Here is a 55,622-nt window from a genome sequence, read left to right on the forward strand (position 1 = left end):
CTTCACGCCAGGCTTTATGCCAGAAACAGGAGCCGGGTTAACCCGGCTCTTTTTTTTACAGATAACGACACAGATAGGATGCAGGTTCAGCCACCTGCAGATGGAATTCGCTGTGGCCTGGTACGTTGAAAACGTCGCCCGGGTTATAGACCTTCCACTCCGTTTCCCCCGGCAATAACACTTTCAGTGAACCGCTGACGACGGTCATCTCTTCAGGCTGCGCGGTACCGAAGGCATACTCCCCTTCCGCCATCACGCCAACACTGGCACGGCCAGTAATGCTGCTGGTAAAACCAATGGACTTCACTTTACCGGAAAAGTATTCATTACTCTGAAGCATGGACTGGTCCTTATTGTCATTGGATGTGAATCCAATATAGGGGTGACACTCCATGGCTGTCACGCAAAATCATCAGACCAGCAATTCCGAGGCCAGCCGGGCGACCAGCACGTTTGACAGCAGCACCGGCACGTCCAGGGATTTTTGCAGCAGGTCGCGGTGGCGCTGATGGAAACCGAGGCAATCGAGCATCAGGACGTCCGCGCCGCGCTCCAGCAGATCGCGCCCGGCGTCAATGAGTTTCGCTTCGCTGTCCCAGAACGGGTTCGCTACGGAAAGGAGCGGCGTTTTCACCAGCCCGCGCCACTTGTGCGACTGGTTCGCCAGCAGTTCAGGCATCGGCACGATCACCCCTACCTGATGGCTGTCGACAATGGATCCCACCAGCGGCGGAATGATCCGCATCGGCTCCAGCAGGATCGCGTTACGGGCAACGAGGCCGGTGATGGGCGCGGTGCTCATCAACAGGATCACCTCATAGTCCCGGTTATCGAGGACTTCGATCACGCCCTGTAGCGCGCGCTCGATCTTTGGCAGCGAGACGTTGCCCAGCTTGCCGTCGCTGAGCAGGGTTGGCAGCAGTGCATCGCCCGGTTCAGGGGCGTAGTCTTCCATGACCTCTTCCCTGCTCAGCGTACCGAGCAGACTGTGATGCGTGATCTGTTGTTCAGAGATATGCTCCGTTAAGAGCGGGAGTACTTCGCTTACCGGGACTACCCCAATGGTGAGGATCGCCAACGTCGCTTTCATTATTGTCGCCTTTCTTTACTACCACTAACGTGACCGTGACACAGAGACAGGCTCGCTTCGCTGTACAGGGCGCCGATCAGGAAAAAGTGCTGAAAAGCGTAGCAGCAGATTGCTGTGCCGGAATGTAAAGATCCGCGAGCCTGACAGGATGTGTCTGTAAAACCTGTACATTACCCTCCGTTGAACGTTAGCGCTTTTTAAATAGTGTGATAAGCGTTCGGTTTTTCCCGGTTTCGGATTTTTATCAGGCCTTATCAGGGTCTTCGTAACGCACCTTGGCGTCCTGCGCTTCCAGCTCCGTTTCGTGCTCGCTAATCAGCGAATCGGGTTTCGGATGGTCGGCACGCAGTTGGTACCAGGTGACAGTCTTGCCCGTCGCACCTTTTTCAACGGCAACGATACGGGCTTCACGCGGATAGGGAGGTCTGGTTGGCATAGTTCATCCTTTTTTTAATGGCTGAACTATCAGTATAGACATCAGTTAGCTGGCGCATGCCAGATGCAGTGCGGTGACGATGTTTTGCACCACCTGGGCCGGCGGCAGCGAAGCATCCACCACGTGATGAGCAGCTTCGCGATAGAGGGCGTCGCGCTCTGCCAGCACTGCGCTCACCTCTTCGCTGATGGGCTTGCCGGTCAGGGTCGGACGTTGGCCCTCTTCCGGGAAGGCTTCTAGACGCTCGACCAGCACCGGCACCGGCGCGCAAAGGTAAATCACCGTGCCCTTTTCGCGCATAAACTGCCGGTTAAACGCCGACAGAATAATGCCGCCACCGGTGGCAATAATGCCGGAACCCGCCGTCACCGCCTCGAGGGTCGCCGTTTCGCGGGCGCGGAAACTCTCCCAGCCTTCCTGCTCAACGATCTCGGCAATGCTTTGACCGGCGTGGGTCTGCAACCAGTGATCGGTATCGACAAATTCGCTCTGGCACAGACGAGCCAGTTCCAGACCGACGGTTGTTTTTCCACAGCCGCGGGGGCCAATTAAAAAAATAGGCTGGGTCATAACCAGGAGTTCCCTTTGAGGCCGCGCACTTGCGGTAAGTAAAGTCGAAAAGCGTGCAATGATACCATTAAACTAGTACATAAGTTAATCGTAAAAATATTATTACACCAGATGTGGTATTAAAATGACATTCCAGTCAACCCCTGATATCTGAGCGGGGATTCTGTAAAGAAATAATGGCACTGAATGGTGCGCTCACCTTACCTGAACCCACCCGCCGTTGACAACCCCGGAACAGGGTAATAGTGGTCGAATCATATTTCACGGAGATGATTAACTCTGGCGACGCTTCACTTCCAGCAGCCATTTGTCGAGTTCGGCGGCAAACTGCTGCCTGTCGCGCTGGGATAAACTGTCCGGCCCGCCGGTCTGGACGCCGCTGGCGCGCAGGGTATCCATAAAATCGCGCATCGTCAGCTTTTCGCGGATGGTGGCCGGGGAGTAACGTTCCCCGCGCGGGTTCAGCGCCGCCGCCCCTTTCTCCAGCACCTCCGCCGCCAGCGGAATATCGGCGGTGATTACCAGGTCGTCGACGCTGCACTGGCGCACGATTTCGTTATCGGCCACGTCAAATCCGGCCGCTACGCGCAGGGTGCGAATAAAGCGCGACGGCGGCACGCGCAGGTTCTGATTCGCCACCAGCGTCATCGGCATTTGCACGCGCTCGGCGGCACGAAACAGGATCTCTTTAATGACATTCGGACACGCATCGGCATCCACCCAAATCGCCATCTTCTCTCTCCGGCTATAATGCTGCGTAATAAAACCTGATAGGGTAAAGTTCAACAATCATAACAAAGTTTAAGAGGGAGACGTGATGGACAAGAAAATCGGTTTTATCGGCTGCGGTAATATGGGCAAAGCCATTCTCGGTGGTCTGATTGCCAGCGGCCAGGTGCTGCCCGGCCAGATTTGGGTCTATACCCCGTCGCCGGACAAGGTTGCCGCCCTGCACGATCAGTACGGGATCAACGCTGCGCAAAGCGCCCAGGAAGTGGCGCAGGTGGCCGATATCGTCTTCGGCGCGGTGAAGCCGAACATGATGGTAAAAGTCCTGAGCGACATCACCTCCAGCCTGAATAAAGATACGCTGGTGGTCTCTATCGCCGCAGGCGTCACCCTCGATCAGCTGGCGCGCGCCCTGGGCCATGACCGTAAAATCGTCCGCGCCATGCCTAACACGCCGTCGCTGGTCAATGCGGGCATGACCTCCATCACCCCTAACGCGCTGGTGACCACGGAAGAGGTGGCCGATGTGGTCAATATTTTCCGCTGCTTCGGGGAAGCCGAAGTGATTGCCGAGGCGATGATCCACCCGGTGGTCGGGGTCAGCGGGTCGGCACCTGCCTACGTGTTTATGTTTATCGAAGCGATGGCCGATGCGGCCGTTCTCGGCGGGATGCCGCGCGCGCAGGCCTATAAATTTGCCGCACAGGCGGTGATGGGCTCAGCCAAAATGGTGCTCGAAACCGGCAAGCACCCGGGCGAGCTGAAAGATATGGTCTGTTCCCCGGGCGGCACCACCATCGAAGCGGTGCGGGTGCTGGAAGAGCGCGGCTTCCGTGCCGCCGTCATTGAAGCCATGAATAAGTGCATGGAAAAATCAGAGCTGCTGAGTAAGTCCTGATCGACTGCCGGACGTCAGGCCGCCACTTCGGTGCGGTTTCGTCCGGCATTTTTCGCTTTGTAGAGCGCGATATCCGCCACTTTAAGCCACTCCTGGTAATGCACCATCGACGTCGTGAGCGGCGCTACGCCGACGCTGATGGATATCTTTACCTGGGGCAATCCCGGCAGATGTAAATCTGCCAGCCGTTCGTGTACCCGCGACATCGCCGCAATGGCGCTTTCCGCCGGGGTACCGCTCATGATCACCGCGAACTCATCCCCGCCAAACCGGCCAACCATATCGCTGGCGCGTAGCGTGAGCTGCAGCTGCCGGGTGACGGCGACAATCGCCTGATCGCCCACGTCGTGGCCCCAGCTGTCGTTAATACTCTTGAAGTGATCGATATCGATCAGCAGAAGCGTGGCGCTGCGGTGGTAGCGGCGGCAGTTTTCATATTCCGTGCGCAGTAAAACTTCCCAGTGGCGACGATTAAATACGCCCGTCATACCGTCCAGGGTACTCATCAGCTCCAGCCGGCGCTTATGTTCCGCCAGACGACTGGTGGTATGGAAGCTCACCCAGGCAAACAGCATTGGGTAAAAAACGATTCCCGGCAGCGCGAGCCAGATCTCCAGCGGCGTGCTGACATAGTCCGGCGTCACGCGCGTGAGTTGCAGGGAGATCAGCGCCGCCAGCCCGGTCATTATCACCCCAGGGCCGTATAGCCTGATGCCGCCCACGCCGATCAGGTTCATGCTTATCACCATAAGCAGCGCCGCGCTGGGCATGGCGTTAAACCCGATCACCCCAATCCAGACCCCGGCCATGATGGCGTCGGCTTTGAGGTTAAACATCTCGCTGTTCCAGGGATTGGTCGAACGCGCGGCTAATTGCCAGGCCAGATGGGGCCAGACAAACGCCCAGCCAACCAGCAGTAACCACCAGACGCCGCTGACCGGTTGCGCCACCAGCACGCTGGCAATCGGGAAAAAGAGGATCGCCAGACCCGCCGCTCGCGGCAAGCGTAACCGACGCGCCAGGCGAATGCCCGAGCGATGAAATTCATCCGCTGAACGCGCCTGACTTATTCCTTCCCGGGCAAAGAGTTTGCTGTAAAAGTTTTCATCATTCATGGTTTTTGGGAACACTCAAAAGCATTTTCCCAAATTATAGAAAGGCTTAGTTTAGGCTAAGTATGATATTTCGGGTGAGCCGCCGCGCTCGCTCACCCGTTTGAACTAGCCGTTTTTCTTCAGACAGGCGCTCATAAACTTACTTCGGTCGTCGCCTTTGAGCGATTGTTGGGTCGCCTGACCGTTGCATTCACGCATCTTCTGTTGCTGCGGATTCAGGCTTTTTTCGGCGGGTTTAGAGGAGGCGTTTTTCAGGCAGTCACTCATATACGTCTTGCGGGAATCGCCCTTCAGCGCCTGGGCGGTCGCCTGTTGATTGCAGGTGGTCATACGTTGCTGCTGCGGGGTAGGCTGTTTATCCTGCGCCCCCGCCGGGGTGAGAGAAAACAGGCCGAGGAGTAACGTAACCAGCAGTGTGATTTTCATAGCACTTTCCTTCTGTGGATGATCACAGTAAGTCTGGTTCGTGCTGGTGAAAAAACCACCCGACAGGATATTTTTCCTGCCGGGCAGTGAGGTTATTGCAGACCTAACGCGGCTTTCATGGTGTAGAACAGATCGGTCTGATCCGTCAGACCCACCACGTTGGCGGCATGCGGACCGTAGGCGGCAATGCGCAGCTGGCTGCCGGTATGCTCCATTGAGTCCCCTTCCGCATTGCCATAGCTCATCGCCATCACGGCACCGTCTTTGGTGGTCAGCGCCTGCGTCAGACCCGGTGCTTTGGTATCCGGCGCGACGATCTGGCTGGAGTGGGCATGATCCGCGGTCACAATCACCAGCGTATTGCCGTCCTGCTTCGCAAACGCCAGCGCCTTCTGCACGGCCTCATCCAGATCGACGGTTTCGCCAATCTGCCCGCACGGGTTCGCGGCATGATCCTGTTTGTCGATCGAGGCGCCCTCTACCTGCAGGAAGAAGCCTTTTTCGTTTTTGCTCAGCAGGGAGATGGCTTTGTCGGTCATCGCCGCTAATGTCGGTACGCTGTCATTACGCTGCGGATTAGGCGTACAGGTGACGGGAGGTTTGTCGAGGTTGCCATGATAGCTGGCTTTCGGCCCTTCCCAGCGCACCGGCATATTGCCTTCGGCAAAGAGTCCCAGCAGGGGCTTATCCTGGCCCGCTTCGGTAATGGCGGCCAGGGATGAGGCATCGCTCACCAGCTGATAGCCCCGCGCCTGGGCCTGCTCGCGCAGGGTTTTGCCCTGCCATTCGCCGGTGGTGGCGGTTTCCGCGAAGGTTTTCGCGCCGCCGCCGAGGGTGACATCGGCGCGGGCGTTCAGCAGCTGTTCGGTAATGGAACCTTTGCCGCCTTTTTCCAGCGCATTGCTGGCGCATTTTTCGCTGGTGACGGTCGGGCCGTAGCATTTACGCGAGGTAACATGGGCGACCAGCGCCGCCGGAGTCGCATCCTGCAGTTCGGCGGTTGAGACGTTGCCGGTAGCCAGCCCCGCCGCTTTCGCCATCTCGAGAATGGTCTGATGATCTTTTTCGTGGATATCCACGCCCAGCGCGCCATTGTAGGTTTTCACGCCGGTGCTCCACGCCGTTGCAGAGGCGGCGGAGTCGGTTACGTAATCGGGCTTACCGGACTTTTTATCCAGCGCATAGTGGGTATATTGCCCGGTCAGCGGCAGGGCATCGATGCCTTTAAAAAAGCCGCCCGCGCCTTCGGCATAATTTCGTGCTGCGGTTATTTCGGAGTCGCCCATCCCGTCGCCAATCAGCAGAATAATATTTTTAGCTGGCTTGTCATTCAGCGATGCGCGTATTGCGGCAGTTTGATCCTCTGTCAGGCGGCGGGCCCCGCCAGGCTGGGTGATATCGCCCTGGGCGGCACGATTATCCACAACCGTGGTCGTCGCCACATTTTCAGCATAAATTGTGGGGGTAACTAACAGCGGAAGTAATGCTATATAAAGTGCGCTCTGTTTCACTTATTTTCTCCATGTAGAAATACATAAAAAAATAAAACAGAGCGACTATAGGCAACCGATGTGACGGTTCTATGACAGACGATTATGTCATATGAACGTTTAGCTGCGCGGGTGCCGTAACAGCTTTTTTACGTATTGTTGCAGCATTTCGCTATCCTCCTCAGACACCGGCGCGTCCGGGCGGGCCTCATCCAGCGCGCCTTCCACGCTATCAATCAGCGCCTGCTGGTCGCTTTGCGCCATTTGTCGTAACAGCGCAGTCACAACAATTTCTAACGCTTCAACCTGGGCCACCAGCTCTTTTGACTCTTCTTCCTTTTGTGCAAGCTTCAGCAACAACTCAGCAATGAGATTTTTCACAGCGCTATTTCCTTATGAGATTTTTTCCGACGTTATCATTATGTCTGAAACTTGCAAAGTAGTTAAAAGTACTATTTTTAGCCAAATAACGCACTTCAGATAAAATAATGTGACGGGCCTCAGGGGAAGATGCGCCTTAAATTAAATTTAAATTCTGTTAGAGCCTTCAAATAAAAGCAGGACTGCTATTTCAAATTAAAGATAAAGTCAGCCCGGCTTAAATATATTATACAGCAGCACTACAAACGCTTAATCGCCCGCGTCCGCGCCTCCTGCTGGCGTCGACGCCGCATGGCCCATGCCAACTGGATAATATTCAGCAAGACCACCACCGCGGTGGCGGCGAATACCCAGCGGAAGCCGGCCATCGCCGAGACCGCCGCCCCCATCAGCGGGCCAGCGACGTTCCCCAGATACATAAACGACTGGTTATATCCGAAGATCCGCCCGGTCACCCGATCGCTGGAGTATTTTATCAGCAGGGTTTGCACCGCGGGCAGCATCGCCCCATCGGCAAAGCCCAGCAGGAATCGCAGCACCCCGAGCTGGAAGGGGGTGGTGACAAAGGACATGGCGAAAAAGAGCACCACCGCCACGATAAGCGTCGCCATCAGAATACGACCGGTGCCGATACGATCCCCCAGCTTGCCCAGACGCGGAGCAGACATCAGCGCTGAGATCCCCGGCACGGCGGCAATCATCCCGCTGAGGAAGGCGATATTGGTGCTCTCTGGCGCCATCGACTGAATAAAGAGCGCGAGGATCGGCCCCACCGAACCGTTGCAGAGCTGGATCACCATGGTGGTGATAAACAGGCTGATCATCAGCCAGGGATAGGGTAGCGAGGCAAATACGGCCTTGCCGCTCAGCCGCTCCGCCTTGCTGGTCGTCGGCCGGGCTCCCTCTTTAATCAGAAACAGCGTCACCAGAAAGCTGATCACCAGCAGAACGGCGGTGATGAGGAATACCGCGCGCAGGCCCACGTGGTCTGCCAGAAAGCCCCCCATCAGCGGGCCGCCAATCACGCCGCTGATCTGCGCCGTCGACAGGGTACTGATGGCCCAGCCGCTGCGCTCCCGGGGCACCTGCGAGGCCACCAGCGCCATGGCGTTCGGAATATAGCCGGAGGTCAGCCCCATCAGCGCGCGCAGCAGAAACAGCTGCCAGACGTTGGTGGCAAAGGCCTGGAGCAGGATTGCAATCGCCATCCCCAGCGAGGCGCGCAGCAGCATCAGCTTGCGCCCTTTGCGGTCGGCAAGGCTGCCCCACATAGGTGAGACGATAGCCGAGACCAGAAAGGTGACGCTGAAGGTCAGGCCCGACCACATCGACAGCGCCTCGTGGGACGAGACGCTAAGCTGGGACACGTACAGCGGCAAAAAGGGTAAAATCTGGCTGATGGCAAGACCGGTGAAAAAACAACCGAACCAGACCGAAATGAGGTTAACTTTCCAGGATTCCATAGGCAGACAGGGTCTTCGTTTTGCGTGAATTCGCTATCAGATTAGCAAGTTAGGCTGCGCCGAAAGTTATCAGAGATGCGCCTGCCGCGACTTCGGTGTTTTATCTTCCCAGTCATCATATTTGTGAAACATGTCACATACTTTCGCCTTTTGTCTGGTGATTTATGCTTTGCGGGCAGTAACCAAAACCCCGCATTCCCAGATGAAAATGGTTGGCGTGGGCGGCGTTGTAATCCGGGCCGAGAGCATTACCGAAGTAGCCGCAGCTGGCCCCCAGCAGCGCACGCAGCCAGGGTCCGGTGGCCGCATTTTTCCAGCCGCGCAGAACCGAGATCCGCTGCCCGTTCTCCAGGGTAAAACCGCTGATATCCAGCGCCTCGGCGGTGGCATGTTCGCTGCGCCGGGCATTGGGGCGATGGTAGATATTCCGGCAGGCAAAGCTGCCGAGATGGTCAATGCCCGACAGGCTGCTGCCCATCATGGTTTGGGTCAGGGGCCGGGCCTGCTGGTTGACGAACAGCGCCGAGCTGAGCGCCAGCGGGCAGCTGGCGAGAAAGCTGCTGCTGAGGCTGACGCGGCCAAAACTCCGCACCCGCACCACATCACTCAGCGGACACTCTCCCGTGCTGTCGGCTACCGTCTGGGTGCGGATCAGCTGCCGTGCATTGGCCTGTGCCAGCAGGGTTTCACAATGCTCCGGGGTCAGGCGCCTGAGCTTAAACTGGGTCAGAGTGCCGGGAGGATCGTCGAGGGAGAGTGGCGCAAAGGGGTTATAATACGACGGCAGCCAGCGGTAGCCCGCGATGGCCGCAGCAACGATAGCAAGACAGATAATCAGGCTTTTCCCTTTCACTCACCCTCCTGAAACAATGTGCCAAAACATTATGGCAGAAGGCGGCGAATCCCGCCGGGCATCGTGATATGGTAAGCGTTTTGAGTCAGAGTGGATGAGCGAAGTGATGGCGAAGTTGCGGGTAGGTATTGTCTTTGGGGGAAAATCAGCCGAGCACGAAGTGTCGCTGCAATCGGCCAAAAATATCGTTAACGCGATTGATAAGAGCCGCTTTGAGGTGGTGCTGCTAGGGATTGATAAACAGGGGCAGTGGCACATTAACGACGAGCAGGGCTATCTGCTCAACGCTGACGATCCGGCGCACATTGCGCTGAATCCGTCCGAGATTAGCGTTGCCGCCGTGCCGGGCGTGATGCAGGGCCAGCTGATCAATGCCAGCACCGGGCAGACGCTTTCAAACCTCGACGTCATTTTCCCGATAGTCCACGGCACGCTGGGCGAAGACGGCTCCCTGCAGGGAATGCTGCGGATGGCCAACCTGCCGTTCGTCGGCTCCGACGTGCTCGGTTCCGCCGCCTGCATGGATAAAGACGTTACCAAGCGCCTGCTGCGCGATGCCGGACTGAACGTGGCGCCTTTTGTCACGCTGACCCGCGCCAACCGCGACCAGCACAGCTTTGCCGATCTCAGCGCCCGCTTTGGCCTGCCGCTGTTCGTCAAACCGGCGAACCAGGGCTCCTCCGTCGGCGTCAGCAAAGTAAACAGTGAAGCCCAGTTCAGCGACGCGGTGCGTCTGGCCTTTACCTTCGATCACAAAGTGGTGGTGGAACAGGGCATTAAAGGCCGTGAGATTGAGTGTGCGGTGCTGGGGAATGATTTCCCGCAGGCCAGCACCTGTGGCGAAGTGGTGCTGAACAGCGAATTCTACTCTTACGACACCAAATACATCGACGACCAGGGCGCGCAGGTGGTGGTACCCGCCGTGCTGGATGCTGAGGTTTACGACGCGATCCGCGCCATTGCCATCGAGGCGTATCAGGCGCTGGGCTGTCGCGGCATGGCGCGTGTCGATGTCTTCTTAACGGCGGATAACCGCGTCGTGATCAATGAAATCAACACCCTGCCCGGCTTCACCAACATCAGCATGTATCCGAAACTGTGGCAGGCCAGCGGCCTCAGCTACCCGGATCTGATTACCCGCCTGATTGAGCTGGCGCTGGAGCGACATGCCGCTGACAGCGCGCTGCAAATTTCCGTTAACGGTTAATCCGCGTTCTCTGCCGTCGTCTCTTCCGGGCGACGGCGAATGATAAATCCGGCCAGCCAGAAACTGATCGCCCAGGTCACCAGCCCTACCGCATAGGTTTGCCAGCCCTTCGCTTCGAACCCCAGCAGCCCCACTACCCCGTTCAGAATAAAGATCAGCCCAATAGCAAAGGCATAGAAATGCCAGTCACGGCGAATTTTGGCAGGCAGTTTCATGGTCGCTCCAGATGAAAAAATCTATCCTCGCACAGATTTGTCGCCAGGTCTGCGGCGCATGCGGAAAATCTGAAATGAGAGTAAATTTCACTTAAGTAAAAAATCTGTGATGTGCGGCAAAAATCGCACATCCAGGAGGATTCCCCAGGCCAAATTACCATCATTCCGATATTGACATCTGCCATGAACTGTCAAACTCAGCGTGTACAACAGGCATATAGCCAGACAGAACATTCCGGAGGTAGTTATGGCAGACTTTACTATGTCGAAGCCGATTTTTAGCACCAGACAACCTAAGACCTCCACGGCAGGAAATATCGCATACGCTCTGTTTGTGCTGTTCTGCTTCTGGGCAGGCTCACAGCTTCTGAACATCCTTGTGCATGCGCCTGGCGTGTATGAACACCTGATGCAGGTCGAAGACACTGGCCGTCCACGCGTGGAAATTGGGTTCGGCGTCGGCACCGTGTTCGGGCTGATCCCCTTCCTGGCCGGTCTGGTGGTCCTGGGCGCCGTTGCCCTGGTGGTGCGCTGGCGCCGTTATCGTTAATTCAGCGCCATACACTTCGCCCGGCGGTCATCGACGCGCTGGGCAAACCAGGCGGTCGTCAGATTACGGGTGATTTTCGGGCTCTCAAGCTGGATCCCCGGCAGCATCGCCTTCGGTAATGTCTTACCGCTCTTCTGCTCCGCCAGTTTATACACCTGCTGATAAAGCTCGGTTTTCTCAAACGCCAGGCTGTCGCCCTTCGCCAGCTGCTGATGAATCTCACTGTCGCTCAACCCCAGCTTGCCTTTCAGCTTACGCACCGCCAGCTCGGTCTTCCCTGCCTCGCTACTGCCGTAGGCAATCAGATCCCCGTCCAGAGCCAGCTTCACCCCGCTGGCGCGGCTGACGGCACTCTGGAATGCGGCATTGCGGCTGGCGTACCAGCCCGCGTTGAAGTCAGCAAAGCGGTAGAGCGGCACATCGTAGCTGGCGGGATAGTTCAGCAGATGGTAAGTGCCGAACCACAGGCCGCCGCGCAGGGAGAAGACCTCCTGGCGCACCGTATTCTCGATTTTCCATGGATAGCCGTCGGTATGCTTTTCCGCGAAGGCGATACTGACCTGCATCGGCCCGCCGGTATGCACCGGGTTCAGGGAGCCAAACAGGGTCTGCCCCATCGGCACCGTGCTGATCATATCGTCGAAGATGGCGCTCAGCTGCTTCTCGGTTTTCACCGTATCCAGCCGCTCGCTATAACTTTTCCCGTTCGGCGAGGTGATTTTCAGCGCGGTGTGAACCAGAAACGCCGGAACGTGCAGCTTTTCCGCCCGGCGGTCGATCTCTTTCCAGGCGATCTTGTTCAGCCCCGGCACCGCCGGATCGGACTGATACATCGACTCCTGCTGCGCCACCGCCAGCACCGAGCAGATATTCTCCTCGGTGGGGGCGATCTTCTGGCTCTCAAAGGTTTTTGCCAGCGCCGAGGCCCACTGGTCCCGGTCTTTCACCGTGGCGGGCATTTTTTGCCGCACGACACTGGCCACATCGACGGGTTTTTCACCCTTTTTCAGCGGTGCCGCCCCCTTCTCCGCACACCCGGCTAACACCAGGGCGGCAAGCAGCGAAAACGGTAACGCACGCGGTACGGTAAAAGACATCACGACTCCCTGTATTAGCTCAACGTATGGGTCACTTCCTGTAGCTCCTGGCCATCCAGCTCACGTTCGAAACTGCGTAAACGTTTATAGATGGACATCAGCTCCACCAGCGTGGTCCATGAACTGATCAGATACTGGAACGAACCCCGTACCTGACCAAACACGTTGGTGATTTGCGTCATCAGACCCAGGGTGATAGTACCGGCCACAATCGACGGGAACAGCAGGAACAAGCCGAAAACGTTATCCACCTGCAGATAAAGGATGCGGGCGATGTTGAAATACATGTAGTGGAAATAGAGGCGGAAATAGTTGCGACGCACCGCGCCGAACAGCTCGCGTACCGTCGGCGGCGAGGCGCGGCTGGCATCGTCTTCGCCGTACACCAGCTCTTTACGGTAGGCTGCCTCAACGCGCTGGTTTTTAAACTCCAGCCCCGGCAGTTTGATCCCCACCACCGCCAGCAGGCCGGTGCCTATCAGCGACCAGACAATCGCGGCGATCACCAGACCGTACGGCAGATGGCCGACGATTGGCAGATCCGGCACGTGGGCCGACAGCGTCACCAGTACCGGCAGGAAGGCGATCAGGGTCATTATCGCGTTGATAAAGCTGACCCCCATGTCCTCCAGGGTAGTGGCAAAACGCATGGTGTCTTCCTGCACACGCTGGGCGGCACCTTCGATATGACGCAGCTGCTGCCAGTGGGCCATATAGTATTCGTTCATCGCGGTACGCCAGCGGAACACGTAGTGGCTGACAAAGAAGTTATTCATCACGCCAATAATAACGGCGATCAGCGCGATGCCGAGGAACACGCCGACTTCGTGATAAAACTGATTAATGGTGACTTTATGCGGCGCGCTGAGGGCGGTCTGGATCAGGTCATAGAATGGGGCATACCAGGCGTTGACCGCCACACCGACCTCCACCAAAAACCAGGTGACGAATATAATCAGCGAGGTGCCGAGAATCGACCAGTACTGCCAGCGGTGCGGCGAGTAGATAAACCAGAACAGGGCAAATACCCCGACGCAGAACGCGTAATAAGCATAAAAGAGCAGATAGCCCCGCGACCAGAAACGCGCCGCGCTGATGGGCACATCGCCTGTGGCACCGATCAGGCGCGCAAACCCGTCTCCGCCCCCGGCCTGCCAGAAAATGACAGCGATCAGAGCCCAAATAAAGGCCGAAAGGAAAAAGGGTCCCGGTTTGGGGAAAAACGACTTAAACATAACGCTTCCTTCTTGTAGTTATCGCTACTGCTGTGGACGACGGATTATCAGACCTGTCGGCCTGGTTTTAGTTCGCCGTCAACCGCCACCTGCGCGGAAATGTGAATGAATCTGACGGGTATCATAAGCGCAATGTCACAAAACATGAGATCGGTAATAATGAAATTGTTTGTATTTACCCATGGTTACGTTTTTCACGCTATCGTTATGCTGTTCAACCCTTTGCAATACGCCGTTTAGTAGTATAAATACGCATACTTTTTTCATTCACTTCATGGATGCTTTCGTTGAAACGTAGTCTGTTACTCTCCGCCGCGCTGTATGCGGCCAGCCTCACCTGCGTGCAGGCTGCCCCTGCCCAGCCGATTGCCGATCCAGCCTTCGCTTCGGATGTGGTCGATCGCTATGCGAATCATATTTTTTACGGCAGCGGCGCAACGGGGATGGCCCTGGTGGCGATTGACGGCAACCAGCGCGTATTTCGTAGCTTTGGCGAAACACGTCCGGGTAACAATATCCACCCACAGCTGGATTCGGTGATTCGCATTGCCTCCCTGACCAAATTAATGACCAGTGAGATGCTGGTGAAGCTGCTCGACCAGGGCGTGGTGAAACTGAACGATCCGTTAAGCAAATACGCCCCACCGGGAGCCCGGGTGCCAACTTACCAGGGCGCGCCGATTACGCTTGTTAACCTTGCTACCCACACCAGCGCCCTGCCGCGCGAACAGCCGGGCGGCGCCGCGCATCGTCCGGTGTTTGTCTGGCCAACCCGGGATCAACGCTGGAGCTGGTTATCAACGGCGACCCTGAAAGCCGCTCCGGGTTCGCAGGCCGCCTACTCAAACCTGGCGTTTGACCTGCTGGCGGATGCGCTTGGCAACGCAGCGGGCAAACCCTATGCCCAGCTGTTCGACGAGCAAATCGCCCGTCCGCTGGGGATGAAAGACACCACCTTTACCCCCTCCCCCGATCAGTGCAAGCGTCTGATGGTGGCGGAGAAAGGGGCCAGCCCGTGTAACAACACGCTGGCGGCAGTGGGTAGCGGCGGGGTTTACTCCACCCCGGGCGACATGATGCGCTGGATGCAGCAGTTCCTTACTTCTGACTTCTATGCGCGCAGCAATCAGGCGGACAGAATGCAGACGCTGATTTATCAGCGCAGCCAGTTAACGCGGGTGATTGGCATGGATGTGCCGGGCCGCGCGGATGCGCTGGGCCTCGGCTGGGTTTATCTGGCCCCCAAAAACGGGCGTCCGGGCATTATTCAGAAAACCGGTGGCGGCGGCGGATTCATCACCTATATGGCGATGATCCCGCAGTCTAACGTGGGGGTATTCGTGGTGGTGACGCGCTCGCCGCTCACGCGTTTCGTCAATATGAGCGACGGCGTCAACCAGCTGGTGGTAGAACTGAGCGAGAATAAACCCCAGGCCATCCCCGCCTCCTTAGACTAATATTCAGCGGGCAAACGGTTGACGCTAACCAGTTTGCCCCTTTCCATCGTGATGTAGTTCCCCTGCCGTAACGCCGCCAGCACCTCTGCCACCACCGAACGCGAAATCCGCGTACGACGCTGAATATAGCTCATCACCCCCACCCGCGAGCGTAACGCCTCATCCCACTGGGCCATATCCAGCAGCGTGGCGCGGATCTGGCTGTAGGAGTTATTGCCCACCAGTTGCTTATCGCGGAGCTCCATCACCCGATGGTGCCAGGAGAGCCAGCAGAATGCATCAGACCATAAATCGGCCTGTTGGATCAGATGGCGGGCAGAGGCGGCGGGAAGATAGAACCCGATGCAGGAGGATTGTGTTACCAGCAGGTATTCAGTGCTGCAGCCCATCATGCCGGCGTTAATACCAAAGATGTAGGGTGCGGCGACAATCTCGACCAGCAAATCATCCTGCTGCCGGTGAATACTGAGCGATCCTGACTGCAGTACGACCGTGCAGTGATTTTCTTGTGTGTGCTCCCCGAACACCGGAAGCTGGGCAGGCAGTTTGAACGGCGTGCTGTGCGAAGAGAAGCACTTTTCGAGCCGGGAGAATTCAGAAATGGGTTTTGCATACCGGTTCATGCAGATCTCAAGTCATCTTTAACTGACGCTAAAAAGCGGGGAGGCATGCCCCCCCGCATCAGGCGTGTTACCAGGTGTATTTCACACCGAGGTTAGCACCCCAGTTTTGATCAACATCACCACCACCGAGGTAGGTAGCATCAGTGTAAGCACTGAAGTTTTTGGTGAAGCTGAACTGTGTACCCAGTCCCACGCGTACCGCGGAACCTTTCACACCGTTATCGATATTGTCGCCGTTGACGCTGGCATCTTCACTGGCATCGTCGTAGACGTAGGCCAGTTTGAAGAACGGCGTCAGCGCCTGATCGTCACCGTAACCGAAGGTGTATCCCGCGTCGAAACCGGCTTCATAACGCATGCTGTCGTAAGACTGGCTGCCTAAACGCAGATCGTTGCTCAGACGGTAATCGTCGCCAGACTGGAACAGGCCGGAGATCGCGGCATACGGCGTGAGATAACCGGCATCGTTCGGTTTCCAGTCGTAGCCCAGTTTCAGCCCAAAGCCCCAGGCGTCGGTCGTGGTGTTGCCATCGACGTACTTGCCATTGCTCATGTTGGCAGAGAGATCGTTATTGAAGCGTGAGTAACTCAGGGAGCTGTCGATAAAGATATCATTAGCAAAGCGCGCCGCGGTGTACACCATTGCGGTCTGGCTATCCTGATCCACTTGTCCGCTACGATCGCTCATATCACCTTTGGCAAAGCCCGCCGCCGCACCGACGATCCAGTCAGCGTTGTTGCCATCAACATAGGTATCGAGACCCACCATGATGCCGCTGACGTCCTGATCGTAATGGATGGTGCCGTTATCGCCGTCGAAGTTGCCGCCGAAGACGTTCACCCATGCGCCACCGTTGTCCTTCAGGCCGTGACGGCTGTTGGTCAGACGGTTAGCCAGTGCATCCTGCTGCAGATGCCAGATATTGGTGTTGGCAGACGGAATGCTCAGCGCCATGTTGGCGTAATCGGTCAGGCGCTTCTGATGCAGCACCACGGTGTCGCCCTGCTGCTTAGCCTGGTAAGTGTAAGCCCCGAGATCTGCTTTGTTGGCTGCGGTGAAGCTGGCCTGCGTATCCGCGTTGTTATCGTAAATGCGGATGATCTCTTTGTTTTTATAGTCGGCAACGGAACCGGCACCGGTCGCGTTATCCAGACGGACTTTATAGTTACCTGACACTTCACCGTTCACCGCCAGGTGACCATCCGAGTTCAGGGCAATCGTCCCGTAGTCGTACTCTGCCTGGTGGGTATCATTGGTGACGTAGCGGGCGTTGTTCAGGTCGGAATTGAACACGTAATCGCGGCTGGCCACGTTCAGTACACCGCCGTCGGTCAGCACCATTTTGTGGGTATCCACCTGGCCCAGACCCAGCGCCAGTTCTGCACGGTTATCCACGGTAATGGTATTGGCGTACAGCTCTGCGGTCTCCTGAGTCAGGGTTGCAAGGCTGGCGCTATCGAGGTACAGGCTGTCGGTCGCCACTTCACCGGAATCACCAATGTTCAGTGATGAGCTATTGCTCAGGGTGATGCTGTCAGCCAGCAGACCAGAGCTCTCCACGTTCACCTGCGAACGGTTGTTAACGGTCAGCGTATCGATATTGGATTGCTTGCGGGTATCCCACTCAGAACCGTTATCCAGCGTGACGTTGAACAGGCCGCTCTGATACACCTGGTTGCCGACCAGATGACCATTGCTGTTAAAGGTGGACTCTGGCCAGATGCTGTTTGGTGAAAGCGTACGCCAGTCGACGCTGCTGTAGCCGAGGCCATACATCTGCGACGGGGTGATCATCTCCACATTGGACACCGCCGCACCGACCCACTTGCTACCATTGGTCAGGGTCAGATCCAGTTTGTCAGTACCATCCCAGCCGTTAGTGGTCGGGTTATACACGCCATCGCTAGTGGTATCGGTAGCAGGATCGCCATTAGGATAGAAGTTGTTATCGAAGGTACTGGTGAACAGCACATCGCCGGTCAGCGTGGAGTGGTCGAAGCTGGCGGTGGTTTGCATGGCGTTATCTGCGCTGCTGGCGCTAACAATCAGCGCCGCATCGTCAGAAGCAGTGGCGGTATTCTCGCCGTAGTCGCTTGGTTTTGCCGACTGGCCATAGAAGCCGCTGGTGCCCAGATCGCTATAGGCGCCGGAGGTAACGACCGAGTCTTTCACCTGCAGGGTGTTGGTAAAGACGTGGCTGTTGTCTTCGATGCCGGTAACAGAATCATACGGTGTATTGTCCACCTGGTGATAACCCTGCGTCAGAGTAATGCCGGCGACACGGGAGTTGTTCTGAATAACGATGTCAGATTCCACGTCCAGGGTGATGGCATTGCCCAGCGCGTAGGTGTCCCAGTATTGGGTCGTGGTGGTGCTACCGTTAACCACGTCGTAAGCGTAGTGCTCGTAGGTATCGTTGATAGTGGAGTTGTCTACCGTCAGCGCAAAACGATCGTACTGCTGGTGCGTCGTGCCATCGGTATTCAGGCCGCCAGCACAATCACTGGTCATGCACTGAGAGGTGATCATGCCGTTGACGGTGCTGTTGGAGATAGACAGAGAATTGGCGTAACCCCCAGCGCCATCATCAAGGTGATAGGTTGAGATGACACCGTTCACCGTTGACTTGTTGATGACAGGATAGATATCGCCATCGTGCGTCGCACTGGAGTAATTCCAGTCGGTGTAGCCATTATACAAGGCCGAGGTAGCGGTATTATCGTAACCAAAGGTGTTATAAGTCGTGCCAGAAATATCTTTTGCATTGGCCTGAGAAGCGATAGCCAGCGTGCAGGCTAATGCAAGTTGAGATACAACAAATTTCTTTTTCCATGTTTGCATTGAGTCATCCCTCCTCAGGGACGTAAGCAAGTTTGTCCGTTTAATTCAGTGCAAATATATTGCGAGACGAATTATGCAGCCTCGAAAGAAAAAGGTTCAAACAATCTATCCGTTAAGTCCGAAAACAGACAAAATAACAAAATAAGTTTTTAACCGTCGCAAATTAATAATAAAAACCAGTAATTACATAACTTTAATCTTAATCGAAAGAAAAATAACAACAGACGAAGGATAACTTTAATATATCAATTAAAAGCCAATAAGAGATCGTGCAAATAACCAAAAGGGCGGGTCCCGATAGAATGATCTTTATAACCCGAAAATTACCGGAAACAGATTTACAGAAAATGGGAAATTAATTTATGACGACTGCGTGTAAAGTTATTTACAGGAAAAAATAAGCCGCATAATGAATAACAAGCGTAACGCAGCCCCGCATTCTGCCGCCTAAACGACAACTTTAGTAAAACAGGCGATGGGCATTTCGGGTACACTGGCCCTCTTTGATTCACATTCGTCAGGCATATCATGAACGATTTAATTGCTCGTCCCCGTCGTCTGCGCAAATCCCCTGCTCTGCGCGCGCTTTTTGAAGAGACAACACTGACCTTAAACGATCTGGTGTTGCCGATTTTTGTTGAAGAAGAGATCGATGACTACAAAGCCATCGACGCCATGCCGGGCGTGATGCGCATCCCTGAGAAACACCTGGCGCGCGAAATTGAGCGTATCGCCAACGCCGGCATCCGGTCGATCATGACCTTCGGTATCTCCCACCACACCGACGCCACCGGTAGCGATGCCTGGAAAGAGGACGGTCTGGTGGCGCGTATGTCGCGCATCGCTAAAGAGACCGTGCCAGAGATGATCGTCATGTCCGACACCTGCTTCTGCGAATACACCTCCCACGGCCACTGCGGCGTGCTGCGCGATCATGGCGTGGATAACGACGCCACCCTGCTTAACCTCGGCAAACAGGCCGTGGTGGCCGCCGCCGCAGGCGCTGACTTTATCGCCCCGTCTGCCGCAATGGACGGCCAGGTGCAGGCCATTCGCCAGGCGCTGGACGCCGCGGGCTTCACCGATACCGCGATCATGTCCTACTCCACCAAATTCGCCTCCTCCTTCTACGGTCCGTTCCGTGAAGCGGCGGGCACCGCACTGAAAGGCGATCGCAAAACCTACCAGATGAACCCGCTGAACCGCCGTGAAGCCATCCGTGAATCCCTGCTGGATGAAGCCCAGGGCGCAGACTGCCTGATGGTAAAACCGGCTGGCGCGTATCTTGATATCCTGCGCGATATCCGCGAGCGCACCGAACTCCCGCTGGGTGCCTATCAGGTGAGCGGTGAGTACGCGATGATCAAATTCGCCGCTCAGGCGGGGGCGATCGACGAAGAGAAAGTGATCCTCGAAAGCCTGGGCGCGATCAAACGCGCGGGCGCGGATCTGATCTTCAGCTACTTCGCGCTGGATCTGGCCGAGAAGAAAATTCTGCGTTAATCCCTAGTGCCGGGTGGCGGCTTCGCCTGACCCGGCCTACATACAAGCTTCACTCCGCTGCAATACAACCGACATCTGGCGCTTCTACTGTCTGACCAGGACAGCAGGAGGTGCCACCATGTTTAGTCTCGACAGCGTTCTCGATGACCTTTGGCCGCAGGCGAGGCCTGCCCCCTGGCAAAAAAGGCTGTTAAAGAAGTTATTTCACGAAGAGGAGTTCCGGCAGTTTGCCGCCGACCACCGCCACCTGAAAGGGCTGGATATGGTGGAACAAGTTCTGGAACATCTCGATATCCTCTGCACCATTCCGGCTCACGACCTCGAACAAATTCCCGCTCACGGCCCGCTGATTGTTATTGCTAACCACCCCACAGGTACGCTGGACGGACTGGCGCTGCTGTATGCCGTCTCCCGCGTGCGCCGGGATGTGAAGGTGGTGACCAACCGCATGCTGACGCATCTGGAACCGCTGAGTTCGCTGTTTATCCCCGTGGACAACATGGGCGGACGGACGGCGAAATCGTCACTCACCCTGATGGAGCAGCACCTGCAACATGCCGGGGTGCTGATTTTCTTCCCGGCGGGGGAAGTCTCCCGCCCGACGCGCACCGGGATCCGCGATAAAAAGTGGCAGCCTGGCTTTATCAAGCTGGCGGGCAAATTCCGCGCGCCGCTGCTGCCGGTGAATATCCACGCCCGTAACAGCCTGTTGTTCTATGCCAGTACCCTGCTCTCTCCGAACCTGGCGATGCTGCTGCTGATGCAGCAGATGTTTCGCCGCCGCCACAGCCGTCTGCCGGTGAAAATCGGTCAGCAGATCGGCTGGAACCACTGGTTCAACCCCACGCTCTCCGCCAGGGAGATAGCCGAACAGTGCCGCCAGCACGTGCTGCGACTCGGCAAGGGGCTGTCGGGGGTGTTCAAAACCGAATCCGCCATTGCCCGTGCGGAAGACCGGGCGACGCTGAAGCGCGAGCTGGCACAGGCCGAGTGTCTGGGCACCACCGCCGATGGCAAAACCATCTATCTGTGGCAGCGCAACGGCCAGGAAGAGGCACCGATCCTGCGCGAGCTGGGCCGCCTGCGGGAGTTCGCCTTTCGCGCGGTGGGCGAAGGCAGCGGCAAGCGCCGCGACACCGACAGCTTTGATGATGACTATCTGCACCTGATTTTATGGGATGAGGAAGATCTGGAGATCGTCGGTGCCTACCGCTTTATCCCGACGGCGATGCGGGAGCCGGAGGCGCTCTACAGCTACAGCCTGTTCCATTACGACGACAAAATGCAGGACATCCTAGAGCACGGCATTGAACTGGGGCGCAGCTTTATTCAGCCGCGCTACTGGGGACGACGCGGGCTGGACTATCTATGGTTGGGGATTGGTGCCTATCTGGCGCGCTATCCGCACTATCGCTATATGTTTGGGCCGGTCTCTATCTCCGGCGGATTACCGCCTGCGGCGCGGGATCTGCTGGTGGCCTTCTACCGGCTGTGGTTCCCGGCCACCCATCCGCTGGCCGCCTCGCGACGCCCTTATCCCGCCTCGTTACCCGAGGTGCTGGCGCAGTTTGGTGGAGAGGATTATGTGGAGGATTTGACCCGGCTGAAATCGCTGCTCGGCAATCTGGGATGCGGCATCCCGCCGCTGTACAAACAGTATTCCGAGCTGTGCGAGCCCGGCGGCGTACAGTTTATTGATTTTGGCAGCGACCCGGCGTTCAACAACTGCGTGGATGGGCTGGTGCTGGTGGATTTGTGTTATCTGAAGGCGAACCGCTATCAGCGGTATATCGAGGCGCATCTGTAACGCCCGGTGGCGCTACGCTTACCGGGCCTACGGGAGCAGGTGTTGTAGGCCGGGTAAGGCGTAGCCGCCACCCGGCAATCAGCCCGCACGAAAGAAAGGCTTATCCCCCAATACCGTCGCCCGCTGCATAATCCGCCGCTGCGGGAGGTAATCGGCATTGGCGTAATGCTGCGTCACCCGGTTATCCCAGATCGCCAGATCGTTCTCCTGCCAGCGCCAGCGCACCTGGAACTCCGGCTTAGTGATATGGGCAAACAGGAACCCCAGCAGCGCCTCGCTCTCTTTCTCGCTCAGATCCACAATCCGCGTGGTGAACCCTTCGTTGACGAACAGCGCCTGCTTGCCGCTAACCGGATGGGTACGCACCACCGGGTGCAGCAGCGGCGGGTTTTTCGCCACCGCCTCCAGCCAGCGCTGATGCTCCTCTTCCGTTTTACGGTACTTGTACTCCGGGAAGGATTTCTTGAAATCGTGCTCCGCCCGCAGGCCGCTCAGCAGCTGCTGGAACGGGGCGGATAACGCCTCAAACGCTGCAATTCCGCTGGCCCACAGGGTATCTCCCCCGCTCTCCGGCAGCTGTTTGGCCGCGAGGATCGCCCCGGCGGGCGGGGTTTCAATAAAGGTCACATCGGTGTGCCAGTTGTCGTTGTCCGGCGGATTATCGTTGTGGGTATCCAGAACGATGATCTCCTCCACCCCCTCAGCATGCGGGTAGACCGGATGGATATGTAGATCGCCAAAACGGAGCGCCAGGGCGCGCTGCTGCTGCGGGGTGATCGCCTGCTCGCGCAGGAACACCACCTGATGGCGCAGCACCGCATGATAGAGCTGCTCAAACTGGTTATCGCTTAACGGTCGGGTGACATCGAGCCCGGAAATTTGTGCGCCAATGTACGGCCCCAGCGGGGTAATGGTCAGACGTTCACTCATTGTATCTCTCCATGCCAGGGCGTCAGGCGGCGCTGAAGCGCGCGCAGCCCCAGTTCTAATCCGAAGGCGATCACGGCGATCACCGCGATCCCTGCCAGTACCACGTCCGTCGCCAGGAACTCCCCCGCCGACTGGACCATAAAACCTAACCCGCGCGTGGCGGCGATCAGTTCAGCTGCCACCAGCGTCGACCAGCCAACCCCGAGCCCGATACGCAGTCCGGTGAGGATCTCCGGCAAGGCGCCGGGTAAAATCACAAACCACAGCACCTGCGCCCGGCTGGCGCCCAGCGACTGCGCCGCCCGGATCCGCACCTGCTGGGCGCTTTTGACCCCCGCCACCGCCGACATCGCCACCGGGGCGAAAATCGCCAGGTAGATCAGCAGGATCTTTGAGGTCTCGCCGATGCCAAACCAGATCACCATCAGCGGTAAATACGCCAGCGGCGGCACCGGGCGATACAGCTCAATCAATGGATCGAGGATCCCGCGCACCGTCGGGCTTAAGCCCATCGCAATACCCACCGGGATACCGAGGATCACCGCCGCCAGCAGGGCCACCAGAATACGTCCCAGGCTGGCCGCCAGATGCTGCCACAGCGTGGCATCCATAAACCCCTGCGGACCGGCGATGGTGAACAGTTTCACCAGCACCTGGCCCGGCGGCGGCAGGAACAGCGGGCTAACCCACTGCGCCGCCGCTACCGCCCACCACACCGCCAGCAGCACCAGCAGGGTGCTGACGCTGAGCGTCAACTGGCGGGAGAAGGGCCAGCGCAGGGTCAGGCGTTTGCGCGCCGTTTTGTCATTCACCACAATGCTCATGAGAAGGCCTCCCGCTGTTCAAACACGCGGCTCAGCACGTATTCGCGCTGGGCGATAAATTCAGGGTCGGACTTGATGCTGCGCACCGGTTCTCCGGCCACAAAGCGGCGGGCAAAGTTGAGCGGCAGACGCTCCAGCACCCGGCCCGGCCCCGGCGAAAGCAGCACCAGCTCGGTGGCCATAAACACCGCTTCTTCGATGTCATGGGTGATGAGTAATACCTGCTTGCCGGTCTCATGCCACAGGCGCAGGAGCAGGGTTTGCATCTGCTCGCGGGTAAAGGCATCCAGCGCGCCGAAGGGTTCATCCAGCAGCAACAGCTGCGGATTCGCCGCCAGCGCCCGGGCAATGCCGACGCGCTGACGCTGGCCGCCGGAGAGCTGCCAGATAAAGCGTTTTTCCGCCCCTTCAAGGCCCACTTTTTTCAGCATCTCCCGGGCGATGGCCAGCCGTTCTTCCCGCGAGGTGCCCGCCAGCTGCAGGCCGAAGGCAACGTTCTCCTGCACGTTACGCCACGGCAGCAGCCCTTCGTTCTGGAAGACCACGCCGCGCTCGGCGCCGGGGCCCTCCACCTTTTTCCCTTCCAGTTGAATGGTGCCGTGCTGATAGGGTACAAACCCGGCGATCAGATTCAGCAGCGTGGTCTTCCCGCAGCCGGACGGACCGAGCACCACCAGCAGCTCGCCGCTATCCAGCGTCAGGTTGATATCCTCCAGCGCAGGCTTGCCAGCGTAATCGGCGTACAGATTTGTAATATTCAGCATACGGCCCCCTTACTTCACAAAGCGATCGGTCACGTACTGGCTGTAATCCGCCGCCACCGCGGGCACTTTGCCCTGCTCTTTCAGGAAGCCGGCAGTATCAATAATCGCTTTATTCACCGGGCCTGAGAGCTGCTGCTGTTGCTGGGCAGGCGTCAGGTAGGTATTGCCTTTCACCAGCCCCGGCACGTCGGCCTCCGGCACGCCGCTCAGGCGGGCGAGTTTCTCCAGGTTGGCAGGCTGTTTCAGCCACTCATCCGGGTTAGCAATGTACGGCTGCTGGGCGTCGATGGCGCTTTTGGCGAAGGCTTTCACCACCTCAGGATGCTTCTCGGCAAAGTCTTTCCGCACCACCCAGACGTCGAGGGTTGGTGCGCCCCACTGGCCCACCTGGGCGGAGTCGGTCAGCACGCTGCCGTCTTTCTCCAGTTCGTTTACCGCAGGCGACCAGACATAGGCCCCGTCAATATCGCCACGCTGCCAGGCGGCGATAATGGCCGGTGGCTGCAGGTTGATGATTTCCACCTGACCGGGCTTGATGTTCCAGTGTTTCAGGGCGGCGAGCAGGCTGTAGTGAGTGGTCGAAATAAACGGCACCGCGATGCGTTTGCCGATCAGATCTTCGGGCTTAGTGATGTTTTTCTTCACCACCAGCGCTTCGGAATTGCCGAGCTGCGAGGCCAGCAGGAAAACTTCGATAGGCACCTGCTGACTGGCAGCGACCGCCAGCGGGCTGGAGCCGAGGTTACCAATCTGCACGTCACCGGAGGCCAGCGCCCGCACGATGCTGGCGCCGCTGTCGAACTTACGCCAGTCAACTTTTGCGCCGCTCGCTTTCTCGAAAGTTTTATCCGCCTGCGCCACTTTTGCCGGCTCGGCGGAGGTTTGATACGCGACGGTGACGTCCACCGCCTGCGCCTGAAATGCCAATAGCGCCAATGCCAGTGCGCCAGGTAAGGTAAACCGCGATGAAATTGCCATAATGTCTGCTCCCCTCTGTTGTTATGAGGGCAGTATTTCCGGCAGCGGAATTTTGATAAAGGAATTAAAAAGCATCGTTAATGCCGAATCGTTTTTAGAAAAAAAGCGGCAATAGATAGTCAATTTTGTGCGGTCTGCTTTGCCCGGCGACGCTGCGCTTACCCGGCCTACAAAACCCGTAGGCCGGGTAAGGCGTAGCCGCCACCCGGCATTTATTGCAATTTTGTTACATTCATTACATAACCGCAGCCGCACAATTGCCAGACAACCATTGACAGGCATCATAGGCGGATAACTTCGCAAAGGGTTCTGAGATGATCAAAGTGGTGCTGGTGGACGATCACGTGGTGGTGCGCTCCGGGTTCGCCCAGCTGTTAAACCTGGAAGACGATCTGGTGGTGGAAGGCCAGTACAGCAGCGCCGCCGAGGCCTGGCCCGCCCTCACCCGCGATGCCATCGACGTGGCGGTGCTCGACGTCGCCATGCCTGATGAAAACGGCCTGAGCCTGCTCAAACGTCTGCGCCAGCAGCGCCCCGGGTTTCGCGCGATTATCCTCAGCATCTACGACACCCCCGCCTTTGTGCAGAGCGCACTGGACGCCGGGGCCAGCGGCTATCTCACCAAACGCTGCGGCCCGGAGGAGCTGGTGCAGGCCGTGCGCTCCGTCGGGATGGGTGGCCATTATCTCTGTGCCGATGCGGTCAAAGCCCTGCGCGGCGGCGAGCCAGTGTCCCAGGCGCTGGCGGTGCTGACCCCGCGCGAGAAAGAGGTCTTTGAGCTGCTGGTTCAGGGCGAAAGCGTGAAGGAGATTGCCTTTAAGCTCGAACTGAGCCACAAGACCGTCCACGTGCATCGCGCCAACGTGCTGGGCAAATTACAGTGCAACAGCACCATCGAGCTGGTGCATTTTGCCCTCGATCACCAGCTGCTGACCGGCCACTGATGCGGCGCTCCCTGCGGCACATCATCCTCTCGCTGTTTATTATGCTGGCCTGGGGCACCGGCTGGCTGATGCTGTGGACGCTGAGCTTTTACCTCACCCGCAACGGGCAGCAGGCGGCGCTGTTTTTGCCCCAGGGCGTGTATCTGGCACTGCTGATCGTGCTCGCGCGCCGCTTCTGGCCGGCGCTGATCCTTCCCCCGCTGGCGGCGATGCTCTGGCTGCACGGCGAACAGCTGCTGACCCATCACCTGATGCTGGTGGTTCCCCTGGTGGGCACCGTCTTCGCATGGCTGGCGCAGCGCTACTGGCACCGCTTTCCGCTCTACTGGCAGCGCCTGTCGCTGCTCATCGCCGCGGTGACCCTCAACGCCCTGCTCCAGACCCTGATCCTGGCGCCGTTTCTCGACAGCCCCGCCACGCTGCTGGCGCTGGCCTCCTTTACCGGCGGCGTGCTGCTGACCCCGTTCGTCTATCTGGTGTATGAGTTTTTACGCCAGCAGCACCGCTATCATCTGCTCGGGCTGGACACCAGCAACCCGCCTCTGCGCACCTCTCTGATCATCTGGTGCAGCCTGTTTTTTATTATTGGCATCGGCACCCAGATGGTGCTCTCTCCGGCCCTTGAGCGCCTGCTGCTGATCGTGGTGTTCCTGCCCAACGTGGTGATGGCGTGGAAGTTTGGCTGGCAGGGCGGCGTGCTCTCGGGGCTGCTGGGCAGCATGATGATCACCATCGCCCGTCAGGTCGGGGTGGGGTTCAGCGACTTGCTGGAGCTGGAGATTTTTCTCGCCACCCAGTCGCTGCTGGGGATTGGGCTGGGGATCGCCATCAGCCGCCAGCAGCATCTGGCGATGAACCTCGATCGCTACCGTCGTCGGCTGGAGGCGGAGCTGCAGGCCCGGCGCGCGCTGGCGGAAAAGCTGATCCACACCGAAGAGGACACCCGCAAGCACCTGGCCCGGGAGCTGCACGACGAGATTGGTCAGAACATTACCGCCATTCAGATCCAGTCCCAGCTGGTGAAACGGGCGGGCGATACGCCGCAGGCATTAGAGGCCGCCGGGCAGATTAACGAGCTGGCCCGGCGCATCCATCACTCCACCCGTCAGCTGCTGCGCCAGCTGCGTCCCCCGGTGCTGGACGAGCTCTCCTTAAACGAGGCCCTGCACCACCTGGTGAACGAGTTCGCCTTTGCCGAGCGCGGGATCCAGTGCCGGTTCGATTACCGGCTGGCCACCCCGCCGCAGAGCGAAACCCTGGTCTTCACCCTCTATCGCCTGCTGCAGGAGCTGCTGAACAACGTCAGTAAACACGCCGACGCCAGCGAGGTCAGCGTCCTGCTCTGCGAGCAGGATAACCAGCTGCGCCTGGAGGTGCGGGATAACGGCAGCGGCATCCGCCCGCAGCAGATCCCCGGCTTTGGCATTCAGGGGATGCGCGAGCGCGTGCATGCCCTCGGCGGGGAGTTGATCCTGGAGTCGCAGGCCGGGACGCGCGTAATTGTTAACCTGCCCACAGTTTTGCAACAAACACACCGCTAACCAGGAAAAAGTCTTAGCCACGCCAGACTTTCTCTCATCCCTTTTTCATCGCGCTTTCATACAGTCATTGCAAACGGAGAACGCCATGCCCGCACTGTCCGCTGACCAGGTTACTCAACGCTACCGCAGGCTGCGCCCGCGACTGCTGCTCTGCATGGTGACTGGCTACGCCGCGTTTTACCTGACGCGCAAAAGCCTCAACTACGTCCTGCCTGCCTTGCAGATGGACCTGGGGCTGAGCAAGAGCGATATCGGCCTGATCGGGTCGCTGTTTTACCTGAGCTACGGCCTGTCGAAATTTGCCGCCGGACTGTGGCATGACAGTAAAGGCCAGCGGGCGTTTATGGGCATCGGCCTGATGGCGACGGGCGTGCTGAACGTGCTGTTCGCCTTCGGCGACTCCCTGCCGCTGCTGCTGTTTATCTGGACGCTGAACGGCTTCTTTCAGGGATGGGGATGGCCGCCCTGCGCCAGACTGCTCACCCACTGGTATTCGCGCAACGAGCGCGGCTTCTGGTGGGGGTGCTGGAACACCTCTATCAACATCGGCGGGGCCATTATCCCGCTGATCTGTGCCTTCGCCGCCCACCGCTGGGGCTGGCAGGCAGCGATGCTGACACCGGGGATCATCAGTATCGTGCTCGGCCTGTGGCTGACCACACAACTGCGGGGCACACCGCAGGAAGAGGGTCTCCCGACGGTCGGGGAGTGGCGCAACGATCCGCTGGAGCTGCGCCAGCAACAACAGAGCCCGCCGATGGGGCTGTGGCAGATGTTACGCACCACCATGCTGCAAAACCCGATGATCTGGCTGCTCGGGGCGTCGTATGTGCTGGTCTATCTGATCCGCATCGCCCTTAACGACTGGGGCAACATCTGGCTGGCGGAGAGCCACGGGGTCAACCTGCTGAGCGCCAACGCCACGGTGATGCTGTTTGAGGTCGGCGGCCTGCTCGGGGCGCTGTTCGCCGGCTGGGGCTCGGATCTGCTGTTCAGCGGCCAGCGTGCACCGATGATTTTGCTGTTCACGCTGGGGCTGATGGTATCGGTCGCCGCCCTGTGGCTGGCCCCGGTTCACCACTACGCCCTGCTGGCGATGTGCTTTTTTACGGTGGGATTTTTTGTTTTTGGTCCGCAGATGCTGATCGGCCTTGCCGCCGTGGAGTGCGGACACAAGCAGGCAGCGGGCTCGATTACCGGTTTTCTCGGCGTGTTTGCCTATCTGGGGGCGGCGCTGGCCGGGTGGCCGCTGTCACAGGTTATTGAACGCTACGGCTGGTCGGGAATGTTCAGTTTGCTCTCGATTGCCGCGGTGCTGATGGGTTTACTCCTGATGCCCCTGCTGATGGCGGGCATCACCGCTTCTCGCAGTCACATAACGTCATAACAAGGGCTGAATAATGAAAACAACGCTTCTCTCTACCCTCATTGCTTCCGGGATCGCGCTGGCCACCTTAACCGGTGCCGCACAGGCCAAAGGCCGTCTGGTGGTCTACTGCAGCGCCACCAACGAAATGTGCGAAGCCGAAACCAAAGCGTTTGGCGATAAGTACGACGTCAAAACCTCGTTTATCCGCAACGGCTCCGGCAGCACCCTGGCGAAGGTGGATGCCGAGAAGAAAAACCCGCAGGCCGACGTCTGGTACGGCGGCACTCTGGATCCGCAGTCTCAGGCCGGTGAGATGGGGCTGCTGCAGCCGTACAAATCGGCCAACCTCGAGCAGATCATGGAGAAATTCCGCGATCCGGCGAAGGTGAAAGGCAACCTCTCCTCGGCGGTATACGTGGGTATTCTGGGCTTTGGCGTTAACACCCAGCGCCTGAAAGAGAAGAACCTGCCGGTGCCGCAGTGCTGGAAAGATCTGACCAAACCGGAATACAAAGGCGAGATCCAGATTGCCGATCCGCAAAGCTCCGGCACCGCCTACACCGCGCTGGCGACCTTCGTCCAGCTGTGGGGGGAAGATCAGGCCTTCGATTACCTCAAGCAGCTGAACGGCAACGTCTCCCAGTACACCAAATCGGGTATTGCCCCGGCGCGTAACGCCGCCCGTGGTGAAACGGCCATTGGCATCGGCTTCCTGCACGACTACTCGCTGGAGAAAGAGCAAGGGGCCCCGCTGGAGCTGATCTCCCCGTGCGAAGGCACCGGGTATGAAATCGGCGGCGTCAGCATCCTGAAGGGCGCGCGTAACGAAGAGAACGCGAAGCTGTTCGTGGACTGGGTGCTGTCGAAGGAGGCTCAGGAGCTGGCGTGGAAGCAGGGCAAGTCCTATCAGATCCTGACCAACACCACCGCCGAGACCTCGCCGAACTCGCTGAAGCTCGATGACCTCAAGCTGATCAGCTACGACATGGATAAGTACGGCTCAACGGACGTGCGCAAAGCGTTGATCAACAAGTGGGTCAGCGACGTGAAGATGGGTAAATAAGCCCGCTCCTGCGAACATTTGCCGGGTGGCGGCGTAAACGCCTTACCCGGCCTACAACACCGGAATACCTATGTCACAGACACTCGCTCTTCATCCCGTGAAAAAACGGGATGCGGTCTTCCTTTGGGTTTTCGTTGGCTGGCTGGCCTTTGCCCTGCTGCCGAGCTGGAGCCTGGATTATGGCCTGCTGGAATCCACCGGCGACGAGATCCTCGCGGCCTACAGCTGGTCGCATTTTAACATCAGCTGGCTGTGGTATCTGCTCCCCACCCTGCTGCTGGTGCGTCCGTTCAGCGAGGCGAAGCGCGAACAGCGCAGCCGCCACTACCTTGATGCCGGCTGGGCGCTGCTGTGCATGGCGTTTATCGTCATTAGCGCCACGATTGAAGGGCGCGGTTTAGGCTATGCCACTATCGTGCTGTTTGTGGCGCTGGGTGCGATCATGACCCTGGCCCTGACCCGCCTCGAGTGGCTGGGCGGCGACCGCTTTGTGATTGGCTCGCTGATCGCCATCGTCGCGCTGATCGGCATCTTTATCGTCTGGCCGAGCATCGCCATCTTTATTCCGATGTTCACCAACGACGCGGGCGAGTTCGCCCCGCTGGCGTTTATGAACGTGCTGTCGCAGTCGCACATCATTCAGGTGATCGTTAACTCGATCCTGCTCTCGATTGCGGTGGGGATCGGCTGCACCTTCTTTGGCCTGGTGCTGGCGATCTACACCACCCGCATCGCGAAACGCAGCGCCATCATTGGCCGCATCTTCTCGATCCTGCCGATCGTCACCCCGCCGTTCGTGGTGGGTCTGGGCGTAACGCTGATGATGGGCCGCTCCGGCTACGTCACCGAGCTGATGGTGGACTGGTTTGGGCTGACCAATACCAACTGGCTGTACGGCTTTACCGGCATCTGGCTGGCGCAGGTGCTGGCCTTCACCCCGATGGCCTTTATGATCCTCGATGGGGCGATCAAAACGATTCATCCGTCGCTGGAGGAGGCGTCGTACACCCTGCGCGCCAGCCGCTGGCAGACCTTTAACGGCGTCTTCGTCCCGCTGCTGAAACCGGCGCTGGCCAATGCCTTCTTGATTGTGATCGTGCAATCACTGGCCGACTTCAGCAACCCGCTGGTGCTGGGCGGTAACTTCGACGTGCTGGCGACGCAGATCTACTTCTATATCACCGGCTCCCAGCTCGATTACCAGGCGGCCAGCACCCTGGGCGCGTTCCTGCTGCTGTTCTCGCTGCTGGTGTTCTGCATCCAGTACATGTGGATCGGCAAGCGCTCCTACGTGACCGTCTCCGGCAAGTCCTATCGCGGTGACGTCCAGCCCCTGCCGGTGACCCTGGTGTGGAGCGTGATCGCGATTCTGGCGGTGTGGATCGCCTTTAACGCCCTGCTCTATGGCAGCATTTTCTACGGCAGCTTTACCGTCAACTGGGGGGTGGATTACACCCTGACGCTGGATAACTTTATCAAGCTGTTCGGCCAGGGGATGAGCGACGGCGCATGGCCTTCCCTGCTCGATACCCTGCTCTACGCCGGGATCGCCGCACCGATCACCGCCGCCTTCGGGTTGTTGATCGCCTGGATCGTGGTACGCCAGCAGTTCAAAGGCAAAAAGACCATCGAGTTCACCACCATGCTGTGCTTCGCGGTGCCGGGTACCGTGGCGGGCGTGTCTTACATCCTGGCCTTTAACAGCGCCCCGGTGTACCTGACCGGCACCGCCGCCATCGTCATTATCTCGATGGTGATGCGTAACGTGCCGGTGGGTATTCGCGCCGGGATCGCCGGTCTGGGCCAGATCGACAAGTCGCTGGATGAAGCCTCGCTGAGCCTGCGCGCCGGGTCGCTGCGGACCATTACCCATATCCTGCTGCCGCTGCTGCGCCCGGCCATTCTGTCGGCGCTGATCTACAGCTTCGTGCGGGCCATTACCACCGTCAGCGCCATTGTGTTCCTCGTCACGCCGGATACCCGGGTGGCCACGGCCTACATTCTGAACCGCGTGGAAGATGGCGAATACGGCGTGGCGATTGCCTACGGCTCGATCCTGATTGTGGTCATGCTGGCGATCATTTTCCTCTTTGACTGGCTGATCGGCGAGGCTCGTATCTCCCGCTCCAAAGCCAAAAACCAGGCGTAACACTATGACTCAGAAACATTTCGTTGAACTGCGTAACGTGACCAAGCGCTTCGGCGCGAACACGGTGATTGAAAACATCAACCTGGCAATCCCGCAGGGGCAGATGGTGACCCTGCTCGGCCCGTCGGGCTGCGGGAAAACCACGGTGCTGCGTCTGGTGGCCGGGCTGGAGAAGCCCACCAGCGGGCAGATCTTTATCGACGGTGAGGACGTGACCCACAGCTCCATTCAGCAGCGTGATATCTGCATGGTGTTCCAGTCCTACGCCCTGTTCCCGCACATGTCGCTCGGCGAGAACGTCGGCTACGGCCTGAAGATGCTCGGCGTGTCGCGTGGGGAGATCAAAACCCGGGTCAAAGAGGCGCTGGCGATGGTGGATCTGGAGGGCTTCGACGATCGCTATGTGGATCAGATCTCCGGCGGCCAGCAGCAGCGCGTGGCCCTGGCCCGGGCGCTTATCCTGAAACCGAAAGTACTGCTGTTCGATGAGCCGCTGAGTAACCTCGACGCCAACCTCAGGCGCAGCATGCGCGACAAGATCCGCGAGCTGCAAAAGCAGTTCAACATCACCTCGCTGTACGTAACCCACGATCAGAGCGAGGCCTTTGCGGTGTCGGATACCGTGCTGGTGATGAACAAGGGCAACATCATGCAGATTGGCTCGCCGCAGGATCTCTATCGCCAGCCGGCGTCGCGCTTTATGGCGAGCTTTATGGGCGATGCCAACCTGTTCCCGGCCAGCTTCAGCCACGAGTCCGTGGCGATCCACGGCTACCGCCTGCCCCGTCCGCTGCATTTTGCCGCGCAAGGGACAGGTACCGTCGGCGTGCGCCCGGAGGCGATCACCCTGAGCCAGCACGGCGAGGAGAGCCAGCGCTGCGTGATCCGCCACGTCGCCTATATGGGGCCGCAGTACGAGGTGATTGTGGAGTGGCACGGGCAGGAAATTTTGTTGCAGGTGAATGCCACGCGGCTGCAGCCGGACGTCGGGGAAGCGTATTACCTGGAGATCCACCCGTACGGGATGTTTGTGTTGGCTGATGCTGCCTGATAGATGCCCGGCGGCGCTGCGCTTGCACGGGCCTACAAAGTACTCTAACCGTAGGCCGGGTAAGGCGCAGCCGCCACCCGGCGGGGTTAGGGTGCGGTCTGTTCACCCTCACCCCGGCCCTCTCCCTCAGGGAGAGGGAGAAAACACGGTTATCTTTGTGTGGTCAGCTCTGCTATATCCTTCGGCGTCGTGCGGCAGCACCCGCCGATTAGCTTCGCGCCTGCCGCCAGCCACTGCGGCAGATACCCCGCCAGCGTTTCACAGGCTTCGCCGTGGTGATGCCAGGTTTTGCTGACCGCATCATAATGCTCGCCCGAGTTCGGGTAGACCACCAGCGGCAGCGCGGTCAGGCTTTGCAGATGTTGCAGCGCGCGAGTGGTGTTCTCCAGCGCGATACAGTTAATGCCCAGGGCAACAACCTGCGGGTAGTTCGCCAGCACCGACACCACCTCGCGCAGCGGGGTGCCGTCGCTCAGGTGTTCGCTGTCGCGCAGGGTGAACGAGAACCACGCCCGGGCGCGCGGCCAGGCGGTCAGCAGATCTGCCAGGGCTTTAATTTCCGCAAACGACGGCAGGGTTTCGCAGGCCAGCAGGTCGGCTCCGGCATCCAGCAGCGCCTCCACCCGCGGGCGGTGAAACGCCTGGAACACTTCAGCGCTGCGCTGGTAGTCGCCGCGGTATTCCGACCCGTCGGCCAGATACGCGCCGTATGGCCCGACCGAACCGGCGACCAGCAGCGCGCCCGCCTGCGGGTTCTCAGAGAGATACGCTTCCCGCGCCTTGCGCGCCAGCTCAACGCTTTTGCCGATCAGCGCCCGGGACTGCGCCTCGTCCAGCCCGCGGGCGGCGAACCCGTCCGGCGTGGCCTGATAGCTGGCGGTGATCGCCACTTGCGCCCCGGCGCGGAAGTAGTCGAGATGCACGTCGCGGATCAGCGCCGGGTTTTCCATTAACACTTTGGCCGACCACAGGCTGTCGGCCAGGTTACAGCCGCGCGCTTCCAGCTCCGTTGCCATCGCCCCGTCCAGCACCACGAAAGGCTGGGTTTCAAGGAGGGCGGTAAGCGGATTATTCTGCGACATGTTCAGGCTCCTGCGATTTCAGATGTTGAGTAAGGTAGTACGCGCCATAGCACAGGGCCACAAACGGCAGCCCACAGTAAAGGGCGATGCGCTGGCTCGGGTCAAAAGCCAGGCCGACGCAGGCCACCAGGCACAGGACAAAGCCCAGCACCGGCACCAGCGGATACCAGGGGGCGCGGTAATGCAGATCGCTCAGCGGTTTACCGGCCTGCAGGTGGCGGCGGCGGAAGACAAAGTGCGAGGCGCAGATGCTGATCCACACCGCCACCACCGCAAAGCCCGAAATGGCCGACAGGGCGACAAACACCGTGTCCGGGGCCACTACGCTTGAGAAGAGCGCCAGCACGCCGCCGAGCATCGACACCGACAGCGCGGTGAGCGGCACGCCGTTTTTGTTTACCCGGGCAAAGCAGCGCGGCAGGGTTTTCTCGTTCGACAGCGACCACAGCATGCGCCCGGAGGCGTACAGCCCGGAGTTGGCCGCCGAAAGGATTGCCGTCAGGATGACAAAGTTAACGATATCCGCGGCATAAGGAATACCGACCTTCTCAAACACCAGCACGAACGGGCTTTTCTCCACCCCGGCCTGCTGCATCGGGATCAGCGCCGCCAGCACGAAGACGGTGCCGATAAAGAAGATAATCAGGCGGGCAATCGTGGTGCGAATGGCGACAGGGATCACCTTGTGCGGATTTTCGGTTTCACCCGCCGCAATGCCAATCAGCTCGGTGCCGGAGAAGGCAAAGTTAACCGCCACCATGGTCATCAGGATCGGCAGCCCGCCGTGCGGGAACCAGCCTTCAGCGGTGATGTTGCTCAGCCCCGGCGCGGGGGAACCGTCCTGCATCGGAATAAAGCCGAAGATTGCCGCCCCGCCGAGAAGGATAAAGGCGATGATGGTGATGACCTTCACCAGTGAGAACCAGAACTCCCCTTCAGCAAAGAAGCGGGTCGAGATAACGTTGAGGGCGAAAATTACCGCGCAGAAGACCACGCACCAGACCCAGACCGGCACCTGCGGGAACCAGTACTGCATACAGAATCCGGCGGCGGTAAAGCTCGATCCCAGCGCCACCGTCCAGGTGAGCCAGTAGAGCCACGCTACGGTGTAGCCGGTTGCCGGACCGAGATAGCGCGCGGCATAGACGTGAAAGGCGCCGGTCTCCGGCATCGCCACGGAGAGTTCGCCGAGGCACTGCATCACCAGCCAGACCACCAGCGCGCCGATCAGATAGGCCAGCAGCGTCCCCGCCGCCCCGGTGGTAGAAATAATGTATCCCGTATTAAAAAACAGCCCGGTACCAATCACGCCGCCCAGGGAGAGCATGATCAGGTGGCGGGTCTTCATGGTGCGCTGTAGCTGCCCGTTTTGTTGTGTTTGCATATCACCTTCTATACGTATGGACATCTAAACATCCAAAAGAAGGTGTTTTTATACCGCGATTGTTAACAAATTGCTAGCCATGCACCAGACGAAGTCGCGCGCGGCGGGCGCTCAGCCGGGGCCGAACCGTGTAAATGACGTAAAGATAGGGTCGCCATGCCATATGCCACCTCCTGCAAGCCGGTACTTACAGCATGCACCGCGGCGGTCATCACGTCGGTCAGGCGAAAGTGGTATCTGTTATTCAGGCGCTAAACTGGCGGCCTGTTGGAGCCTGTTGCCCGGCGGCGCTTCGCTTGCGCGGGCCTACGGCGGCCGGTTGCCGGGTGGCGGCGTTGCCTTACCCGGCCTACGTACGGTTGGCTTTTGTAGGCCCGTGCAAGCGCAGCGCCGCCGGGCGCGCAGACCTCACTATGTTAAATTATGCAAAACATCCTATAGTCGTAGTGTTTATTTAAAAAAGGATGAACTAATGCGATTTAACGGACTGACCAAAGGGTTTTTCATTCTCATACTCCTGATTGTTACCTGGGCGTTTTTTGATGTCTTGTCGCCCTACTTCTCGGCGATCCTGTGGGCCGCGATCCTGGCCGTGATTTTCTACCCTGTTAAAAATACGCTGCGTATCCGGATGGGGGATCGCAACGGGCTGGCGTCGCTGCTGAGCGTGCTGCTGATCTGCCTGATCGTCTTTATTCCACTAATGGTGATCTTTTCCTCGTTAGCCTTTGAGCTCAATATCGTTTACACGCGCCTGCAGCAGAACGACACCCAGTTTTCCACCGTGGTGGCGAGCCTGTTTGCCCATCTTCCCGGCTGGCTGCGCGCGCTGTTGATCGAGCACGATCTGGATACCGCGACGGAGATCCAGAAAAAGCTCTCTGACGCCGCATTAAGAGGCGGACAGTACCTTGCCGGCAGCGCGTTCCTGATTGGTAAAGGCACCTTTGGCTTCGCCATCAGCTTTGGCGTGATGGTCTATCTGCTGTTCTTCCTGCTGAAAGATGGCCCCTGGCTGATGCGCCAGATCCTCGACAGCCTGCCGCTGTCGGATTTTGCCAAACAGCATCTGTTTGCCAAGTTCGCCGGGGTCGCCAGAGCCACGGTCAAAGGCACGGCGGTGGTGGCGCTGGTGCAAGGTTTTCTGGGCGGGCTCGCCTTCTGGATAGTCGGGATTAACGGCAGCATTCTCTGGGGCGCGCTGATGGCGTTCCTGTCGCTAATCCCGGCGGTCGGCTCGGCCATCATCTGGGTCCCGGCGGCCATCTTCCTCTTCGCCACCCATCAGCTGTGGCAGGGCCTGTTTATCGTCGGGTTCTTTGTGCTGGTGGTCGGGCTGGTGGACAACCTCCTGCGCCCGCTGCTGGTCGGGAAAGACACCAAAATGCCCGACTATCTCATCCTCATCACCACCCTCGGCGGGATGGAAATTTACGGCATCAACGGCTTTGTGATTGGTCCGTTAATTGCCGCCCTGTTTATCGCCTGCTGGAACCTGCTCTCGGGTCGCGATCATGCCGGTAATGCTGAAGAGATTGACGACGCAATTATCGAAGAAGGGAAAAATTCACCTGATTTATGAAGAAGGAATAAGCCGTGCGTATCGCCACTATCACTAACTGGGCATACGGCGCCACGGTCTGTCTGACCCTCGCATCCGGCGTAGCCATGTTGATGGCCTCCAGCGCGGAGAAGGTCGAGCGGCAGGCCGTTGAGCAGCGCTACGTCTTCGATCGGCTCACTGAAGAGGTTGAGACCGACGCCTGGGCGCTCTCCGATCTGGCGCGGTTGTACGTCGTCAAACAGGATCCGGCGGTGGCAGAGGAGTATCGCCAGAAAGCGGCGTCCATGGTCGGGATCGAGCATCGCCTGCAAAAGCTGAAAGACGCGGGTGCCGGTGAGGATGAGCTGGCGCTGCTGCACGAAGGATTGCAGGTGGCCGATGCCCTCCAGGATGAGCAACAGAGCGCCATCGCCAGCGCGGGGCGCGGAGAGCAACCCCAGGCCATCGCGCTGATTTATGGCGAGCGTTACGAGAACGCGCTGGAGCAGGTTCAGAACCAGCTCGACCATTTTCGGCAGATGCTGGACAGGCGTACCGATGCGGCGATTGACGATGCCACGGTAAAATCCCGCGGGCTGCGTACCCTCTCGGAGGTAATGGTCGGCCTGACTGCGCTGATGTTCTTGTTTGTCCTCGGGTTTATCCTCAAACGCAGGGTGCTACGCCCGGTGGTGCGCCTGAGCGACGTGGTCAACCGGCTAGCCTCGCAGGACTATGCGGTCGAAGCGCCGGACTACCGCCAGATCGATGAGATTGGCGATATGGCGCAGGCGATCCGCATCTTCCGCGAGAACGGGCTGGTGCGGCAGCGGCTGGAACAGGAGCGTGATGCCGACTGGGCGATCCGTGAGCTGCTGGCGCGCATGACCCAGCGGCTGCAGGGCTGCGAGTCGGTCGAAGATGTCCTGAACGTGGCGCGGCTGTTCGCGCCCGGCATAGCGCCGGGCATTCCCGGACAGCTCTGGCTGCTCGATCGGGATGCGTGGCAGATGCACTGTGCCGCCGGGTGGCTGGACCCGCAGGGCGAGTCCGCTCCCTTCCACCCGGATCAGTGCTGGGCGGTGCGCCGCGGACAGAGCCATCCGCCGGTGACCGGCGAGCCGGATATCACCTGCTATCACCTGCCGGACGCCTGCGCCAGCCATGCGCTCTGCGTCCCTCTGATTGCTCAGGGCGAGACCATCGGCCTGCTCTCGTTCCAGAACGTCACCCCGGCGATGGCCCCGTCCCGCGCCTATCTGGAGCTGATGGCCGAGGCTCTCGGCCTGGCGCTGGCTAACCAGCGCCTGCGCGACGCCCTGCTGGAGAAAGCCTTGTTCGATCCGCTGACCAATCTGCGCAACCGTCATCATCTGGAGGATGCTCTGCGCACCCAGATGAGCCAGGCGCTGCACACCGGTCAGCCGGTAAGCTGCCTGATGATCGATATTGACCATTTCAAAGCCATTAACGACAAATTCGGTCACGATGCGGGCGATCTGGTGATAAAAAGCGTGGCGACGGTAGTGCAGCGTGCGGTAAGCGATAAGGGGATGGCATTCCGCTACGGCGGGGAGGAATTTCTGGTCCTGCTCCCGGGGGCGGACGAGGCGGCGGCCTTTGCCTGCGCCTCTGAAATCCATACCCACGTCCACAGCCTGGCGCTGCGCTATGAGCTGGCAGAGATTGGCACGGTGGATGTGTCGATCGGTATTGCCAGCTATCCGCAGCACGCCCAGAGCGACACCCTACTGCGCGCCGCCGACGTGGCGCTGTACCGGGCAAAGGAGCTGGGGCGCTCAAGGATTGTCAGTTTCGGGGGGCTGGAGGGGGGGTGATAAGCCAGCCCAGCGGAACGCCTTTTCCGGCCAGGCTGACGTAAAGGAGATCAATTCATTGCCGCCAGAAGTGACAATGCCTGGGGGCTTTTTTGCACAATACGGATCAGCAACGCCGCCTGACGATTAGGTTTTGCCAGGCCTTGTTCCCAGTTCTGATACGTCCTGGTGGCGGTATGTAAATATCTCGCAAACAGCGCCTGGGATAAATTCAAATCACGTCGGATCTCTTTGATTTCATCAGGCGTTAAAGCCGTTTCCTTGCTGACAGCAACGCGGTGCGTACGAAGCGTCCGTTTGCCTTCCTTGTGCTCCTGTAAGGCATCCATACCTTCCATCAGTTCTGAAAAAATGTCTCTGCTCATCATTCCCCCTTGATAACCTCTCCGGCTGTGGGGTTAGCGAGTAGTACCTTCTGAAATTCACGATAAGCGTCATCGGAAAGGTACTCGGCGCGGTATCGTTCAAACGCGGGTAATTCAATAAAGATCGCTTCCATTGCGTCACCTCATCCTGTTCCCTGACTCATTATATACCCAGGTTGGGTATATTTGTATTCAAAAGTATTTCGTATGAACACGGTTACCGCACTGCCCTATACTGGCAGCCGAACCTCATACAGACATCATGGCCATGATAACCATCGAAAAATCCAGCCCGACCTCCGCCGACTCGCAGGCACTTATAGAGCAACTCTCCGCAGAACTGGCGGCGATTACCGGTGACAGCGGTAAACGTCACTTTGATTCACAGGATGTTTCAGGCGCGCGGGCCCTGTGGGCAGTCGCGAAAGATGAAAACGGTCAACACGTCGGCTGTGGCGCGTTGCGTCCCCTTTCGGAAACGACAGCCGAACTCAAACGGATGTTCTCTACCCGGGCTTATCCGGGAACGGGTGCGGCCCTGCTCGCCTGGCTTGAAGAGGCTGCGCGGACGATGGGGTATCGTGAGCTGTGGCTGGAGACGCGAAAAATTAACACCCGCGCCGTGCAGTTCTATCTGAAGCATGGCTATGCGCAGATAGCCAACTATGGCCCCTACGTCGGGCGCGAAGAGGCAATCTGCCTGGCAAAGCGGTTAACGGACCAGGCCTGATTACTCTCCCGCCTGAATCGCGTATCATTGCCCTCCCCTGTTTTCGCTCAAGCCGTTGCTACTCTATGAACCTCAATTACCTCTGTTATTTTCTTCTGGCACTCGCCGCGGCAGGCAGTGCGTTACTGCCCTACCCGTTAGCGATGTGGTTTGTGCTCGCCAGCGTGCTGACGTTCGTTATCTATGGCGCGGATAAAATGGCGGCCCGCAAGGCCTGGCGTCGGGTGCCTGAAGCCACGTTGTTGATCTGCGGATTTGTCGGTGGCTGGCCGGGGGCGATTATCGGCCAGCAGCTGTTTCGTCATAAAACACAGAAACAGCCGTTTAAGACCTGGTTTATGATCAGCGTGATAATTAACGTCGCGCTACTGCTGGCGGCCTGGCGCTTTGGTTTTATAAATTAAATCTCTCCAGCCCGGTTTTTAACTGTTTAATAATATCCGCCGTATTCATGCCCATCTGGGCATGAATAATCGCGCCATCCATTAGCATCATTATCTCAGCGGCGATCTGCTTATCTGAAATACCCAACAACGACGCCATATTTTGTTCGGTTTGGAACTTATGATGGCGGCAAATCTCTTTTATTTCGTCGGCAATATCTTCGGACTCCGCTTCTGCGGTGGCGTTGATAAAGGCACATCCCCGGAAAAGCGGGCTCCCGAACCACTCCTCCAGCGTGCCGGATAACGCCTGAGCTGAGGTTACGCCCTCGCTGAGCTTAAGGCTCAGCGTGGTCGTAAACCAGTTCATCCAGAGTTCATGGCGATAATTCAGGTACGCGAGTATCAGTAAACTTTTGGCGGGAAAATAGCGATAAAAAGTCACTTTCGTCACGCCAGCCTGCTTAATGATTTTATCCACGCCGGTTGCCTTAAACCCGGTGGAATAAAAAAGATCATGCGCAGTTAGCAATATTTTATCTCTGACACTGCTGTTTTTATCATTGCTCATTATTAATTAATCTCCAAAACTGCGACCTAAATTAACCTGTTGACAGGTCTGTCTACCCGGCATAGATTAGCACCAGTAGACAGACCTGTCTACATCACTCAACCCGAGGTTGCCGAAATGAACACACGTCCCCCTTTACCTCCGTTCACCCGTGAAAGTGCCATTGAAAAAGTCAGACTGGCAGAAGATGGCTGGAACAGCCGCGATCCTGCAAAAGTGGCGCTGGCCTATTCCATGGATACTCAATGGCGAAACCGTGCCGAATTTGCGACTAACCGCGAGGAAGCGCAGGCATTTCTGGAGCGTAAGTGGAAGAAAGAGCTTGATTATCGCCTTATCAAAGAGCTTTGGGCGTTTACTGATAACCGGATTGCCGTGCGTTATGCCTATGAATGGCATGATGATTCCGGTAACTGGTACCGTTCATACGGCAATGAAAACTGGGAGTTCGGTGAGGACGGACTGATGACGCGTCGTTTCGCCTGCGTCAACGATATGCCAATCAAAGCATCTGAGCGACTCTACCACTGGCCGCTGGGAAGACGTCCTGACGATCACCCGAGTTTGAGCGATCTTGGACTGTAAGGCATTAAGTAAGAGCGTCGGGTGGCGCTGCGCTTACCCGACCTGCACAATCTCGTAGGCCTGATAAGCGCAGCGCCATCAGGCGGTTTAAGGGAGTGCTACACCTCCAGCCCGGCGCGGAACTGGCCCCATTTCAGCACCGAGTTCACGCCAATCGACAGGAACGGCTCCGGCGGGGTTCTGTTCGGGCCCGGTGAGGCCACCAGGAAATCGATCAGCTCGTTGCGCTCCCCGGCGATCATATCCGCCAGCAGTTTGCCGGTGGCGGTACCCCGGGTGATCCCCAGACCGTTACAGCACAGCGCGCCATAGACGTTTGGCGCCAGCTGGCCGAAGAAACCTTCGTGGTTGTCCGACAGGCAGATGGCCCCGCTCCAGGAGTATTCGAAATCAACCTTGCTCAGCATCGGGAAACGGCGCTCGAACGATTTGCGGTGGGTCTCGATATTGTGCTTCAGCTGTTTTTCACGCGGGCGACCGTCGGGATGGAAGCTAAAGCTGTTGCGCATCAGGATGCGGTTATCCACCGTGCGGCGCACGGTGCTGCCAAACGGATGCGCCGGGATAACGCCCCATACCGGCTTGCCGCCGAGCTGCGCCTGCTCTTCGGCGGTCAGCGAGCGGGTCAGGCTGCCATAGAGGAAGGTCGGCAGCAGGCGACCGCGCAGAAAACCAAAGTGCGCAGCAAAGGCGTTGTTCGCCAGGATCAGCGTGTCGGCGGTAATGCTGCCCTGGTCATGCACCAGCGTCACTTTGTCGCCATAGTCGATAGCGGTAATTGGCGTGTTTTCATACAGGGTAACGTTAGACGGCAGGCTGTCCGCCAGCCCTTTCACCAGCGCCGACGGCTGGAGCAGAATGGTGCCCGGAATGTAGAGCGCCTGCTGGTAGTAAGAAGTACCGATATGGTCCGGCAGATCCTTCCCGGGGATCATCTCCGCGTGGCGGCCAATTTTCTCCAGCCCGCTGCGGTAGGCCTCAAGAATAGCGATCCCCTTCTCTCCCACCGCGGCCTGGTATTTACCGGAATCGCTCATCTGACATTCGATCCCGTGCTCCTTCACGATCTCACGCAGATAGTTCTGCCCAAGGGTGTTGAGCTTGAGGATCAAATTGGCAGTGGTGACGTCACCGATATAGTCCTTCGCCCCGATATCATGCGGGACATCAATGGCGAACCCGGCGTTGCGCCCGGAAGAGCCGTAACCCACGTCCTGCGCCTCAATCAGCACCACTTCATCATCCGGGAAGTTGAGCGCCAGCTGGCGAGCCGCGGCCAGGCCGGTTAAACCGGCACCAACTATCGCCCAGCGGGCATGCTTTTGCCCGACGTGGGTGGGACTCGGGGTGCGCGGTTGACTGGTGTGATACCAACCCGGCAGGGCGTCGTCAGCAGGCAGAGAAGTGATCTTTTGCACGTTGGTTACTCCGGTAAGCTCTGATTATATTCTCGTCACGTCACCGCAGGATCCGGCAACTGATGGGGATCAATGTTAGCCATCATGAGTAAATGAATATGTGATGTATATCTCATGTATACATGAAGTATAAAAATAGTTACGAGAATGATAAAAAAGGCGTGCGAAACCCGGCGCAGCGGGGCGTCAGAAGAAATAACAGAGCGGGAGAATTGGGCCTGTCAGCGGGCGCAGGCAGGCCTTAGATTGATGCGATCAGCGGTTATCGCCCTCCGGGAAGGGGGCGAAGTTGTCGGCTTTAAGACCCTGCGGCGCGATAAAGATCTCCATGTTTTCCCGCGACAGTTCCCAGTGCTCAAACACCAGATCGACCACCGCCTGTTCGTCTCGCGCCTCGATGGCAACGATAAAGGCGTCGTGATGATCGGCGGCCAGCTGTAAACGGCGCTCCATATCCTCATTTTGCGGCCGGAAGAAGGTATGCCCGATGCGACAGTGATCGATCAGCAAGCGACCCAGGCTCGGCTGCAGATAGGGGTTGGCTGCCATCTCGCCCATGATCTCGTGAAAACGGTTGTTCTCCAGCGCCAGCGCCTCGGCATCGCGGGTTTGCACCGCCTTGCGAAAGCGTTTCTGGGTCTCTTTCAGCGCTTTTAACTGCGCCGGTTTGTAGTGCTGCACGGCGAGGCGTCCGGTGGCGGCGTAGATCATCGGCGCTACCAGGAAGAAATTGCGCAGCGTCGAGTGGCTCATCGGGATCACCCGCACGCCGCGTTTTTCCACAATCTCGAGATAACCTTCCCCCGCCAGGCGCTGGAACACTTCACGCACTGGCGTACGGGAGAGACCGTACTGCGCGGTCAGCGCGGCTTCATCCAGCAGCTCGTCCGGATCCAGCTCCATGGTCAGAATATGTCGCTTGAGATCCTCATACAGCGCTACCTTTCCCGTTCTCATTGCCGCCTCCTGAAAATCAACCTGTAATGCTTAACTATGATGTTGCTTAACCTACAGATAAAGATGTGCAACAGCAAAATTATCAGCCACAGCAATCATGCTCTGCGCATCTCACTGGCAGTCTGATAGATCAGCCTCAGGAGGGGCTCCGGATCCCGGTCCGGGGGATGACGCAGGATCTCCCCACGCAGCCAGACAATTTCACTGCCGGCAACCTGGCGAAACGGCGGCAGCCGCCCGGCATTTTTTAGCCACTTCATAATAAAGGCATTTTTCTGCCGGTTTGAGCAGATGCGTCCCTGCTTTCTCGACAGGCCAACCGCCACCAGAAGACAGAAATAGAAATGAATTCTCTCTTCCAGACCGTTAAAAACGGCTTCAGGCGTCGTCTTCAGAGAGATCAATCCACAGGGTCTTCAGCTCGGTGTACTGGTCGAGGGCGAAGACAGATTTATCGCGCCCGCCAAAGCCCGACTGCTTGTAACCGCCAAACGGCGTGGTGGCATCGCCTTCCCCGAAGCAGTTCACCGTCACCGTACCGGCACGAATGGCGCGCGATACGCGAATGGCCCGGTTCAGCCTGCCGGTGTAGACCGATGCGGCCAGACCGTACTCTGTATCGTTGGCCAGCGCGATGGCCTCGGCTTCGGTTTTGAAGGTGGTGACGCACAGCACCGGGCCAAAGATCTCCTCCCGGAACAGCGCGCTCCCGGGGGTTACGCCGTCGATAATGGTCGGCTGGACGTAAGCGCCCTGCTCGGTATCACCGCCCTGCACCATCCGCAGCCCTTCCTGACGGGCGGTGTCGAGATAGCCGCTCACCTTGCTGAAGTGCTCCGTCGAGACCATCGCCCCCAGCCGGTTGTTCGGATCGAGCGGGTTGCCCATCGGCCAGTCGCCGATCTGTTTTGCCATCTCGGCCAGCAGCGCCTCTTTAACACTTTCCTGCACCAGCAGGCGCGAGGTGGCGGAACAGTTCTCGCCCATGTTCCAGAATGCGCCGTTCAGCACGTGGCCGGCCACGGTCGCCAGATCCCCGGCATCGTCAAAGACCACCGCCGGGTTTTTACCGCCGCACTCCAGCACCACCTTCTTGAGGTTGGATTCTGCCGCATAGTGCAGGAAGCGCCGTCCGGTGGCGGTAGAGCCGGTAAAGCTCACCATGTCGATATCCGGGTGCAGGCCGATCGGCTCCCCGACGGCTTTGCCGGTGCCGGTGACGATATTCAGCACCCCCGCCGGAATGCCCGCCTCAAACGCCAGCCCGGCGACCCGCAGCGCGGTGAGCGAGGTCTGCTCCGCCGGTTTGACTATTACTGAGCAGCCCGCCGCCAGCGCCGGGCCGATTTTCCAGGCCAGCATCAGCAGCGGAAAGTTCCATGGCAGGACGCAGCCCACCACGCCAATCGGCTCGCGTACCACCAGCGCCATCGCGCCGTTACCCACCGGGGCGGTATGGTCGTAGAGTTTGTCGATGGCTTCCGCGTGCCACTTCAGCACGTGGATGGTTTCCGGCACGTCTACCGCCAGGCATTCGCTGACTGGTTTACCGCTGTCGAGGCTCTCCAGCACCGCCAGCTGGTCGATCTCCTGCTCCATCAGCGCCGCCAGTTTCAGCAGCACCGCTTTGCGTTCGCCCGGTGCCCGTTTGCTCCAGCTTCCGGCCTCGAACGCGCTGCGTGCCCCCTCCACCGCCGCGTTGACGTCGGTGACATCGCAGGCGGCGATATGGCCGATGGTCTCGCCGGTGGCCGGGTTAGTGGTCGGCAGCGTTTTGCCGGATTGCGCGGCCACGAAGCGTCCGTTGATAAAGGCCTGGCTCGCCAGGGAGAGTTCCCGGGCGATAGCCGTTACGTCGTCCAGGGTGTGCAGCTGACTCATATCGCCTCCTTACAGCGCCGCAGCGACGTTGCGTTTTACATCGGCAATCACCGCTTTCAGCTGCGCTTTCTCTTCTTCATTCAGATCCTGCAGCGGGGCACGCACCGTGCCGGAGGTCAGGCCGTTCAGCTCGCAGCCGTAACGGATGGACTGTACGAACTTGCCGCCGTCGAGGAAGTTCATCAGCGGCATCATCGCGGCCATGATCTTGCGGCCTTTGGCGAAGTCTTTCTCCACCACGCAGGCCTCATACAGCGCCACGTGCTCACGCGGAATAAAGTTGGAACCGGCGCAGACCCAGCTTTGCGCGCCCCAGGCGAAGAACTCAAGGGCCTGATCGTCCCACCCGCAGGAGAGTGCGATATTCGGGAATTTACAGGCCAGCAGGTGCAGGTTATTGAAATCGCCGGAGCTCTCTTTGATGGCGACCACGTTCGACGAGCGGCTCACTTCGCGGAAGTAGGTTTCGCCCATGGTGATGCCCATGCGGCCCGGGTAGTTGTAGAGCATGATCGGCAGCTGGGCGGCTTTGTCCACGGTCAGCGCGTGATGGGCATTTTCCAGCTCGGTCGGCAGGGCGTACGGCGGCGACGTGACCAGAATGGCGTCGGCTTTGGCCTCACGCGCATGTTTGGCGTAGTCCACCGCGTCTTCGGTGCGGATAGCACCGGTGCCGACAATCAGCGGCAGGCGGGTGCCAATCACCTGGCGGGCGTGTTCCACCAGCGCTTTACGCTCTTCCGGGCTCTGGGCGTAGTATTCACCGGTGGAGCCACCGATGATGATGCCGTGCACACGGGCCTCGATCAGCGACTCCAGCACATCGGAAAAGCGTGCAAAATCAATGCTGCCATCGGCTGCGTAAGGGGTAATTGCCGGGGTGTAGATACCTTCAAATGTCAACACGATAACCTCCAGGGGGAATTCACGACCATCACAGTCTGCTACGCAAGCCTGATGCACTGCGTTTGTTAAAAATTTGCACAGGGGGAGGTAAAAGGTCAACGAGTGAATATTTTTTGTATACATAAAAAATACAATATAAATACGCCACAGCAGGAGATTCCTACGATCGTTAAAAAAATACACCATAAAAATCAAATAAATATAATGATTATTTTTCGGTAGTAATTTTCTATATGATTTCAGATAGCGATCACATTCCCGAATTATCACCCTCTGAGACGTATTTACAGCGCCTTTCCGGCGGCATAGTTTTAATGCGGTAGTTAACCAGAATTTAACAAAGCGGCACGCCGGAACGCCGGATTGTGACCAAAATGTAAACAGAGGTACAGGGTATGCCCCATAAGAAAGCGACACTCATCGGCCTGATCGCCATCCTGCTCTGGAGCGCGATTGTCGGCCTGATTAAAAGCGTGAGCGAAGGCTTTGGCCCGGTGGGCGGGGCGGCACTGATCTACACCTGCAGCGCAGTGCTGCTGCTGTTTACTCTTGGCTTTCCGAAGATCCAAAAATTCCCGGTGAGCTACCTCATCCTCGGCAGCGTGCTGTTCGTCTGCTATGAGCTGTGCCTGTCGCTGTCGCTGGGCTTTACCCATTCAGGGCGGCAGGCGATTGAAGTGGGGATGGTGAATTACCTCTGGCCGAGCATGACCATTTTACTGGCGGTGATCGTTAACCGGCAGAAAACCAGCCCGTTAATTATTCCTGGGGTGATTTTAGCCATCGTCGGGATAGGTCGGGTATTAGGCGGCGACGGCGGATTTTCGCTGACGGAGATGATGAATAACGTCATGAGTAATCCGTTAAGTTACGGGCTGGCATTCAGCGGCGCGGTGATCTGGGCGATTTATTGCGTGGTCACCCAGCGTATCGCTAAGGGAAATAACGGGATTACGTTGTTCTTTATCTTAACGGCGCTGACGCTGTGGGTGAAATATCTCACCTCGCCCCAGCCGGAATTTAATCTGTCGTGGCATACGTGGATTAGCCTGATGCTGGCGGCGATGGCGATGGGCTTTGGCTATGCCGCCTGGAACGTCGGGATCCTGCACGGCAACGTCACGGTGCTGGCGGCGGCGTCCTACTTTATACCGATTATCTCGGCGGTGCTGGCGGCCTTTATGCTGGACTCGCACCTGACTCTGGCCTTCTGGCAGGGAACGGCGATGGTCAGCCTGGGCTCGCTGATCTGCTGGTGGTCGACGCGCACGGTGGCCGTAAAACGATTATCTGACGAAGCGTCTTAAAAATAACAAACACAGTAACAACATAATAAATATAAATAACATCTTATCCGACCATCCTGCAGCGGAGGAGTATTTGCCATGAATTACGCGAAATAACGCACGCTCTTATTTAACGCTTGAACCTTCTTAGACCTATATTTATTCCGTAATCGATGATTAATGGAAAGCGGTTTCGCTCGGCCTGAATAAGCATCCATCGCTATTCATGTTTATTCCTGGCTGTTACCCATTAATTCAACGATATCGGGGAAAGACAGGAGTTACCATGTCAAATACCGTTTCTGTTGAAGATGTACCCCTCAACCGCTTTCACCGTCTGCTGACCGTGCGCTCCGGTGGCGGCTCCTTCGTGGATGGCTATGTGCTGAGCATTATCGGCATCGCCATGATGAAGGTCTCTCCGGCCCTGGGGCTGACCGCCTTCTGGGAAGGGCTGATTGCCGCCTCGGCGCTGATCGGCATCTTCTTTGGCGGCTTTATCGGCGGCGCCCTCACCGACCGGCTGGGCAGAAAGATGCTCTATTTCGTTGGCCCGACGCTGTTTGTGGTCTGCTCCGTGGCGCAGTACTGGGTGCAGAGCGGCGAGATGCTGTTTGCCCTGCGCTTTTTAAACGGCGTGGCGGTGGGCATTGAGTACCCGGTGGCGACCGCCTTCCTGGTAGAGTTTCTGCCGAAGAAAAACCGCGGGCCATGCCTGGCGACCCTCACCATTCTCTGGTTTGCCGGTGCCGCCGCAGCCTATATGTTCGGCGAAGCGCTGCTGCACTTTGGCGGCCCGGACGCCTGGCGTTTGACCCTGGCGAGCACTGCGGTGATTGGCGTGCTGCTGTTCCTGGTGCGTCTCGGCACCCCGGAATCCCCGCGCTGGCTGATCAGCAAAGGCCGCCACGCTGAAGCCGAAGCGATCATTCGCAAGGTGTATGGCCCCGACTTTGGCCTGGACAATCTGCCGGAGCAGGCGGAAAGCAAAAACCTCTCCTTCTTCAACCTGCTGCACTCGGGTTACGGCAAACGCATGGCGTTCGTGACCATCTTCTGGACCTGCTCGGTGATCCCGGTCTTCGCGGTGTATGCCTTTGCGCCGAAAGTGCTGGATGCCCTGCACCTGAGCGGCAAATGGGCCTCCTACGGTTCCGTCGCCATCACCCTGCTGTTCGTGGTCGGTTGCATTATCGCTACACGCCTGGTGAACACCCTGGGACGCCGCAAGCTGCTGCTGCAAAGCTTCCTCTGGTCGGGGCTGGCGCTGCTGCTGCTGGGCCTGCTGCGGGATGGGCCGTCGATGATCATTCTGCTGATGTTTGGGGCCTACGCGCTGTTTATCGGCGGGGCTCAGGTGCTGCAGCTGGTCTATCCGAACGAGATTTTCCCGACGGAGATCCGTGCCGGTGCGGTGGGCGTGGGGACTTCGCTGTCGCGGATTGGCGCGGCGGTCGGGACCTGGCTGGTGCCCGCCTCGCTGCAGAGTCTGGGGATCGGCACGACCATGTATATCGCCGCGGCGATCACCTTTGTGGGCCTGGCGGTCTCCTGGTGGCTGGCACCGGAAACCAATGCCCGCAGCCTTGCTGATGCGGCCTCGCTGGATGACACCCCGTCACAGAAAGCGAGGGTGCCGGGGGCGATGGCGAAGCGTCATATGCTGTAGCAAGCTGTTTTGCCGGGTGGCGCTGCGCTTACCCGGCCTACCAAATCCTGCACTATCTTTGCCGGGTGGCGCTGCGCTTACCCGGCCTACAAGACCCGTAGGCCCGTGCAAGCGCAGCGCCGCCGGGCGATGTCAGTTACTCTTTCACTAACTTTTCCACTTCCCTGCGCCGCTTTCTGAACGAGCTGGGGGTTTCACCGTACTGTTTACGAAACCAGGCGATCAGGTGCGAGGCATCCGCAAAACCGGTGGCGGTGGCGATGGCGTTAATGCTGTTGCTGGAGTCAGCCATCAGCTTGCGCGCCTGCTCCAGGCGCATCCGCCGCCAGTACACCGCCGCCGAGTGGCCGGTACACTGGGTAAAGATCAGGTTGAGCTGGCGGAAGGTCACGCCCGCAAATTCCGCCACCTCCGCCAGCGGCACCGGCGAGTCGAGATGGTGCTTCATAAACTCAATCACCCGGGTGACCAGCGGATTCTCGTAGACGTCGGGTTCGCCGAGAGGCGCTTTATGCTTCGCTTTCGGCGCGGGCTTCTCATCCACCAGCAGATATTTCAGCACTTTTTGCGAGCGCACCAGCCCGCAGTGCTGGCGGATCAGATCCGCCGCCAGGTCAATCGCCGTCCCGCCCGGGCAGGAGATAATCCCGCCGTCTTTGATGTAGGTTTTATCGATCACCGGAATGGCTTTCGGGAAGCGCAACCGGAACTCATCCCGGGTGGTGAAGTGGATCGCGCAGTGGCGCCCGTCCAGCAGCCCGGCGTTACCGGCCACAAAAGCCCCGCTGCACAGGGTGATGATCGGGATATTGCGGGCATGCAGGTCCCGCAGAGCCTGCAACAGCCACTCCGGCGACTGGCGGGTCTCTTCCAGTAGCCCGCCCGCCACCACGAAGTAATCCCACTCTTTTGAGAAGTCGAGCGTTGCCGTGGGCGATACCGGCAGGCCGCAGCTGGCGGTAATCGGCTGGTCATCGCAGGTCATCCACTCCCAGCGGCAAAAAATCTGCCGGCTGGAGAAGGACTCGTCCGCCGCAAAGCGCAGAGACTCCACCAGCCCCGCCACCGAGGCCAGCGTAAAGTGCTTCATCAGCAGAAAACCGATCGTCAGATCGGGCTTCGGCTCGCGGTGGCTGTCAGGCCCTTTCGTTGGAGGCATCGTCATCAGGCTCCTGCAATCCGCCCAGCTTGCTCAGCAGACGCTTCAGATCGGCAATATCCTGGCTATTCAGATCGGCGGCGATCAGTTTCTCGGCGCGTTTGGCCTGCTCGATCATCCGGGCCAGCATCGCCTCGCCCTCAGCCGTCATCGACACCAGCTTGCGGCGGCGGTTAGCGGGATCGGTCTGCACCGTCAATAACCCGCTTTTGGTCATCCGGTCGATCACATAGGTGCCGGTGGCTTTATCAAACCCGGCGCGGTTCCCCAGCGTTTGCTGGTCGCAGGTGGTTTCTTCCGCCAGCACTACCAGTATGGCGTACTGCACGGCAGATAACCCGGTATCGACGCACTGACTCCAGCAGGTGGTAGAGTGCTGCCCTGCGCGACGCATCAGGTGCATTAATGAACAATCGCCGTGCGGCCACAGGGGCGCGGCAAGGATTAAGTCGCGATTTTCTGCCATCGACTCTCTTGACTCCTGAAAACGACAAACATATAGTTCGAGCACAAACAGTTTGAACTCAAACTATACATGAAAGAATACCTTCAGAGAACCCGCATGAAGCTTGTTGTAGGCATGAATGGCGCTGCAATTGGCGTTCGTTTACTGGCCGCGTTGAAAGATCGGGATGTCAAAACGCATCTGATCGTTTCCAAATGGGCGCGCGCCACCATTCAACTGGAAACGCCCTATAGTGTACAGGAGGTTATCGCGCTCGCCTCGAAGACTTACAGCGAGCATGACCAGGCGGCAGCCATCTCCAGCGGCTCGTTTCGCGTTGACGGCATGATCGTGGTGCTGGCTTAAGGAGAGCCTGATGAACTATTACGGTGATTTACGCAGTTATATCGATGCCCTCGACGCGATGGGCGACATCATGCACGTGACCCGCGAAGTAGACGGTGATTTTGAGCCGAGCGCCATTACCCGCCGCAGCTATGAGATCCAGTCCCCTGCCCCGCTGTTCCACAAGGTGGCTGGCGTGGCTCCCGGTTTCCGCCTGTTCGGTGCCCCGGCCAGCCTCTCTTCCCGCAGCGAAATGCCTTATGCCCGCGTGGCGATGTCGCTCGGCCTCGCGCCGGAGTCGACAGGGCCACAGATCGTCGAAGCGCTGTCGGCGGCCCGCCATCAGCCCGGCATTCCGCCGGTGCGGGTAGCGTCTGCCGATGCCCTGTGTCATCAGAATATCCTGCGTGGTGAAGACGCCAGCCTCGATCGCTTCCCGATCCCCTTCGCCCACGACAAGGACGGCGGTCGCTACGCCAACACCTGGGGTACGCTGATCGTGAAGACGCCGGATGGCAAATGGGTGAACTGGTCTATCGCCCGCGTGATGAAAGTCGACGGTAAGCGGATGGTGGGGCTGATTGTGCCGAGCCAGCATATCGGCCAGATCTGGACCGAATGGGTTAAGCTCGGCCAGCCGATGCCCTACGCCCTGGTGCAGGGCCCGGCTCCGGCGATCTCCTGTGTTTCCGGCATTCCGATCCCGGCCCACGCCGACGAGGCGGATTATATCGGTACCCTGGCGGGCGAGCCGGTGCCAGTGGTGAAAGCGGTCAGTATCGATCTGGATGTGCCTGCCACGGCAGAGATCGTCATTGAAGGCCATGTCTCTATCGAACGCGACTGCCAGGAAGGGCCCTACGGCGAATACGGCGGCTATCTTGGCGAGGGCTCGTCTGCCCAGCCGACCTTTCACGTCGAGACCATTACCCACCGGGACGATCCGATCTGGCCGATGTCGATCACCGGCCGTCCGACCGACGAGTCGCACACCCTGTGGGCGATGGGGCTGGCCGCCGATGCCCTGACGTATCTGCGTGAAGCGGAGCTGCCGATTGTCACCGCCTGGATCCCGGAAGACTCTACCGTCCACTGGCTGCTGGTGGTGGTGCCGCAAAACTGGCGCGAGCTGCTGCCGGGCGTCACCAGTGAAGCACTGGCCCAGCGCATTGGCGACGTGCTGTTTAAGACCGATGCGATGGTGTTTATTCCGAAGGTCTACGTGGTGGATGATGATTTTGACCCGACCAATCTGCGCGAAGTGGTGTGGGTATTGTCGACCCGCGTGCACCCGGTTGGCCGCCGCGTGGTGTTTGACGATCAGCGCGTGATCCGCCTGCCGCAGTGCTATGAAGAAGAAGAGTATGTCGCAGGGAAAGGGGCGAAAGTGGTGTTTGATACCCTGCAGACCACCCGCCATCTGCATGCCTCGTTCGAGCAGGGCTACCCGGAAGCAGTGCGCCAGCGCGTGCTGGAAAACGAGTAAAGCCGTATGAGCCGGTTACCCCTGAGAAGGGGTAACCGCATCGTCAGAAGAGATTAATGCAGAATGGCTTTAAGGCGCTGCAGCTTAATCAAATCCATCAGCGATCGCTGGTGGAAAGGTTTTACCCCGGCGATATGACAGGTGGACAGATAGCTATCCAGCGCATCCCGGGCGGCAACTTTCAGCGCTTTCACATCGCTCGCCATAAAGCGGGCTTCACTTCTGGTATGCAGAAATACGCCACGAAACATATCAATCACGGGATCGTAGGTCACACGCGCTTTGTGTCCGTCGATAAAGAGGGTATTTGAGCGGCTCATCCTTGAGAATTATCCTAATCAACTTAACTGGTGTGGATATTACGCCTCAAAAATCAAATTAAAAAGCTGTTTTGAAATTAAAAAAATTTTGAATACGGCTGAGATGCGGGCTCTGCCAGACGTCCTGCCATTTCACACTTATCACCCCGCCTCATCACCGCATTCACGATTTAAGAATAATCCCGCTCCCATCGCCGTCTATGCTTAACGTTTAAAAAACAGACGACACAGTCGCACCCTCTTTCTTTTTTATCCCCTTTAAACACCGGAGGCTTGGCATGAGCAACCAAGGCGAATACCCTGAAGACGGACAGCAACACGATTTCAGCCTGTCCCGACGGGATCTGATAAAAGTCAGTGCCGCCGCCGCGGCAACTGCGGCAGTTTACCCTTGTGGCGCACTGGCCGAGGGCGAACCCGCCGTCACGCCCCCGCCGGAGATCCTGCCCCTGACGCTGCGCGTGAACGGTAAAAGTCAGCAACTTGAGGTCGATACGCGCACCACCCTGTTGGACGCGCTGCGTGAAAATTTACACCTTACCGGCACCAAAAAAGGCTGCGACCACGGGCAGTGCGGGGCCTGTACCGTACTGGTGGATGGCCGCCGGATTAATGCCTGCCTGACGCTGGCGATCATGCATCAGGATGCTGAGATCACCACCATCGAAGGGCTGGGTACGCCCGACAATCTGCACCCCATGCAGGCGGCATTTATCAAACACGACGGTTTCCAGTGCGGCTACTGTACATCGGGGCAGATCTGTTCTTCTGTCGCGGTACTGAAAGAGATTGAGGCAGGCATTCCCAGCCACGTGACGCTCGATCTGGTTTCCCCTCCGGAAATGACTGCGGATGAAATCCGGGAACGCATGAGCGGCAATATCTGTCGCTGCGGCGCGTACGCCAACATTCTGGACGCCATCGAAGACGCCGCAGGGGAGCTTAAATCATGAAAGCCTTTACTTACGAACGGGTAAAAACGCCGGCCGAGGCCGCTGCCAGCGCCCGAGATAAACGCGGCGCAAAATTTATCGCCGGTGGTACCAATCTGCTCGATCTGATGAAGCTGGAAATTGAGACCCCCACCCATCTGATCGACGTCAACGGTCTTGGCCTCGACACCATTGACGCCACCGACGAGGGCGGACTGCGCATCGGCGCCCTGGTGCGTAATACCGACCTGGCTGCCGATGAACGCGTGCGCCGTGACTATGCCGTACTTTCCCGGGCGCTGCTTGCCGGGGCCTCTGGTCAGCTGCGCAACCAGGCCACCACGGCAGGTAATTTGCTGCAACGTACGCGCTGCCCCTATTTTTACGACACCAACCAGCCCTGCAATAAACGTCTGCCCGGCAGCGGCTGCGCCGCGCTGGAAGGCTTTAGCCGTCAGCACGCGGTCGTCGGCGGCAGCGAGGCTTGTATCGCCACGCATCCCGGCGACATGCCTGTCGCGATGCGGCTGCTGGATGCAGTAGTGGAAACCCTTTCTGCCGACGGCCAGGCGCGCAAAATCCCGCTGGCCGACTTTTATCGCGCCCCGGGGAAAACGCCCCATCTCGAAACCGTCCTGACGCCAGGAGAGCTGATTACTGCTGTCACCCTGCCGCCACCCGTGGGCGGGCAGCATATCTACCGTAAAATCCGCGATCGCGCCTCCTACGCCTTTGCG

At 58.5% G+C, this 55,622-nt stretch carries 55 protein-coding genes and 1 pseudogene (1 of these 56 cut by a window edge); 23 read left to right on the forward strand and 33 right to left on the reverse strand.

Annotated elements, in window-relative coordinates; all coding sequences use genetic code 11:
• Positions 1–55 precede the first annotated feature (55 nt).
• The 5 genes from ppnP to V7Q49_RS10940 all read right to left on the reverse strand — a co-directional run bounded on the left by ppnP (position 56) and on the right by V7Q49_RS10940 (position 2,828).
• On the reverse strand, positions 56–340 hold the full coding sequence (gene ppnP, locus V7Q49_RS10920) for a pyrimidine/purine nucleoside phosphorylase (protein WP_106992107.1): 285 nt from the start codon (positions 338–340) through the stop codon (positions 56–58).
• A 72-nt stretch (positions 341–412) separates the two neighbouring features.
• Positions 413–1,090, reverse strand: coding sequence for an AroM family protein (locus V7Q49_RS10925; RefSeq protein ID WP_333851101.1), 678 nt, complete (start codon positions 1,088–1,090; stop codon positions 413–415).
• 244 nt (positions 1,091–1,334) lie between these two features.
• Positions 1,335–1,526, reverse strand: coding sequence for a protein YaiA (gene yaiA / locus V7Q49_RS10930; RefSeq protein ID WP_333851103.1), 192 nt, complete (start codon positions 1,524–1,526; stop codon positions 1,335–1,337).
• Positions 1,527–1,571: 45 nt separating this feature from the next.
• Positions 1,572–2,096 carry a shikimate kinase AroL gene (gene aroL / locus V7Q49_RS10935; protein WP_333851105.1) on the reverse strand — a complete coding sequence of 175 codons (525 nt, stop codon included), beginning with the start codon at positions 2,094–2,096 and terminating at the stop codon, positions 1,572–1,574.
• A gap of 273 nt (positions 2,097–2,369) precedes the next feature.
• The gene (locus V7Q49_RS10940; protein ID WP_333851107.1) at positions 2,370–2,828 is read right to left on the reverse strand and encodes a YaiI/YqxD family protein; all 459 of its coding nucleotides are present in this window, start codon (positions 2,826–2,828) and stop codon (positions 2,370–2,372) included.
• A gap of 85 nt (positions 2,829–2,913) precedes the next feature.
• On the opposite strand from V7Q49_RS10940, the gene proC reads away from it, so the two are divergent.
• On the forward strand, positions 2,914–3,723 hold the full coding sequence (proC, locus tag V7Q49_RS10945) for a pyrroline-5-carboxylate reductase (protein ID WP_333851109.1): 810 nt from the start codon (positions 2,914–2,916) through the stop codon (positions 3,721–3,723).
• A 14-nt stretch (positions 3,724–3,737) separates the two neighbouring features.
• On the opposite strand, the gene adrA is transcribed toward proC, so the two are convergent.
• From adrA to V7Q49_RS10975, 6 genes are all read right to left on the reverse strand, one after another.
• Complete coding sequence (adrA, locus tag V7Q49_RS10950) at positions 3,738–4,853, reverse strand: diguanylate cyclase AdrA (protein WP_333851111.1); 1,116 nt, start codon at positions 4,851–4,853, stop codon at positions 3,738–3,740.
• Between the two features lie 90 nt (positions 4,854–4,943).
• Complete coding sequence (gene psiF, locus V7Q49_RS10955; RefSeq protein WP_333851113.1) at positions 4,944–5,264, reverse strand: phosphate starvation-inducible protein PsiF; 321 nt, start codon at positions 5,262–5,264, stop codon at positions 4,944–4,946.
• 92 nt (positions 5,265–5,356) lie between these two features.
• Positions 5,357–6,775 (reverse strand): alkaline phosphatase, encoded by a 1,419-nt coding sequence (gene phoA, locus V7Q49_RS10960; RefSeq protein WP_333851115.1) that lies wholly within the window; start codon positions 6,773–6,775, stop codon positions 5,357–5,359.
• A 99-nt stretch (positions 6,776–6,874) separates the two neighbouring features.
• Positions 6,875–7,135: an anti-adapter protein IraP gene (gene iraP / locus V7Q49_RS10965; RefSeq protein ID WP_333851117.1), complete on the reverse strand. Its 261-nt coding sequence runs from the start codon at positions 7,133–7,135 to the stop codon at positions 6,875–6,877.
• A gap of 239 nt (positions 7,136–7,374) precedes the next feature.
• Positions 7,375–8,598 carry a multidrug efflux MFS transporter gene (locus tag V7Q49_RS10970; protein ID WP_333851119.1) on the reverse strand — a complete coding sequence of 408 codons (1,224 nt, stop codon included), beginning with the start codon at positions 8,596–8,598 and terminating at the stop codon, positions 7,375–7,377.
• Between the two features lie 133 nt (positions 8,599–8,731).
• Positions 8,732–9,451 carry an extensin-like domain-containing protein gene (locus V7Q49_RS10975; RefSeq protein WP_333851121.1) on the reverse strand — a complete coding sequence of 240 codons (720 nt, stop codon included), beginning with the start codon at positions 9,449–9,451 and terminating at the stop codon, positions 8,732–8,734.
• A 106-nt stretch (positions 9,452–9,557) separates the two neighbouring features.
• Between V7Q49_RS10975 and ddlA the strand changes: the two genes are divergently transcribed.
• Complete coding sequence (gene ddlA, locus V7Q49_RS10980) at positions 9,558–10,658, forward strand: D-alanine--D-alanine ligase (protein ID WP_333851314.1); 1,101 nt, start codon at positions 9,558–9,560, stop codon at positions 10,656–10,658.
• Here the strand turns inward: ddlA and V7Q49_RS10985 are convergent.
• On the reverse strand, positions 10,655–10,873 hold the full coding sequence (locus V7Q49_RS10985) for a DUF2754 domain-containing protein (protein ID WP_333851123.1): 219 nt from the start codon (positions 10,871–10,873) through the stop codon (positions 10,655–10,657). The two genes, ddlA and V7Q49_RS10985, sit on opposite strands and share 4 nt — an antisense overlap.
• Positions 10,874–11,120: 247 nt before the next feature.
• Here V7Q49_RS10985 and V7Q49_RS10990 point away from each other — a divergent pair, with 247 nt between their 5' ends.
• The gene (locus V7Q49_RS10990) at positions 11,121–11,423 is read left to right on the forward strand and encodes a DUF2755 family protein (protein ID WP_333851125.1); all 303 of its coding nucleotides are present in this window, start codon (positions 11,121–11,123) and stop codon (positions 11,421–11,423) included.
• Here V7Q49_RS10990 and V7Q49_RS10995 read toward each other — a convergent pair.
• Together V7Q49_RS10995 and sbmA are read right to left on the reverse strand one after the other, a co-directional pair.
• On the reverse strand, positions 11,420–12,520 hold the full coding sequence (locus V7Q49_RS10995) for a DUF1615 domain-containing protein (RefSeq protein ID WP_333851127.1): 1,101 nt from the start codon (positions 12,518–12,520) through the stop codon (positions 11,420–11,422). The two genes, V7Q49_RS10990 and V7Q49_RS10995, sit on opposite strands and share 4 nt — an antisense overlap.
• 14 nt (positions 12,521–12,534) lie before the next feature.
• On the reverse strand, positions 12,535–13,755 hold the full coding sequence (gene sbmA, locus V7Q49_RS11000; protein WP_333851129.1) for a peptide antibiotic transporter SbmA: 1,221 nt from the start codon (positions 13,753–13,755) through the stop codon (positions 12,535–12,537).
• 287 nt (positions 13,756–14,042) lie between these two features.
• On the opposite strand from sbmA, the gene ampH reads away from it, so the two are divergent.
• A complete protein-coding gene (gene ampH / locus V7Q49_RS11005; protein WP_333851132.1) occupies positions 14,043–15,212 on the forward strand; it encodes a D-alanyl-D-alanine-carboxypeptidase/endopeptidase AmpH in 1,170 nt (389 codons plus the stop codon).
• On the opposite strand, the gene V7Q49_RS11010 is transcribed toward ampH, so the two are convergent.
• Complete coding sequence (locus V7Q49_RS11010; protein WP_333851134.1) at positions 15,209–15,835, reverse strand: helix-turn-helix domain-containing protein; 627 nt, start codon at positions 15,833–15,835, stop codon at positions 15,209–15,211. The genes ampH and V7Q49_RS11010 overlap by 4 nt on opposite strands.
• Before the next feature lie 67 nt (positions 15,836–15,902).
• Positions 15,903–18,677 (reverse strand): autotransporter outer membrane beta-barrel domain-containing protein, encoded by a 2,775-nt coding sequence (locus V7Q49_RS11015; protein WP_333851136.1) that lies wholly within the window; start codon positions 18,675–18,677, stop codon positions 15,903–15,905.
• 528 nt (positions 18,678–19,205) lie between these two features.
• On the opposite strand from V7Q49_RS11015, the gene hemB reads away from it, so the two are divergent.
• Together hemB and V7Q49_RS11025 are read left to right on the forward strand one after the other, a co-directional pair.
• Positions 19,206–20,180 (forward strand): porphobilinogen synthase, encoded by a 975-nt coding sequence (gene hemB, locus V7Q49_RS11020; RefSeq protein WP_333851138.1) that lies wholly within the window; start codon positions 19,206–19,208, stop codon positions 20,178–20,180.
• A 118-nt stretch (positions 20,181–20,298) separates the two neighbouring features.
• Positions 20,299–21,987, forward strand: a complete 1,689-nt coding sequence (locus V7Q49_RS11025; protein WP_333851140.1) for a lysophospholipid acyltransferase family protein — start codon at positions 20,299–20,301, stop codon at positions 21,985–21,987.
• A gap of 78 nt (positions 21,988–22,065) precedes the next feature.
• Here the strand turns inward: V7Q49_RS11025 and tauD are convergent, their stop codons facing one another.
• Genes tauD through tauA form a run of 4 tightly spaced genes read right to left on the reverse strand, consistent with a single transcriptional unit; the run spans position 22,066 to position 25,483 of the window.
• Positions 22,066–22,917: a taurine dioxygenase gene (tauD, locus tag V7Q49_RS11030; protein WP_333851142.1), complete on the reverse strand. Its 852-nt coding sequence runs from the start codon at positions 22,915–22,917 to the stop codon at positions 22,066–22,068.
• Positions 22,914–23,741 (reverse strand): taurine ABC transporter permease TauC, encoded by an 828-nt coding sequence (gene tauC, locus V7Q49_RS11035; protein WP_333851144.1) that lies wholly within the window; start codon positions 23,739–23,741, stop codon positions 22,914–22,916. Before tauC ends, tauD begins: the two co-directional genes overlap by 4 nt.
• Positions 23,738–24,505, reverse strand: coding sequence for a taurine ABC transporter ATP-binding subunit (gene tauB / locus V7Q49_RS11040; protein WP_333851146.1), 768 nt, complete (start codon positions 24,503–24,505; stop codon positions 23,738–23,740). Before tauB ends, tauC begins: the two co-directional genes overlap by 4 nt.
• A gap of 9 nt (positions 24,506–24,514) precedes the next feature.
• A complete protein-coding gene (gene tauA, locus V7Q49_RS11045) occupies positions 24,515–25,483 on the reverse strand; it encodes a taurine ABC transporter substrate-binding protein (protein ID WP_333851148.1) in 969 nt (322 codons plus the stop codon).
• A gap of 314 nt (positions 25,484–25,797) precedes the next feature.
• Between tauA and V7Q49_RS11050 the strand changes: the two genes are divergently transcribed.
• The 6 genes from V7Q49_RS11050 (at position 25,798) to fbpC (ending at position 33,600) form a co-directional block, all read left to right on the forward strand.
• Positions 25,798–26,427 (forward strand): response regulator transcription factor, encoded by a 630-nt coding sequence (locus tag V7Q49_RS11050; protein WP_333851150.1) that lies wholly within the window; start codon positions 25,798–25,800, stop codon positions 26,425–26,427.
• Positions 26,427–27,968, forward strand: a complete 1,542-nt coding sequence (locus V7Q49_RS11055; RefSeq protein WP_333851151.1) for an MASE1 domain-containing sensor histidine kinase — start codon at positions 26,427–26,429, stop codon at positions 27,966–27,968. Before V7Q49_RS11050 ends, V7Q49_RS11055 begins: the two co-directional genes overlap by 1 nt.
• A gap of 85 nt (positions 27,969–28,053) precedes the next feature.
• Positions 28,054–29,355, forward strand: coding sequence for an MFS transporter family glucose-6-phosphate receptor UhpC (gene uhpC, locus V7Q49_RS11060; RefSeq protein WP_333851153.1), 1,302 nt, complete (start codon positions 28,054–28,056; stop codon positions 29,353–29,355).
• Between the two features lie 13 nt (positions 29,356–29,368).
• Positions 29,369–30,400, forward strand: coding sequence for an ABC transporter substrate-binding protein (locus V7Q49_RS11065; protein WP_106992080.1), 1,032 nt, complete (start codon positions 29,369–29,371; stop codon positions 30,398–30,400).
• A gap of 70 nt (positions 30,401–30,470) precedes the next feature.
• Positions 30,471–32,549 (forward strand): ABC transporter permease, encoded by a 2,079-nt coding sequence (locus V7Q49_RS11070; protein ID WP_333851157.1) that lies wholly within the window; start codon positions 30,471–30,473, stop codon positions 32,547–32,549.
• A gap of 4 nt (positions 32,550–32,553) precedes the next feature.
• On the forward strand, positions 32,554–33,600 hold the full coding sequence (fbpC, locus tag V7Q49_RS11075; RefSeq protein WP_333851159.1) for a ferric ABC transporter ATP-binding protein: 1,047 nt from the start codon (positions 32,554–32,556) through the stop codon (positions 33,598–33,600).
• Between the two features lie 149 nt (positions 33,601–33,749).
• Here the strand turns inward: fbpC and mmuM are convergent, their stop codons facing one another.
• The gene (gene mmuM / locus V7Q49_RS11080; RefSeq protein WP_333851161.1) at positions 33,750–34,682 is read right to left on the reverse strand and encodes a homocysteine S-methyltransferase; all 933 of its coding nucleotides are present in this window, start codon (positions 34,680–34,682) and stop codon (positions 33,750–33,752) included.
• Complete coding sequence (gene mmuP / locus V7Q49_RS11085) at positions 34,669–36,066, reverse strand: S-methylmethionine permease (RefSeq protein WP_333851163.1); 1,398 nt, start codon at positions 36,064–36,066, stop codon at positions 34,669–34,671. Before mmuP ends, mmuM begins: the two co-directional genes overlap by 14 nt.
• 472 nt (positions 36,067–36,538) lie before the next feature.
• On the opposite strand from mmuP, the gene V7Q49_RS11090 reads away from it, so the two are divergent.
• Both V7Q49_RS11090 and V7Q49_RS11095 read left to right on the forward strand, forming a co-directional pair.
• A complete protein-coding gene (locus V7Q49_RS11090) occupies positions 36,539–37,648 on the forward strand; it encodes an AI-2E family transporter (RefSeq protein ID WP_333851165.1) in 1,110 nt (369 codons plus the stop codon).
• Between the two features lie 14 nt (positions 37,649–37,662).
• Complete coding sequence (locus tag V7Q49_RS11095; RefSeq protein ID WP_333851167.1) at positions 37,663–39,447, forward strand: diguanylate cyclase; 1,785 nt, start codon at positions 37,663–37,665, stop codon at positions 39,445–39,447.
• A gap of 50 nt (positions 39,448–39,497) precedes the next feature.
• On the opposite strand, the gene V7Q49_RS11100 is transcribed toward V7Q49_RS11095, so the two are convergent.
• The gene (locus tag V7Q49_RS11100; RefSeq protein ID WP_333851169.1) at positions 39,498–39,815 is read right to left on the reverse strand and encodes a helix-turn-helix domain-containing protein; all 318 of its coding nucleotides are present in this window, start codon (positions 39,813–39,815) and stop codon (positions 39,498–39,500) included.
• Entirely contained in the window at positions 39,812–39,946 is a 135-nt protein-coding gene (locus V7Q49_RS11105) for a hypothetical protein (RefSeq protein WP_333851170.1), read from the reverse strand. The genes V7Q49_RS11100 and V7Q49_RS11105 overlap by 4 nt, the downstream gene beginning before the upstream one ends.
• Before the next feature lie 134 nt (positions 39,947–40,080).
• Between V7Q49_RS11105 and V7Q49_RS11110 the strand changes: the two genes are divergently transcribed.
• Both V7Q49_RS11110 and V7Q49_RS11115 read left to right on the forward strand, forming a co-directional pair.
• The gene (locus V7Q49_RS11110) at positions 40,081–40,542 is read left to right on the forward strand and encodes a GNAT family N-acetyltransferase (RefSeq protein ID WP_333851171.1); all 462 of its coding nucleotides are present in this window, start codon (positions 40,081–40,083) and stop codon (positions 40,540–40,542) included.
• Between the two features lie 65 nt (positions 40,543–40,607).
• Complete coding sequence (locus V7Q49_RS11115; RefSeq protein ID WP_333851172.1) at positions 40,608–40,946, forward strand: DUF1294 domain-containing protein; 339 nt, start codon at positions 40,608–40,610, stop codon at positions 40,944–40,946.
• Here V7Q49_RS11115 and V7Q49_RS11120 read toward each other — a convergent pair.
• A complete protein-coding gene (locus V7Q49_RS11120; RefSeq protein WP_333851174.1) occupies positions 40,936–41,496 on the reverse strand; it encodes a TetR/AcrR family transcriptional regulator in 561 nt (186 codons plus the stop codon). The genes V7Q49_RS11115 and V7Q49_RS11120 overlap by 11 nt on opposite strands.
• A 117-nt stretch (positions 41,497–41,613) precedes the next feature.
• Between V7Q49_RS11120 and V7Q49_RS11125 the strand changes: the two genes are divergently transcribed.
• Positions 41,614–42,081, forward strand: coding sequence for a nuclear transport factor 2 family protein (locus V7Q49_RS11125; RefSeq protein WP_333851176.1), 468 nt, complete (start codon positions 41,614–41,616; stop codon positions 42,079–42,081).
• Between the two features lie 98 nt (positions 42,082–42,179).
• Here V7Q49_RS11125 and V7Q49_RS11130 read toward each other — a convergent pair whose 3' ends face one another.
• From V7Q49_RS11130 to V7Q49_RS11150, 5 genes are all read right to left on the reverse strand, one after another.
• Positions 42,180–43,499, reverse strand: a complete 1,320-nt coding sequence (locus V7Q49_RS11130; RefSeq protein ID WP_333851178.1) for an NAD(P)/FAD-dependent oxidoreductase — start codon at positions 43,497–43,499, stop codon at positions 42,180–42,182.
• 255 nt (positions 43,500–43,754) lie between these two features.
• Positions 43,755–44,456, reverse strand: coding sequence for a GntR family transcriptional regulator (locus tag V7Q49_RS11135; RefSeq protein WP_126521899.1), 702 nt, complete (start codon positions 44,454–44,456; stop codon positions 43,755–43,757).
• Between the two features lie 95 nt (positions 44,457–44,551).
• Positions 44,552–44,716, reverse strand: a complete 165-nt coding sequence (locus V7Q49_RS11140; RefSeq protein ID WP_333851182.1) for a hypothetical protein — start codon at positions 44,714–44,716, stop codon at positions 44,552–44,554.
• Positions 44,717–44,834: 118 nt separating this feature from the next.
• Positions 44,835–46,337 carry an aldehyde dehydrogenase gene (locus V7Q49_RS11145; RefSeq protein ID WP_333851184.1) on the reverse strand — a complete coding sequence of 501 codons (1,503 nt, stop codon included), beginning with the start codon at positions 46,335–46,337 and terminating at the stop codon, positions 44,835–44,837.
• Between the two features lie 9 nt (positions 46,338–46,346).
• Complete coding sequence (locus tag V7Q49_RS11150; protein ID WP_285129803.1) at positions 46,347–47,243, reverse strand: dihydrodipicolinate synthase family protein; 897 nt, start codon at positions 47,241–47,243, stop codon at positions 46,347–46,349.
• 395 nt (positions 47,244–47,638) lie between these two features.
• On the opposite strand from V7Q49_RS11150, the gene yddG reads away from it, so the two are divergent.
• Complete coding sequence (gene yddG / locus V7Q49_RS11155; protein ID WP_333851188.1) at positions 47,639–48,550, forward strand: aromatic amino acid DMT transporter YddG; 912 nt, start codon at positions 47,639–47,641, stop codon at positions 48,548–48,550.
• Positions 48,551–48,815: 265 nt separating this feature from the next.
• Positions 48,816–50,198 carry an MFS transporter gene (locus tag V7Q49_RS11160; RefSeq protein WP_333851190.1) on the forward strand — a complete coding sequence of 461 codons (1,383 nt, stop codon included), beginning with the start codon at positions 48,816–48,818 and terminating at the stop codon, positions 50,196–50,198.
• A 136-nt stretch (positions 50,199–50,334) separates the two neighbouring features.
• On the opposite strand, the gene V7Q49_RS11165 is transcribed toward V7Q49_RS11160, so the two are convergent.
• Together V7Q49_RS11165 and V7Q49_RS11170 are read right to left on the reverse strand one after the other, a co-directional pair.
• Complete coding sequence (locus V7Q49_RS11165) at positions 50,335–51,363, reverse strand: GlxA family transcriptional regulator (protein ID WP_333851193.1); 1,029 nt, start codon at positions 51,361–51,363, stop codon at positions 50,335–50,337.
• Positions 51,335–51,823, reverse strand: coding sequence for a MarR family winged helix-turn-helix transcriptional regulator (locus tag V7Q49_RS11170; RefSeq protein WP_333851195.1), 489 nt, complete (start codon positions 51,821–51,823; stop codon positions 51,335–51,337). The genes V7Q49_RS11165 and V7Q49_RS11170 overlap by 29 nt, the downstream gene beginning before the upstream one ends.
• Before the next feature lie 96 nt (positions 51,824–51,919).
• Between V7Q49_RS11170 and V7Q49_RS11175 the strand changes: the two are divergent.
• Positions 51,920–52,159, forward strand: a pseudogene (locus tag V7Q49_RS11175) (flavoprotein); the annotation flags it as partial.
• 19 nt (positions 52,160–52,178) lie between these two features.
• On the forward strand, positions 52,179–53,633 hold the full coding sequence (locus V7Q49_RS11180; RefSeq protein ID WP_333851197.1) for a UbiD family decarboxylase: 1,455 nt from the start codon (positions 52,179–52,181) through the stop codon (positions 53,631–53,633).
• A 53-nt stretch (positions 53,634–53,686) separates the two neighbouring features.
• Here the strand turns inward: V7Q49_RS11180 and V7Q49_RS11185 are convergent, their stop codons facing one another.
• Positions 53,687–53,953 (reverse strand): type II toxin-antitoxin system HicB family antitoxin, encoded by a 267-nt coding sequence (locus V7Q49_RS11185; RefSeq protein ID WP_333851199.1) that lies wholly within the window; start codon positions 53,951–53,953, stop codon positions 53,687–53,689.
• Between the two features lie 278 nt (positions 53,954–54,231).
• Between V7Q49_RS11185 and paoA the strand changes: the two genes are divergently transcribed.
• Positions 54,232–54,906 (forward strand): aldehyde dehydrogenase iron-sulfur subunit PaoA, encoded by a 675-nt coding sequence (paoA, locus tag V7Q49_RS11190; RefSeq protein WP_333851201.1) that lies wholly within the window; start codon positions 54,232–54,234, stop codon positions 54,904–54,906.
• On the forward strand, positions 54,903–55,622 hold the 5' portion of the coding sequence (locus tag V7Q49_RS11195; protein WP_333851203.1) for an FAD binding domain-containing protein. The gene runs 237 nt beyond the window's last position; the window shows 720 of its 957 coding nt (coding positions 1–720); it begins with the start codon at positions 54,903–54,905; its stop codon lies beyond the right edge, outside the window. Before paoA ends, V7Q49_RS11195 begins: the two co-directional genes overlap by 4 nt.

It is taken from the genome of Leclercia sp. (genome assembly GCF_036780805.1).
Classification (GTDB): domain Bacteria; phylum Pseudomonadota; class Gammaproteobacteria; order Enterobacterales; family Enterobacteriaceae; genus Enterobacter.

What these genes read in the sequence shown, in the direction of transcription:
- ppnP (WP_106992107.1), bottom strand. Translation starts at nt 340, where the DNA reads ATGCTTCAGAGTAATGAATACTTTTCCGGTAAAGTGAAGTCCATTGGT.
- V7Q49_RS10925 (WP_333851101.1), bottom strand. Translation starts at nt 1,090, where the DNA reads ATGAAAGCGACGTTGGCGATCCTCACCATTGGGGTAGTCCCGGTAAGC.
- yaiA (WP_333851103.1), bottom strand. Translation starts at nt 1,526, where the DNA reads ATGCCAACCAGACCTCCCTATCCGCGTGAAGCCCGTATCGTTGCCGTT.
- aroL (WP_333851105.1), bottom strand. Translation starts at nt 2,096, where the DNA reads ATGACCCAGCCTATTTTTTTAATTGGCCCCCGCGGCTGTGGAAAAACA.
- V7Q49_RS10940 (WP_333851107.1), bottom strand. Translation starts at nt 2,828, where the DNA reads ATGGCGATTTGGGTGGATGCCGATGCGTGTCCGAATGTCATTAAAGAG.
- proC (WP_333851109.1), top strand. Translation starts at nt 2,914, where the DNA reads ATGGACAAGAAAATCGGTTTTATCGGCTGCGGTAATATGGGCAAAGCC.
- psiF (WP_333851113.1), bottom strand. Translation starts at nt 5,264, where the DNA reads ATGAAAATCACACTGCTGGTTACGTTACTCCTCGGCCTGTTTTCTCTC.
- V7Q49_RS10970 (WP_333851119.1), bottom strand. Translation starts at nt 8,598, where the DNA reads ATGGAATCCTGGAAAGTTAACCTCATTTCGGTCTGGTTCGGTTGTTTT.
- ddlA (WP_333851314.1), top strand. Translation starts at nt 9,558, where the DNA reads ATGGCGAAGTTGCGGGTAGGTATTGTCTTTGGGGGAAAATCAGCCGAG.
- V7Q49_RS10985 (WP_333851123.1), bottom strand. Translation starts at nt 10,873, where the DNA reads ATGAAACTGCCTGCCAAAATTCGCCGTGACTGGCATTTCTATGCCTTT.
- V7Q49_RS10990 (WP_333851125.1), top strand. Translation starts at nt 11,121, where the DNA reads ATGGCAGACTTTACTATGTCGAAGCCGATTTTTAGCACCAGACAACCT.
- V7Q49_RS10995 (WP_333851127.1), bottom strand. Translation starts at nt 12,520, where the DNA reads ATGTCTTTTACCGTACCGCGTGCGTTACCGTTTTCGCTGCTTGCCGCC.
- sbmA (WP_333851129.1), bottom strand. Translation starts at nt 13,755, where the DNA reads ATGTTTAAGTCGTTTTTCCCCAAACCGGGACCCTTTTTCCTTTCGGCC.
- V7Q49_RS11010 (WP_333851134.1), bottom strand. Translation starts at nt 15,835, where the DNA reads ATGAACCGGTATGCAAAACCCATTTCTGAATTCTCCCGGCTCGAAAAG.
- V7Q49_RS11015 (WP_333851136.1), bottom strand. Translation starts at nt 18,677, where the DNA reads ATGCAAACATGGAAAAAGAAATTTGTTGTATCTCAACTTGCATTAGCC.
- hemB (WP_333851138.1), top strand. Translation starts at nt 19,206, where the DNA reads ATGAACGATTTAATTGCTCGTCCCCGTCGTCTGCGCAAATCCCCTGCT.
- V7Q49_RS11025 (WP_333851140.1), top strand. Translation starts at nt 20,299, where the DNA reads ATGTTTAGTCTCGACAGCGTTCTCGATGACCTTTGGCCGCAGGCGAGG.
- tauD (WP_333851142.1), bottom strand. Translation starts at nt 22,917, where the DNA reads ATGAGTGAACGTCTGACCATTACCCCGCTGGGGCCGTACATTGGCGCA.
- tauC (WP_333851144.1), bottom strand. Translation starts at nt 23,741, where the DNA reads ATGAGCATTGTGGTGAATGACAAAACGGCGCGCAAACGCCTGACCCTG.
- tauB (WP_333851146.1), bottom strand. Translation starts at nt 24,505, where the DNA reads ATGCTGAATATTACAAATCTGTACGCCGATTACGCTGGCAAGCCTGCG.
- tauA (WP_333851148.1), bottom strand. Translation starts at nt 25,483, where the DNA reads ATGGCAATTTCATCGCGGTTTACCTTACCTGGCGCACTGGCATTGGCG.
- V7Q49_RS11050 (WP_333851150.1), top strand. Translation starts at nt 25,798, where the DNA reads ATGATCAAAGTGGTGCTGGTGGACGATCACGTGGTGGTGCGCTCCGGG.
- V7Q49_RS11055 (WP_333851151.1), top strand. Translation starts at nt 26,427, where the DNA reads ATGCGGCGCTCCCTGCGGCACATCATCCTCTCGCTGTTTATTATGCTG.
- uhpC (WP_333851153.1), top strand. Translation starts at nt 28,054, where the DNA reads ATGCCCGCACTGTCCGCTGACCAGGTTACTCAACGCTACCGCAGGCTG.
- V7Q49_RS11065 (WP_106992080.1), top strand. Translation starts at nt 29,369, where the DNA reads ATGAAAACAACGCTTCTCTCTACCCTCATTGCTTCCGGGATCGCGCTG.
- V7Q49_RS11070 (WP_333851157.1), top strand. Translation starts at nt 30,471, where the DNA reads ATGTCACAGACACTCGCTCTTCATCCCGTGAAAAAACGGGATGCGGTC.
- fbpC (WP_333851159.1), top strand. Translation starts at nt 32,554, where the DNA reads ATGACTCAGAAACATTTCGTTGAACTGCGTAACGTGACCAAGCGCTTC.
- mmuM (WP_333851161.1), bottom strand. Translation starts at nt 34,682, where the DNA reads ATGTCGCAGAATAATCCGCTTACCGCCCTCCTTGAAACCCAGCCTTTC.
- mmuP (WP_333851163.1), bottom strand. Translation starts at nt 36,066, where the DNA reads ATGCAAACACAACAAAACGGGCAGCTACAGCGCACCATGAAGACCCGC.
- V7Q49_RS11090 (WP_333851165.1), top strand. Translation starts at nt 36,539, where the DNA reads ATGCGATTTAACGGACTGACCAAAGGGTTTTTCATTCTCATACTCCTG.
- V7Q49_RS11100 (WP_333851169.1), bottom strand. Translation starts at nt 39,815, where the DNA reads ATGATGAGCAGAGACATTTTTTCAGAACTGATGGAAGGTATGGATGCC.
- V7Q49_RS11105 (WP_333851170.1), bottom strand. Translation starts at nt 39,946, where the DNA reads ATGGAAGCGATCTTTATTGAATTACCCGCGTTTGAACGATACCGCGCC.
- V7Q49_RS11110 (WP_333851171.1), top strand. Translation starts at nt 40,081, where the DNA reads ATGATAACCATCGAAAAATCCAGCCCGACCTCCGCCGACTCGCAGGCA.
- V7Q49_RS11115 (WP_333851172.1), top strand. Translation starts at nt 40,608, where the DNA reads ATGAACCTCAATTACCTCTGTTATTTTCTTCTGGCACTCGCCGCGGCA.
- V7Q49_RS11120 (WP_333851174.1), bottom strand. Translation starts at nt 41,496, where the DNA reads ATGAGCAATGATAAAAACAGCAGTGTCAGAGATAAAATATTGCTAACT.
- V7Q49_RS11125 (WP_333851176.1), top strand. Translation starts at nt 41,614, where the DNA reads ATGAACACACGTCCCCCTTTACCTCCGTTCACCCGTGAAAGTGCCATT.
- V7Q49_RS11135 (WP_126521899.1), bottom strand. Translation starts at nt 44,456, where the DNA reads ATGAGAACGGGAAAGGTAGCGCTGTATGAGGATCTCAAGCGACATATT.
- V7Q49_RS11140 (WP_333851182.1), bottom strand. Translation starts at nt 44,716, where the DNA reads ATGAAGTGGCTAAAAAATGCCGGGCGGCTGCCGCCGTTTCGCCAGGTT.
- V7Q49_RS11145 (WP_333851184.1), bottom strand. Translation starts at nt 46,337, where the DNA reads ATGAGTCAGCTGCACACCCTGGACGACGTAACGGCTATCGCCCGGGAA.
- yddG (WP_333851188.1), top strand. Translation starts at nt 47,639, where the DNA reads ATGCCCCATAAGAAAGCGACACTCATCGGCCTGATCGCCATCCTGCTC.
- V7Q49_RS11160 (WP_333851190.1), top strand. Translation starts at nt 48,816, where the DNA reads ATGTCAAATACCGTTTCTGTTGAAGATGTACCCCTCAACCGCTTTCAC.
- V7Q49_RS11165 (WP_333851193.1), bottom strand. Translation starts at nt 51,363, where the DNA reads ATGACGATGCCTCCAACGAAAGGGCCTGACAGCCACCGCGAGCCGAAG.
- V7Q49_RS11170 (WP_333851195.1), bottom strand. Translation starts at nt 51,823, where the DNA reads ATGGCAGAAAATCGCGACTTAATCCTTGCCGCGCCCCTGTGGCCGCAC.
- V7Q49_RS11180 (WP_333851197.1), top strand. Translation starts at nt 52,179, where the DNA reads ATGAACTATTACGGTGATTTACGCAGTTATATCGATGCCCTCGACGCG.
- V7Q49_RS11185 (WP_333851199.1), bottom strand. Translation starts at nt 53,953, where the DNA reads ATGAGCCGCTCAAATACCCTCTTTATCGACGGACACAAAGCGCGTGTG.
- paoA (WP_333851201.1), top strand. Translation starts at nt 54,232, where the DNA reads ATGAGCAACCAAGGCGAATACCCTGAAGACGGACAGCAACACGATTTC.